A 48139-nucleotide genomic window follows, 5' to 3' on the forward strand; every position below is an offset into this window, starting at 1 on the left:
CCGTCCTGGAGGCGGGCGGCTCCGGCGGCGACGTCGGCCTGGTGGCCGCGGCCCGTACGCTCCCGCTCGTCCTCTTCCTCCTCATCGGCGGCGCGCTCGCCGACCGGCTGCCCCGCCACCACGTGATGGTGGCGGCCAACGCCCTCAACTGCGTCTCGCAGGCGGCCTTCGCCGTCCTCGTCCTGACCGGGCACCCCCAGCTGTGGCAGATGATGCTGCTCACCGCACTCTGCGGCACCGGCCAGGCCTTCTTCAACCCGGCCGCCGAGGGGATGCTGCTCTCCAGCGTCTCCGGCGAGCACGCCAACCGCGCCTTCGCCCTCTTCCGGATGGCGATGAACGGCGCCGGCATCGGCGGGGCCGCCCTCGGCGGAGCCATGATCGCCGCGATCGGCCCCGGCTGGGTGCTGGCCGTGGACGCCGCCGCCTTCGCGGTCGCCGGAGCCCTGCGTGCCTTCCTCGACGTCAGCCATGTCGCCGACCGGGCTCCCGGCGGCGGGATGCTGGCGGACCTGCGGGAGGGCTGGGTGGAGTTCCGGACCCGTCCCTGGCTGTGGAGCATCGTGCTCCAGTTCTCCGTGGTCGTCGCCGTCGTCGGCGCCGCGGAGGCGGTGTACGGGCCTCTGGTCGCCCGGGAGCAACTGGGCGGGCCGGCCCCATGGGGCCTGGCCCTGGGCTGCTTCGGCATCGGCACCATTGCCGGGGCCGTCCTGATGATGGTGTGGAAACCGCGCCGGCTGCTGCTGGTCGGCACCCTGTGCGTGTTCCCGCTGGCGCTGCCCTCGGCGGGCCTGGCGGTGCCGCTGCCGGTCTGGGGCCTGTGCACGGTGATGTTCGTCAGCGGGACCGCCATCGAGGTGTTCGGCGTGAACTGGATGACGACCATGCACCAGGAGATCCCGGAGGAGAAGTTCTCCCGCGTCTCCGCCTACGACTGGTTCGGCTCGGTGTCGATGCTCCCGCTGGCGACCGCCGTGGCCGGCCCGGTCGAGTCGGCCTTCGGCCGCACCTCCGCCCTGTGGGGCTGCGCCGCGCTGGTCGTGCTGGGCACCGCCGCGGTCCTCTTCGTCCCGGACGTACGCCGCATGACCCGCAAGCCCGCTCCCCCGAAGGCCGCCTCGATCCCGGCCGCCACCGCTCCCGACCCGGTGGGCGCGCCCACCGGCGTCACCCCAGGCTGAACGCGCCCTCCGGCGGCTCCGGCGAGGCGACCGCGTCCACGTCCGACACCGGCACGGCCCCCTTCATGAACCGGGCCAGGGCGGCCCCCTCCTCGACCCGCGCCGCGAACGCGTCCGCCGCGCACCGCCGGGACAGCGCGGCCACCGGCAGCTCCGCGTCCGAGGCGAGGAGTACGGCGTTCCCGAACCGCCGCCCGCGCAGCACCCCCGGCTCCGCGACGAGCGCGAGCTCCGCGAACACCGCGCCGAAATTGGCGAGCTGGGCCCGCAGGAACTCGAACGGCGCCCCGTCGGCCAGGTTCGCCGCGTACACCCCGCCCGGCCGCAGCACCCGCGCCGCCTCCCTCGCGTACTCCACGGAGGTCAGCTGCGCCGGTACGCGCGAGCCGCCGAACACATCGGCGACGAGTACGTCCGCACTGTCCGCGGGCGCGCCCTCCAGCCAGGCCCGCGCATCGGCGGCGTGCACCGTGACACCCGACCCGGCCGGCAGCGGCAGGTGCTCGGCGACCAGCTCCACCAGTGCGGCGTCGAACTCCACGACCTCCTGCCGGGAGCCCGGCCGGGTCGCCGCCGCGTAGCGGGGCAGCGTCAGCGCGCCGCCGCCGAGGTGCAGCAGGTCCAGCGCGGCCCCGGGCTCCGCGACGCAGTCCAGGACGTGCGCGAGCCGCCGTACGTACTCGAACTCCAGGTGCCCGGGATCGTCGAGGTCCACGTACGACTGCGGCGCGCCGTCGACGGTCAGCAGCCAGGCCCGCTCCCGGTCCACGTCCGGCATCAGTTTGGCGGTGCCCTGGCCCACGTCCCGGATGACCGGGATCTGTTCGTCGCTCACCGCACCATTGTCCGGCAGTCGGCAGTCGGCGGGTCAGCCCGCCCAGACGGCGGCCGACTCGGCGGCGTGCTCCGCGGCCTGGGCGAGCCCGGCCCGCGCCGCCGGGTCCCGCCGCGCCGGATCCAGGACGTTGCGCCCGAAGGCCTTGCGGGCCTGCGCGGACGGGGTGATCAGCAGCACCCTCGCCCCCGCCTCGCGCAGCCGCGCCGCCTGGGCCGCCGGCGAGGGGACCAGCCGGGATCCGAGCGCCATCGGTGCGATGATCACCACCCGCGCGCAGCCGGAGGCCAGGTCGGCGTTGGTCGCCGACCGGATCCCGCCGTCGATGAACCGGCGCCCGCCGACCGTGGCCGGCGGCCACACCCCGGGTACCGCGCAGCTCGCCGAGACCGCCTCGACCAGCCCGGCCCCGCTCTCTCGGTCGAAGGCGGCGAGCGCGTCGACGGCGGTGACGACGAGCCTGCGCTCGGGCCACGCGTGCGAGACGAGCCGGGCCGCCAGGATCTTGCGCCGCTCCGCCTCCTCGACGGTGTCGGCGGCGAGCGCGAGGGTGCCGACCCGCCTGCGGTAGCCCTCCGGATCCCGTGAGCGCACCATCGCGACGGCGTACCGGGCGATGAGCCCCGTACCGAGCCGGGCGACGGCCTCGCCGGCGGGGTCGCCGAGCTGGCGCTCGTACAGCTCCTGCGGGGTGAGCAGCCCGGAGGTGAGCTGGGCGCCCACCACCGAGCCGGCCGAGGTGCCGACGACGAGGTCGGCGGCGGTCAGGTCCACGCCCGCCCGGGCGAGCCCGTACAGGATCCCCGCCTCCCAGCCCACGCCGGTGAGTCCTCCACCGCCCAGCACCAGTGCCGTATCGCCGCTCATCCCGGCCCGCCCCTCTCCGTACACCTGTGGTGACGGCAGTCTGGCGCAGCCGGACCGCCGCCACCAGGGCGGGGTCCGGCACCACATCGGCGCCGCGGGCGGTGCCTCAGTCGAGCACGGCCGTGACCGTCCCCGCGCCGACGGTCCGCCCGCCCTCGCGGATCGCGAAGCCGAGCCCCGACTCCAGCGGTACGTCCCGCCCGAGCTCGACGGTCATCGCGACCGTCTCCCCCGGCCGGGCCACCCCGGCCGTCCCCAGGTCCACGTCCCCCACCACGTCCGCGGTGCGGATGTAGAACTGCGGCCGGTACCCGGACGCCAGCGGGGTGCTCCGCCCGCCCTCCCGCGCGGAGAGCACGTACACCTGCGCGGTGAAGCGGCGCCTCGGTACGACGCTCCCGGGTGCGGCGACCACCTGCCCGCGGCGGACGCCGTCCCGCGGCACCCCGCGCAGCAGCAGCGCGACGTTGTCCCCGGCCTCGGCGGACTCCATCGGCTTCCCGAAGGTCTCCAGACCCGTGACCACGGTCTCCACGGCCTCGCCGTCGCCGCCGAGGATGCTCACGCGGTCGCCCGTGCGGACGCTGCCGCGCTCGACGGCACCGGTCACGACCGTCCCGCGCCCGGTGATGGTCAGCACGTTCTCCACCGGCAGCAGGAAGGGCGCGTCCGTGTACCGCACCGGCATCGGCACGTACGTGTCCACGGCGTCGAGCAGTGCCTCGATCGCCCCGGTCCAGCGGGGGTCGCCCTCCAGCGCGCCGAGTCCGGAGACCCGTACGACCGGAGCGCTGTCCCCGCCGTAGCCGTTGGCGGTGAGCAGCTCGCGGACCTCGAGCTCGACCAGGTCGGTGAGCTCGGGGTCCCCGGCGTCGGCCTTGTTGAGCGCGACGACGATGTGGTCGACGCCGACTTGCCGGGCGAGGAGCACGTGCTCGGCGGTTTGCGGCATGACCCCGTCGAGCGCGGAGACGACGAGGATCGCGCCGTCGAGCTGGGCGGCGCCGGTGACCATGTTCTTGACGTAGTCGGCGTGCCCGGGCATGTCGACGTGGGCGTAGTGCCGGGTGTCGGTCTCGTACTCAACGTGCGTGAGGTTGATGGTGATGCCGCGCCGGGCCTCCTCGGGGGCCCGGTCGATGCGGTCGAACGGCACGAAGGAGGCGCCGCCGCGCTCGGCGAGGACCTTGGTGATGGCGGCGGTGAGGGTGGTCTTGCCGTGGTCGACGTGACCCATGGTGCCGATGTTCAGGTGCGGCTTGGTGCGCACGAAGGCCGTCTTGGCCATGATGTCTTCCCGAGTGCTTCCGAAGCTGGATACGGGACCCCTGGAGCGAACCGACCCTCCCCCTGTGGGGTCCGCCGGACGGTCCGGGAAGGGTCAGCTTCGTGCGCCGTCGAATGCGGCGAAGGCAGTTGCCTCAGAGGTTTCGAACGCCTCGGAGAGGAAGGCCTCGAAGAGGAAGAAGAGGAAAGCGGCAGCCTTCGGCGCGTCCGCGACTGCGGACGGCGCTGCGGGGAAGGCGTACCGGGACATGCCCCAGATCCTGCCCGACCGTCCCCGCCGCGTCGAATGATTTACCGCGCGCTCAGAGGTTCTTGAGGGCTTCGCGGACGGACAGGGGTGACAGGGCGTCCCGTTCCGCCCCGACGAAGGCGCGGACCGCCTCCGGGTCCGTCTTCGCGTACTCGCGCAGCGCCCAGCCGATGGCCTTGCGGATGAAGAAGTCCGGGTGGCCGCTCTGGCGGCGGCAGTACGCGAAGAGGCGTCCGGCGTCCGTCGCCGACTTGTAGCGCAGCTGGTGGAGGAGGGCGGTGCGGGCGAGCCAGAGGTCCTCGTCCCCGATCCACTCGTCCATCACGGCCGTGAGCTCCGGGTCGGCGGCCACGAGCGGGCCGGCCGCGTGCGCCGCGAGGAGGTCGACGGTGTCCCACCACGGGACGGTGACGACCAGCCGGCGCACCACCGGCAGGAAGCCGGAGGAGCAGACCCGGACGTGGCGGCGCAGGTAGTCCACCGCGAAGTAGTGGTACTCGCGCTCCGGGAGCTCCCAGCACCGCAGCACGAGCGCCGTGACGTCCGCCTCCGCCGGCTCGGCGCTCTGCCGGGTCACGGCTTTCGACAGTTCGCGCCGCAGCGGGGTGCGGATGCCGAGGAAGGGTGCGACGTCCTTCATGTACGCGGCCATGGACCGGGCCCGCTCGGGGTCGGCGGCCGCTCCGTACGCCGTCGTGAGGCGGTCCACGAGGGTGTCCGCGAGGGCGCTGCGCGGGACCTTCGGGGGTCGCTGGTCGTTCGGCCGCATGAGGCCCAGATTACGGCGCGACGCCGCATTCGTCGGTTAGTCTCCCCGGATGTCCCTCCTCCTCGCGCCGTGGACCCGGCTGGCGCTGCTCGTCGTGCTGCTGGCGGCGGCCGGCGTGTGCGTCGTGCTGTACGAGCCCCAGCGCATCCTGTCGGAGGGCCTGCCCCCGGGGCTCCCGGTCGGCGCGGCGGTCCTGCTGTTCGCGGCCGCGTACGGAGTGGGCACGGCGGCCCTGGTGCCGCGCCCGCTGCTCAACCTCGCGGCCGGAGCCGTCTTCGGGATCCCCTTCGGCCTGGCCTCGGCGGTCGGCGGATCGGTCATCGGCGCCGGGATCTCCTTCGGGCTGGGCCGGGCGATGGGCCGGGACGCCGTACGGCCGCTGCTGCGCGGCCGCTGGCTCCAGGCGGCCGACGACCAGCTGGCCCGGCACGGCTTCCGCTCGATGCTGGCGGTCCGGATCTTCCCGGGCCTGCCCTTCGCGGTCGCCAACTACTGCGCGGCGGTGTCCCGTTGCGGCTGGCTGCCCTTCCTCCTCGCGACGGCGATCGGAGTCGTCCCGAACACCGCCGCGTACGTGGTCGCGGGCGCGAGCGCCTCCTCCCCGGACTCCCCGGCCTTCCTCGCCTCCTTCGGCTTCATCACCGTCTCCGTGGTGGCGGCCGGGGTCGTCGGATGGCGCAAGAGGCACCGGCTGGCGCCCGTACCGGCGTGCGAAACGCACGATCCGGTGCCCGTGTACCCCCCTGTGGTCAGCGCCGCTCCCCACGGGCCCTAGCATCGGACCCGAACTGTCCGACGATCACAAGGACGAGCACACCCCGACATGAGCTGGTTCGAATCCCTAATCCTCGGTCTCGTCCAGGGGCTTACGGAGTTCCTCCCGATCTCCTCCAGCGCCCATCTCCGGCTGACCGCGGCATTCGCCGGCTGGCAGGACCCGGGCGCGGCCTTCACCGCGATCACGCAGATCGGCACCGAGGCTGCCGTGCTGATCTACTTCCGCAAGGACATCGCGCGGATCATCTCCACCTGGTTCCGCTCGCTGTTCAACGCGTCGCTGCGCTCCGAGCAGGACGCCAAGATGGGCTGGCTGGTGATCGTCGGATCGATCCCGATCGGTGTCCTCGGCGTCGCGTTCAAGGACCAGATCACGGGCCCGGCCCGTGATCTGCGGCTGACCGCCACCACCCTGATCGTGATGGGCGTCGTACTCGGCATCGCGGACCGGCTGGCCGCCCGCGACGAGGAGGGGGGCCGGCACCGCGCCATCCGCGAGCGCAAGACGCTCAAGGAACTGGGCGTCAAGGACGGCCTGATCTTCGGTCTCTGCCAGGCGATGGCCCTGATCCCGGGCGTCTCCCGCTCCGGTGCGACGATCTCCGGCGGTCTGCTGCTGGGCTTCACGCGTGAGGCGGCCGCCCGCTACTCGTTCCTGCTCGCCATTCCGGCCGTACTGGCCTCGGGTGCGTTCGAGATCAAGGACGTGGTCGAGAGCCCGGGTCACATCACCTGGGGGCCGACGATCTTCGCGACGGTCATCGCGTTCTTCGTGGGCTACGTCGTCATCGCGTGGTTCATGAAGTTCATCTCCAGCAAGAGCTTCATGCCCTTCGTGATCTACCGGATCGCCCTGGGCGTCGCGCTGTTCGTACTGATCGGCATGGGCGTGCTCAGCCCGTTCGCCGCCGAGTCGGCCGGCTGACACCGCCGCCGCTCACCGCTTCGCGTGAACCGGAGGCCGTTCGGGAACGTTCCCGGGCGGCCTCCGCGTCGTTGTGCCTGAAGAGACCTGAACAGACCGGAAGGCAAACAGCAGGGGGTGTCCCGTGGGTCGAGTGGTGCTGGAGCGGTTTCCGGCCGGAAGTCCGAGGGGAAGCTGGCCCGCCGAGGAGTACGCGGCGGAGCGGATGCGCGAGGGCGTGCCCGCCGAGGTGGTGATGGACCTGGCCACCGACGCGTTCCTCGTCGTGGTCCGGCAGCGGGAGGCGCATTCCGGTCACTGATCCACCGCGCGCCGGTCCGGACCGCGCACGCCCCTTGGCGTCGCCGCCCCGCGCCCCCACACTGACCCGATGACGCAGCGTGTGGACCTCGCCACGGTCATGGACCGGATGGCGATCGACGAGGTGGTCACGGGGTACGCGGTGGCCGTGGACGACGGCGACTGGGCGGCGTACCGCGCGCTGTTCACCCCCGCCGGGCGGGCCGACTACGGCTCGGCGGGCGGTATCGAGGGCCCGGCCGCCGAAGTCGCGGACTGGCTCGCGGAGACGATGAAGCTCTTCCCGGTGCGCCAGCACCTCATCGTCAACCGGCTGATCCGGCTGGAGGACCGGGGCGGCTGGCCAGGCGACCGGGCCGAGGTACGGGCGGACTTCCTCAATCCGATGCGGCTCGCCGGGCCGGAGTTCGACGGTTCGGTGACCGCGCCGAACTTCGTGGCCGCCGGGCGCTACACCTTCGCCCTCGCCCGCACGTCCGACGGCGGCTGGCTGCTCACCCGCGTCACCGTCCACGAAAAATGGCGGCACATGACCGCGTAGCCGTTGACCCTGCTCGGGCGGCCGTCCGGACGGCCCTGTTCCACACTGGAAGCGGAGGCACGCCATGGTCGCGAAGCGGATCCCGTACCAGCGGCGTGCGGCGGCCGCGGTCGCCGCCGGAGCGCTGCCGTGCCTCGCCTTCCCCGCCCCCGCGCTCTGGTGGTTCGCGTACGTCGCCCTCGTGCCCTGGATGCTGCTGCTGAGGTCGGCGCCGACCGGGCGGCGCGCGGCCCTGGAGGGGTGGCTCGGCGGCGCCGCCTTCATCGTCGCCGTCCACCACTGGCTGCTGCCCAGCCTGCACGTGTTCCTGCTGCCGGTGGCGGCCCTGGTGGGGCTGCTCTGGATCCCCTGGGCCCTGCTGGTGCGGGAGTTCCTCGGCGGGACCCCGGATCCGGGCCGGGCGGCGGCCGCGCTGCTCCTCGTACCGGCGGGCTGGCTGCTGTCCGAGCTGGCCCGGTCCTGGCAGGGGCTGGGCGGGCCGTGGGGGCTGCTGGGGGCCAGCCAGTGGCAGGTGCCGCCCGCGCTGCGGCTCGCGTCGGTGGGCGGGGTGTGGCTGGTGAGCCTGCTGGTGGTGGCGGTGAACTGCGCGCTGGTGCTGCTGATATCCGTACCGGGGGCACGGGTTCCGGCGGTGGCCGGGGTGACGGGGTGCGTGGTGCTGACGGGGGCGGTGTGGCTGTGGGTGCCGCGGCCCGAGGTGTCGGGCGCGCTCCGCGTGGCCGTCGTACAGCCGGGCCTGGTGGCGGACGGCCCGAACAGCGCGGAGCAGCGGTTCTCCGCCGGGGAGCGGCTGACGCGGACGCTGGCCGGGCAGCGGGTGGACCTGGTGGTGTGGGGCGAGAGCAGTGTCGGGGCCGACCTGGCCGCGCGCCCGGACCTGGCCCGGCGGCTGGCCGTGCTGTCCTCCGAGGTCGGGGCTCCCCTGCTGGTCAACGTCGACGCCCGGCGGCCGGCGGGCCCGGTCGCGGGACCGGTCCCGGGACCGGTCGCCTCGGCCGCCACGACGTCCGCGGGCGGCATCTACAAGAGCTCCGTCCTCGTCGGCCCGGGCGGGCCGACCGGGGACCGGTACGACAAGATGCGCCTGGTCCCCTTCGGCGAGTACGTACCGGCCCGGTCGCTGCTCGGCTGGGCCACCTCGGTCGGCAAGGCCGCCGGCGAGGACCGCCGGCGCGGCGCGGAGCCGGTCCTGATGAACCTGCCGGGGCGGCCCGGTGTCCGGATCGGCCCGCTGGTCTGCTTCGAGTCGGCCTTCCCCGACATGAGCCGCCGCCTCACCCGCGACGGGGCCGCCCTGCTGGTCGCCCAGTCGGCCACGTCCAGCTTCCAGCACACCTGGGCCCCGGCGCAGCACGCCTCGCTCGCCGCCCTGCGCGCCGCCGAGGACGGCCGCCCGATGGTGCACGCCACCCTCACCGGGATCAGCGCGGTGCACGGCCCGTCCGGCGAGCGGATCGGCCCGGCGCTGCCCACCTCCGCGCGCGCCGCGCAGGTGTACGAGGTCCCGCTCTCCCGCGGCTCGACGTTCTACGTCCGCTTCGGGGACTGGCCCGTGGGCGCCTGCCTCGCGCTGCTGGCGGCGTATTGCGCGGTCGAGGGGGTCAGGTCGCTCGGGCTCAGGAAGCCTGCTCCAGAGCCGACGACACCACCCGCTCGCACAGCTCGTGGGTGAGCAGCGCGTCGCGGGCGCTGAGCGTCTTGCCCGCCGCGACGGACTCCAGGAAGGCGTCCACGACCTGCTCGATGCCGCGCTGGCGGGCGACCGGAACCCAGTCCCCGCGGCGCCGCACGGTCGGCTGGCCGCGGTGGTCGATGATCTCGGCGAGGTTGACGACCTGACGCTTGGTGTCCTGCCCCGACACTTCGAGGACCTCCTCGGTGGAACCGGACAGCCGGTTCATGATCCCGAGCGCGGTGAAGCCGGGGCCCGACATCTGGAGGACGACCTGGTGCATCAGCCCGCCCTGGACCTGGGCCCGGACGTCGATGTGGTCGGCCTCGCCGGGGAGCAGGAAGCGCAGGGTGTCGACGACGTGGATGAAGTCGTCGAGGACGAAGGTCCGCGGGTCCTCGGGCAGCCCGACCCTGTTCTTCTGCATGACGATCAGGTCCCGCGGGTGTTCGGCGCACTGCGCGTAGCCGGGCGCGTGGCGGCGGTTGAAGCCGACGGCGAGCGAGACCCCGCGCTCCTCGGCGAGTTCCACGAGCCGCCGCGAGTCGTCGAGCTCGTAGGCGAGCGGCTTGTCCACGTACGTCGGCACGCCCGCTTCGAGCAGCCGCGCCACGATCTCGGGGTGAACGGCCGTCGGGGCGTGCACGAACGCCGCGTCGAGTCCCTCGGCCAGCAGTCCGTCGAGGGCCGTGTGGCGGCGGCCGGCCGGGACGTGGTGGATCTCCCCGATCCGCTCCAGCGTGGCCGGGGTTCGGGTCTGCAGGTGCAGTTCCACGCCCGGGCGGGCGGTGAGGACGGGCAGGTACGCCTTCTGGGCGATGTCGCCGAGTCCGATGACGCCGACCTTCACCGGGAACCTCCAGGTAGATCCTTCTGGGACTTCCGCAGCTTAATCCCTGGTGGCGGGGCCCGCGTTCGCCGAGGATGGCGCCATGACCACGACCACCGGATCCCACCGCACCGAGCCCTCCACCACCGCGAACGAGCGGGAGATGCTGGACGGCTGGCTCGATTACCACCGCGCCACCCTCGCCTGGAAGTGCGAGGGCCTCGGGGCCGAGCAGCTGGGCCGCGCCCCGCTCGCCCCGTCCGAGCTGAGCCTGCTGGGCCTCGTACGGCACATGGCGGAAGTGGAGCGGTACTGGTTCCGGGAGATCATGCTGGGCGAGGACCTCCCCGAGCTGTACTGCACGCAGGAGGACCCGGACGGGGACTTCCACTTCGGCCCCGGGGACACCTGGGCCGAGGCCGAGCAGACCTGGCAGACCGAGATCGAGCTGGCGCGGCAGGCCGCGACGGGCCGTTCGCTGGACCTGGTGTCGGATCCCGAGAGCCACCACCGCGGCGAGACGTTCAGCCTGCGCTGGGTCTACACGCACATGATCGAGGAGTACGCGCGCCACAACGGGCACGCGGACCTGCTGCGCGAGCAGATCGACGGCGCCACGGGCGACTGACGCGGGCCGCGCACGAGCCGCACACCGGTCGCACGGCGGCCGCCGCGCGCAGGTGACGGCCGGGTGTCCGGCGGATGCCCGTCACCCGTGCGGGGTCATTTTCGGCTCCGGGTTTTCGCAACGGGGTCCTCGCACAGCAGAGTTGCGCGAGTGCATCCAACGCGAACCACGACAAAGCTGCTGCTCGGAGTCGCCTGTGCCGTCTCGGCCGTCTCCGGCTGCGTGAATGTGACACCCGCCCCGATGCAGCCGGCGGCCGCCCCCGGTACGGCCGCTCCACCGCCCCGGCACGATCCGCGCGGCCGACCGGGTGCCGTGCCGGTGGAGGTTCAGGCGCCCGCCCTGGAGGCCCTGAAAGCGGTGCCCGGGCAGTCCGCGCAGCCGGCGGCCCCCCGTGGAGGCGGGGCGTCCGCGCCGCGCGGGGCAGCGGCTCCGACCGGCGCGGCGGGGGTGCCGGCCGCGGCCGCGGCCGCGGCCGCCCAGGAGGCCTCACGGGCCGTCCCGCCGGTGCCGGACATCCCTGAGCCGCGCCGGGGCGCCCGGCGCGGCTCAGGGGGCACGGGCGGCCGTCCGGAGCGGCCGGGGCCGGACGCGGAGGTTCCGCGCGAGGTGGTCAAGGAGCTGCCGGTCCGGCCATCGGACGTGTGCGCGCTGGGCCGCCGGCACGGGCGCTGGCACCCGGACAGCCCGGAGGCCCGTATCTGCGCGGGCGTCCACGAGGGCTGAGCCGCCGATCCACTGCGCGGGCGGGCCTCCGAGCCGCTACGGGTGCTGCTCCGGGAACGGCCGGGGCCCCCCGCCCGGTTCCGCGGCCAGGCGCCGCTCCAGCCGGGCGATGGCCGCCCGTACGCCGTTCCCGTACCCGTCGTCGGACAGGACCCCGGTGGCGGCCCGGGCCCGGGCCAGGTGCAGCCGCGCCGCCTCGGGCCGCTGGAGCTTCACGTAGTCGGCGGCCAGGTTGAGGTGCAGCGACGGGTAGAACACGCGCACGGCCGGATGGGACTCGTGCTGCGCGGGCAGCCCGTCGCGCAGCCCCGGCCCCAGCCCGTCGGCGGCGGTCAGGGCCCGCAGGTCCCAGGCCAGTTCGTCGGCGGGATCGTCCTGGGCGTCGGCCATGTAGTGCGCGAGCGTGCAGCGGTGGAGGGAGTCGCCGTCCTCGCCGATCTCGGTCCAGATCTCGCCGAGGCGGTTGCGGGCCTCCTCGCGGTCGCCGGCGTGCAGCAGGATGACGGCCTGGCCGATCCTGGTCATGACGGCGTCCTCCGACGCCTCCTGCTGCTCCGTCACGGCGGCCTCCGGCTCGCTCTGCCAGACCTGCTCCGGTCCGGTCGTCACGACGCTAACCGGAGGCACCGGTTATGACACCGAGGCGCGGTGGGGCGTCAGCCCAGGTCCGGGATCGTCCAGTCGATCGGCTCATGGCCCTGGGCCGCGACGGCCTCGTTGATCTGCGTGAAGGGCCGGGAGCCGAAGAACTTCTTGGCCGACAGCGGGGAGGGGTGGGCCCCCTTGACGACCGCGTGCCGCTCCTCGTCGATGAGCGGGAGCTTCTTCTGCGCGTAGGCGCCCCACAGGACGAAGACGGCCGGGTCGGGGCGGTCGGCGACGGCCCGGATCACCGCGTCCGTGAACTTCTCCCAGCCCTTGCCCTTGTGCGAGTTGGGCTCGGCCTCGCGGACGGTGAGGACCGCGTTGAGCAGCAGGACGCCCTGCTCGGCCCAGGGCATCAGGTACCCGTTGTCCGGGATGGGGGTGCCCAGCTCGGCGTGCATCTCCTTGTAGATGTTGCGCAGGGAGGGCGGGGTCTTGACCCCGGGCCGTACGGAGAAGCACAGGCCGTGGCCCTGGCCGGCCCCGTGGTACGGGTCCTGGCCGAGGACCAGGACCTTCACCCGGTCGAAGGGAGTGGCTTCCAGGGCGGCGAAGACCTGCTCGTGGGGCGGGTAGACCGGCCCGTTCGCCCGCTCCTTCTCGACGAACTCGGTGAGCTCGTTGAAGTAGGGCTTCTCCAGCTCGTCGCCGAGGACGGGGAGCCAGGACTCGGGCAGCATCTGGGTCACGTCTACAACCTCCGGTACAAGTTCGTGCAACTGCGTGGTGCAACAGCTCCAGAACCTACCGGGGGCCACTGACAACGCCGCATCCGCGGGCGCCCGGAGGCACCCGCGGATGCGGTGTGGACTGCGGCCGGCCCTACGGCTACCAGCTGGTCTTGCGGTACAGCTCCCACATCTGCATGGCGGTCTGCGGGTCGAGCGCCCGCTCGGCGCCGGCGATGTCCTCGCGGGCGGCGACGTACAGCTTGCCCTGCCACAGCGGCAGCAGCCGGACGTCCTCGGCGAAGATCTGCTGGGCCTGCTCGAACTCGCGGACGCCGGCCGAGCGGTCGCTCTCGCGGCGGGACTTGGGCAGCAGGTCGGTGAGGATCTCGTTGGGCTCGTACGGGGTGCCGACCGCGTTCTCCTTGCCGACGAACGGCGCGATGAAGTTGTCCGGGTCCGGGAAGTCGGGGAACCAGCCGCGGCCGAAGACCGGGTACTCGCCGTTCTTGTAGCCGACCTGGAACACCTTCCAGGGCTGGCCGCGCAGCGTGACCCGGAAGAGGCCGCTCTCGTCCAGCTGGCGCTTGAGCTCGGTGAACTCGTCGGCCGTGGAGGCGCCGTAGCGGTCGGTGGTGTACCAGAAGGTCAGGTCCACGGGCGTGGGGACCCCGGCGTCCTTGAGGATCTTCTGGGCCTTCTTGACGTCCGCCTGGCCGTACTTGTCGTAGAAGGGCGTCTTGTGGCCCACGACCCCCTTGGGGACCATCGAGTACAGCGGTTCGGCGGTGCCCTGGTAGACCTTGGAGACGATCGCGCCGCGGTCGACGATCTGGGCGATGGCCTGGCGCACCGGCAACTTGGCGACCTGCGGGTCCTTGGGGTTGAAGACCAGGTAGCGGATCTCGGCGCCGACGTTCTCGACGACCTGGACGCCCTGCGCGTGCGAGGCGGGGGTCTGCAGGTCCTTGATCTCGGGGGCCGACAGACCACGGTAGGTGGCGTCGATCTCCTTGGCCTTGAGCGCGGCGACCATCTTGGTGGAGTCCGCGAAGTAGCGGATCGTCACGCCGTCGTTGCGCCGGTTCGCGAAGCCGGCGTAGGACGCGTTCTTGCCGAGGACGGCCTCGCTGCCCTCCTTGTACGAGTCGAGCACGAACGGGCCGGAGCCGGTGATCTTGCCGTCCTCGCGCACCTTGTCGGCCGGGTAGTCCTTGGGCGCGACCAGCGAGGCGGCCGGCGAGCCGAGGACGAAGGGGAAGGTGGCGTCCGGCGTCTTCAGGTGGAAGACGACCGTCAGCGCGTCCGGGGTCTCGATCTTGTCCAGGCTGCCGAAGAGGTCCTTCGGACCGGTCTGGGAGTTGATCGTCCGGATCCGGTCGAGCGAGTGCTTGACCGCCTTGGCGTCGAGCGGCTCCCCGTCGGAGAACTTCAGGCCCTTCTTCAGGGTGCAGCGGTACGACTCGTTCCCGGAGTCCGTGAACTCGCAGGTCTGGGCGGCGTCGGGCTGGGGCTTGGTGGAGCCCGTCGGGAATGCCAGCAGGGTCTGGTAGACGTTCCGGTACAGCTCCCAGGAGCCGTCCCAGGCCGCAGCGGGATCGAGGGTGCTCGGGGCGCTCGTCGTGCCGACGACGATTCTCTTCGCGGTGTCACTGCTGTCGTCCGAAAGCAGACCGCATCCGGCGAGCAGGGATATGGACGCAAGGGCTGCAGTGATCTGCAGGCATCTGGTCCGGATGAACACGTGCACGCTCCTCGATCAGCCAGGGGTGCGGCAGACCCTACCGCAGTGCCTCACAAATCCAATGGGTAGGTTTCATGTGACACTTGACCGATTTCGTGCACGTTAGGTACGCATTTGCCTCCCCTCGGGAGGCAAATGCGTCCGATTATCGATCAGTGCACTCCGGCATTGAGGAACATTCCTCCGTCAACGACCAGAGTTTGGCCAGTGATCCATTCCGCTTGTGCAGATGTAAGAAAAGCCGCCGCCCCGCCGATGTCCTGCGGCAGTCCCAGCCGGCCGAGCGGATAGGCCGCCGCGGCCTCCTGCTCCCGGCCCTCGTAGAGCGCCTGGGCGAACTTCGTCTTGACCACCGCGGGGGCGATCGCGTTAACCCGGACCCCCGGCGCCATCTCGTGGGCGAGCTGGAGGGTGAGGTTGATCATGGCGGCCTTGCTCATCCCGTACGCGCCGATGAAGGGCGAGGGGGAGAGCCCGGCGATGGACGCGATGTTCACGATCGCGCCGCCGTTGTCCTTCTGCCAGGCGTGCCAGGTCCGCTGGGCGAACCCGAGCGCCGAGATCACGTTGGTCTCGAAGACCTTGCGCGCGACGCCGAGGTCCAGGTCCGCCATCGGACCGAAGACCGGGTTGGTGCCCGCGTTGTTGATCAGGAAGTCGACGCGCCCGAAGGCCTCCATCGTCCGCTCGACCGCGACGGCCTGGTGGGCCTCGTCGTGCGCCTTGCCGGCCACCCCCATCACCCGGTCCGCGCCGAGCGCCTCGACGGCCTCCTTGAGGGCGTCCTCGTTGCGCCCGGTGATGCACACCCGGTCGCCGCGCGCGACGAGCGCCTCGGCGATGCCGTAGCCGATGCCCCGGCTGCCTCCGGTGATCAGCGCGACCTTGCCGCTGTCCGCTGCCCGCTCCGTGCTGTTCTCCGCCATGACCTGCGCCTGCCTCTCGTCAGTTGAGCGGGCCGCCGGCCACGTACATGACCTGGCCGGAGACGAAGCCGGCGGCCTCGCCCGTGAAGAACGCGATCGCGTTCGCGATGTCGTCCGGGCGGCCGACGCGCTGGACGGGGATCTGGGTGGCCGCGGCGGCCTGGAACTCCTCGAAGCCCATGCCCACGCGCGCGGCCGTCTGGGCGGTCATCTCCGTGACGATGAAGCCGGGCGCGACGGCGTTGGCGGTGACGCCGAACTTGCCGAGCTCGATGGCCAGGGTCTTGGTGAAGCCCTGCAGACCGGCCTTGGCCGCGGAGTAGTTGACCTGGCCGCGGTTGCCCAGCGCCGAGCTGCTGGAGAGGTTGACGATGCGGCCGAACTTGGCCTCCACCATGTACTTCTGACAGGCCTTCGACATCAGGAACGCACCGCGCAGGTGGACGTTCATGACGGTGTCCCAGTCGTTCTCGCTCATCTTGAAGAGCAGGTTGTCGCGCAGCACTCCCGCGTTGTTGACCAGGATGGTCGGCGCGCCCAGGACGCTCGCGACGCGCTCGACGGCCGCCTCCACCTGCGCCGCGTCGCTGACGTCACAGCCGACCGCCAGGGCCTTCCCGCCGGCCGCCGTGATCGCCTCGACGGTGTCCTTGCAGGCCGCCTCGTCGAGATCGAGTACGGCGACGGCCCGGCCCTCGGCGGCCAGGCGCACGGCGGTGGCCGCGCCGATGCCCCGGGCCGCCCCGGTCACGATCGCGACGCGCTGCTCGGTGGTGGACATGGTGGATCTCCTCGCCCTCGGAATCCTCATCAGCGGCTCCCCATTGGTGAGCAACCGCTTAGTAGCTTCAGCTGAGGAGACGCTAGGAGCCCTGGCACCCGGTGTCAACGGCCGCCGCCGCCAGGGCTCCCCGGGTCGTGGCGGCCGCCGTGCGGATCACCCCGCGGATGGCCGTACGATCAGCGGACCAGCAGGTCGAGCAGCCGCTCCACCTCGGCCTCCGGGTCGGCCGTCAGGCCGGTGTGCACCGGCCCGGGCTGCACCACCGTGCTGCGCGGGGCGATCAGCCAGCGGAACCGGCGGCCCGCGTCGTCGCCCGCCGCCTGGCCGGCCCGCTCACCGCCGCTGCACACGCCCTCCACGGCACGCAGGGCCGCCCGTACGCCCGCCACGTCGGCCTTCGGGTCCAGGGCGAGGAGCTTGGCCTCGTCCAGGTGGGTGCGCGCGGCCACGTACGAGCGGGCCCGGCAGTAGACGATCACGCCGGCGTTGAAGCACTCGCCGCGCTCCATCCGGGGCACCACGCGCACCAGCGCGTACTCGAAGACGTCCCGCTTGGTCACTCGTTGTCGCTCTTGTTCTTCCGGGGGCGGGGGTCGAGGCGGTCGGCGAGCCAGCCGGGGGGACCCGACCGGGGCTTCACCTCGGCCTCCATCGAGATCCTCTCGTGGATCGTGGCCGCGCGCGGCAGCAGCACGTCCACGTAGGCGCGGCGCAGCGCGTCGGTGGAGTCGAAGCCGGGCTCGTCGACCAGCCACTCGCCGGGCACGTCGGCGACGACCTCTTCGAGCAGTTCCCGCGTCACCAGGGGCGCGAGCGCGGCCGCGGCGGCCGCGATGTCCGGGCCGGAGGGGGCCAGGACGTGGTCGGAGGCGTTGTACGGCTTGGCCGCGGCGCTCTCGGCGGTCGGCCAGTTGTGGTGCCAGATCATGGTGGCTCCGTGGTCGATGAGCCACAGGTCCCCGTGCCAGACCAGCATGTTCGGGTTGCGCCAGGAGCGGTCGACGTTGTTGATCAGCGCGTCGAACCAGACCACGCGCCCCGCCTCGGCCGGGTCCACCTGGTACGCGAGCGGGTCGAAGCCGATCGACCCGGGCAGGTAGTCCATCCCGAGGTTGAGTCCGCCGCTGGCCTTCAGCAGCTCCTGGACCTCCTGGTCGGGCTCGCCGAGCCCGATCACGGGGTCGAGCTGCATCTGCACCAGCCGCGGGACCCGCAGGCCCAGGCGCTGGGCCAGGCGCCCGCAGACGACTTCGGCGACCAGGGTCTTGCGCCCCTGGCCGGCTCCGGTGAATTTCATGACGTAGGTCCCGAGGTCGTCGGCCTCGACGATCCCCGGGAGCGAGCCGCCCTCACGCAAGGGCGTGACGTAACGGGTCGCGATCACTTCGGACAGCATCCGCCCAGGTTACGGGGGCCGGCACGCGGGAGCCCACCGGCTTTGCGGACTGCCTAGGCGGGGGCCCACTGCTCCAGCAGGGCGTCGGCGGTGGTGATCGTCGCGACGAGCGCCAGACAGTTGCGGATCACCTCGGCCGTGTACGCGGCGGGCACCCCCGCGATGGCGTCGGAGGGCACCACGACCCGGTAGCCGAGGTTCACGGCGTCGAAGACGGTGTTCGGGATCGCGATGTTCGAGGAGACCCCGGCGACGACGAGTGTACGGATGCCGAGATTGCGCAGCAGGGCGTCCACGTCGGTGCCGGCGATCGGCGAGAGGCCGTGCAGCCGGCGGACCACCAGGTCGTTTTCGGCCACCTCGATGGGGGCGGCCACCTCCACCGCCCGGCTCCCGGACAACTGCCGCACGGGCAGCTTCCCGGCGGCCCGGAACAGCCGCGCGTTGTCGTTGGCCGCCAGCCCGTCCGGCCGCCGCTCGGCGATCGCGTGCAGCACCTGTACGCCGGCCGCGTGCGCGGCGTCGACCAGCGCGGCCACCCGCCCCAGCATCCCCGAGTCCCGGGCCTCCTTGGCGAGTTCGGGCAGGGCGCTCTCCTCGCCGACGACGCCGCTCTGGCACTCGACGGTGAGCAGCGCGGTGGTGGCGGGATCGAGTTCCGGCATGGCTCCCCCTGGCGTGACGGCGATCGATCCCGCATGATTCCTGACACTCAGTCAGATGTGAAGGGGTGCACGACGGATGGACGGATCACAGCGGCGGGGCCGCCGCATCATGATGACCGACGCGGAAGTGGACGCCTTCCTGCGCGAGCAGCGCACTTGCCGGGTGGCGACCGTCTCCGCGGACGGCCGTCCGCACGTGGGCGCGCTGTGGTTCGCCTGGGACGGCAGCTCGCTGTGGCTGTACTCGATCACGCGCAGCCGCCGCTGGTCGGACCTGCGCAAGGACCCGCGGATCTCGGTGGTCGTGGACGCGGGCGAGGCGTACGACGAACTGCGCGGGGTCGAACTCTCCGGCAGCGCCGTCTTCGTGGGCGAGGCTCCGCGCACGGGCGAGCCGTGCCCGGAGCTGACCGAGGCGGAACGGCTCTTTCCGGCCAAGAATTTCGGCATCGAGGAGATGCCGCACGACGGCCGCCACGCCTGGATCCGCCTCACCCCGGAGTCGATCGTCTCCTGGGACTTCCGCAAGCTCTGACGTACTGCTCCACCTACTCCACCTACTCCCCCTACTCCACCGCGGCGGCGGCCTGCCCGAGCGCCTCCACGGCGGCCCGGATCGAGGGCCGCCGGTCCGCGTCCGCCCGCCACACGACGTACACGTGGCGCCGGACGGCGTCGCTCACCGGCAGCAGCCGGACCCCGGCCGGCACCGGACCGCGCCCGAGCCGGGGAGCCACGCACACCCCGAGCCCCGCCTCCACGAAGGCCAGCTGGGTGTGGTGCTCCTCGGCGATGTGCGCGATGCGCGGCTCGATGCCGGTTCCGCGCAGCGTGTACACGAGCCACTCGTGGCAGAACTGCCCCTCGTTCCAGGAGATCCAGTCGTCGTCGGCGAACTCGGCCAGCGAGATCCGGTCGCGGTCGGCCAGCCGGTGGCCGGCCGGCACGGCGATGTCGCAGGAGTCGTCGAGCAGGTGTGCCCGCGTGAGCTCGGCGGGGACCGGCATCCGCTTGTTGTGCCAGTCGATGGCCAGCGCCAGGTCGAGGTCCCCGCGTACGACCGCAGCCATGCTGTCCTCGGGCTCCTGCTCCCGTACGAGCGCCCGCAGTTCGGGATGTCCGGCGCGCAGGGCGGTCAGCGCCTGGGGCAGCAGCCCGCGCATGGCGGTCGGGAAGGCGCCGATCCGCAGCTCGCCGACGGCGCAGCCCCGCTGGGCCTCCACATCGGCCTGGGCGAGCTCGACCTGGGAGATGATCCGGGCCGCGTGATCGGCGAGCAGCCGCCCGGCGTCCGTGAGCCGGACCCCGCGGCCGTTCTTGGCCAGCAGCGGCTGGCCGACCTCCCGCTCCAGCTTGGCCATCTGCTGGGAGACGGCGGAGGTGGTGACGTGGAGCCCGTCGGCCGCTCCGCTGACCGAGCCGTGGCGGGCGAGGGCATCGAGGGTGCGCAGGCGCTCCAGGTTCAACATGTAAGCAATGCTACGCCGTCACTGCGAAGAAATCTCGCTTGTCCTACGTAGTTGAGCGGAGCAGAGTTCTCCTCATGAGCGCACCCGCCACCCCTCGCCCCACCCTTTCCCCGCCGGTCTCCCCCACCGCCCCCGCAGCCCGCACCGGCCGGGTGGACTGGCGCATCCGCTTCGCGATCCTCTCGGTGGTCTGGGGCTTCAGCTTCCTGCTGATCAAGGTGGGGACGGAGGCCTACGCCCCCTTCCAGGTGGCCCTCGGCCGGGTGTTCTTCGGAGCGCTCGCGCTGCTGACCGTGCTCCTGGTCCGCCGGGAGCCGCTCCCCCGGGGCCGCCGCACCTGGGGCCATCTGTTCGTGGCGGCGCTCCTGCTCAACACCGCCCCCTTCTCGCTGTTCTCGTACGCCGAGCTGAGCATCCCGTCGAGCCTGGCCGGGATCTGCAACGCCACCTCGCCGCTGTGGGGCATGGCGCTGTCGCTGGTGGCCCTCTCCGAGGACCGTCCGACGCGCCGCCGCTTCGCCGGCCTGGGCCTGGGCTTCCTCGGCGTCCTGACGGTCCTCGGAGCCTGGCAGGGCTTCTCGGGCATCGACGCCAAGGGCACCGCGCTCGCCCTGCTCGCCTCGCTCTGCTACCCGATCGGCTGGATCTACGTCCGGCGCACCCTGGCCTCGGTCCCGGGCTCGCCGGTGGCGCTGACCGGCGCGCAGCTGATGCTGTCCACGGCCCAACTGCTGTTGGTCAGCGCCGTGTTCACCTCGGCCCCCACCTCGTTCCCGCTCTGGCCGACGCTGTCGGTGGTCGCACTGGGCGCCCTGGGTACCGGAATGGCGCTGCAGATGCAGTACGGGCTGGTGACGGAGGTCGGCCCGACCACGGCCCAGATGGTCACGTACTTCATCCCGGTCATCGCCACCACGGCGGGCGTCCTGCTCCTCGGCGAACAGCTCCACTGGAACACCCCGGTGGGCGCGGCGATCGTCCTGGCGGGTGCGGCCCTCACCCAGACCCGCCGCCGCTAGCCCGCGCGGCGGGGCCGTCTACCCGCAGTCGCCGAGGATCGGCCCGGAGCCGTCGGGCGTGTTGGTGGTCCACAGCATGAACAGCTCCAGCAGGATCGCCACGACGTTGAGCAGGGCGACGACGAAGGCCAGGAGCCCCGGCCAGGTGTCCCAGATCCGGACGCCGCAGCGCCGCCGGATCCACCGGGCGAGCAGCAGGCAGACGGCCATGGCCGACAGACCGAGGACCGGACCCGCCCACGCGAAGACGTACTCCACCTTCGGGAAGGGCATGTGCCGACAGGCCGCCTGCTGCCGGTGCACCCATGCCATGTCGATGTCCTCGACGTGCAATGAGGAGAGCACGCCGAGCACGGCGATGACCGGCACGAGCAATGCCGTGATCGCCATACCGAGCGTGACCGGGCGGCCTCGCGAGACTGCGGGCGAGGCGGCGGTGGAAGAAGTGTCCATCAGTACCAATTCGGGTGCGGTCGGACGATGTGGATGCGCTGCTCGCCATGGTTCCGGGTGGCAACGTGCTCGCGGCTGTCCAGACTCACGTTCTGGAACGAGCTGGTGTGCTGGCTCAACTTGACGTCGCCGTCAGGGGTCACCGAGGTCACCACGGCAGCGTGGTAGATCTCCCCCGGGGGTTCGTCCGGGTCGGGGGCGATCTGCTCGTAGAAGATCACGTCGCCGGGACGTGCTTCCGATCGCGTGACCTCCTCACCGCCGTTGTGCAGGAGAAAGCCGTGCAGGTCTTTGGCCAGGCCCCACGAGCGGGAGTGGTAGACCCGGCGGTCGATCCTGTCCACCCCCACACCGCTCTCCCGCCCCCAGGTGTTGTCCCCGCCGGGCCCAAGCCAGAAGTCGAACTTCTTCTGCATCCCGCCGGCCTCCAGGGCCGACGATGTGAAATTGGCACAGTTGTTCTTGAAATCGAGGTCGTCCTTCTTGTCCCAGTGGTCCAGCGCGTACCGCACCATCTCGACCCGGTCGATCTTGCCGTCGGGCCCGCGGAGCTCGCGTCCGACCTCGGGCGGCAGGCCCTTGAGGTCGGCGAGCGTGACGGGATCGGCCCGCATGAGGTCCTTCTGCTGCTGCGGGGTCAGGCCGTCCCACCAGGCGCGCTGGAGGTGTGGGTCCTTCCCGACCGGGATGTCCGCCCGGAGCATCTCGAATTCGACGTGGGACGCCTCGACCAGGATCTCGTTGTGCGCCTGCGAGGTGTCGGCGACGTTGATGGTCTTCGCCAGCTTGTCCAGCTCCGCAGAGGCCTTCGCATCAGCCTGGGCGGCCTCGCGCAGGGCTTCGTCTATCAGCCCGTTGACCGTGGATATGTGCCCCAGTTCCTTGGTGTAGGCGTCGCGCACGTTCTGCGGCACGTTCGGGCCGACCGGTGCGGCGCCCGTGTACGCGCCCACCGCGCGACCGTCCTGGATGCTCAGCCCGTACTCACCCGCCAGCTCGGCCGCGTGGAAGAGCGTGCGTTGGGCGAAGCCCATGGAATGAGCCAGCGCGTCGAGGACCATGGCGACACCCTTCATGATGTCGCCGCCGGACTCCAGACGGTCGGCGAGATCCTCCAGACGCTTGCCGGCCTGCTGGCCGGTGACGTCCGCCCAGTGGTCATCCAGTGGCTTCTTGCCCTGCGCACGGATGTCCTCGCAGGCGGAGGAAGAACGCCGGGCAAGGTCGACCCAGTCGTCCGCGGCCTTCTGCCACTGGTCCACGCGGCAGTCGTACAGGTCGTGATAGGCGACCACGGGTCAGTTCCTCCCGAAGTCCGCGAGGCCGTGCCGGAGCCTGCCGAACGCGTCCTCCGCCTGGGCGTCGGTGGTGTCGTAGGCGTTGGCCGTGGTGTGGAGGTTGTCGGCCATGGTGTTCATCTGCTTGCCCAGGTCGACCATGTGGTCCTCCCACGCGGTCGCGCACCGCTTCAACGCCGCCGCGCAGGCCCAGCCGGGGTGCCCATCGGCTGCGGTGTCGCTCGAATCGAGGGACTTGCGGAGGTTCTCCAGCGCCTTCTCGGCAGCCGAGTCGGCACCACCCGCGCTTTGCCGCACGTAGTACGTCTTGATGTCTATGTCCACGCAGTCCCCCCGGAGTTGTTCCCGAACAGCCTAACTTCGCCCATACGTACGTTTTCGTCAGCAACACGGCGAGTCTTCGGGTCTGGGGTGGGAGAGTGTGGCGGCCGGGGGCGTCAGTCGAGGCGGCCGCCCGTCGTGCGGCGGACCGACGCGGCCACCGCCGCCGCCAGCCCCGGTACCTCACCCGGCTGCACGGACGACACCGTGATCCGTACGCCCGGCCCCGACTCCACCCGGAACCGGCTGCCCGGGGCCACCGCCCAGCCCGCCGCCAGCAGCCGCGTCACCGCCCCGGTCTCGTCGGCGACCGGCACCCACACGTTCATCCCGCTGCGCCCGTGCGCCTCCACGCCCCGCTCCCGCAGCGCCGCGACCAGCGCGTCCCGCCGCTCCGCGTAGGAGCGCGCGACCGCCGCCCGGTCCACCGCGTCCGAGGTCCACAGCTCGACCACCGCGTACTGGAGCAGCCGGCTCACCCACCCCGGGCCCAGCCGCTGCCGACCCCGTACCCGGTCCAGGGTCACGGCGTCGCCGGTCAGCACCGCCAGCCGCAGGTCCGGCCCGTACGCCTTCGCCGTGGACCGGACCAGCGCCCAGTGCCGGGTCACGGCGCCGAGCGAATGCAGCGGCAGGTCCACGATGGCGTGCCCGTGGTCGTCGTCGACCACCAGCACCTCCGGATACCGGGCCAGCACACCGCGCAGCTCCGCCGCCCGCTCGGCGCTGACGGCCGCCCCGGTCGGGTTCTGCGCCCGCGCCGTCACCAGCAGCGCCCGCGCGCCCTCCGCGAGCACCCGCTCGACCGCGGAGACGACCGGCCCGTCGTCGTCCACCGCCACCGGGACCACCCGCAGGCCCAGCGCCGCCGCCAGGTCCAGCACGCTCCCCCAGCCCGGGTCCTCGATCGCCACCGCGTCCCCCGGCCGCAGATGCGCGGCCAGCACCCGTTCGATCCCGTCCAGCGCGCCCGAGGTCACCCCCACCGGCCCGGCGGGAACGCCGTCGGCGTCGAAGTCGGCCCGGGCCAGCCGCTCCAGCTCGGGCACCACCGGGTCGTCCCCGTACAGCGTCGGCGCCTGCGCGTACCGCCGCGCGGCCCCGGCCAGGGCGTCGTCCAGCGAGGGCAGCAGCCGTACGTCCGGATTCCCGGACGCGACGTCCCGTGCCCCGGGCGGCACCGCCACCCGCAGCTCGTCGCGCGGCGCGCTCGCCGGCCGGCCCCTGACCCGGCTGCCGCGCCGCCCGTCGGTCTCGATGACCCCGCGCTCGCGCAGCGTGCGGTAGGCGGCGGCCACGGTGTTCGGGTTCACCCCGAGCACACCCGCGAGCTCCCGCATCGCAGGCAGCAGCGCTCCGGGCGCCAGCGCGCCCGATCCGACGCCCGCCTCGACACTCGCCGCGATATCCGATGCGCGGCGCCCTGTGATCCGATACTCTCCTAGCACAAAGCCCAGTATGCACTAGTACAACGGAGCGCGCACCATGACCGCCACCACCGACACGCAAGAGATGCCCGAGACGAACGAGGCGACCGGTGCGACCGGCGGCGGCTACGAGCCCACCGACCGCACCGTCCCGAGCCGCTCCCGCGAGCGGGCGCGCTACGACCGCGAGACGGTCCACTCGATACTCGACCAGGCCTACGTCTGCCACCTCGGCTTCATCCGCGACGGCGCCCCGGTGGTCCTGCCGACCCTGTACGGCCGGGTCGGCGAGACCCTCTACGTGCACGGTTCGACGGGCTCGCGCCCGCTGCTCGCCGCCGGCCAGTCCGACCCGGGCCTGCCCGTCTGCCTGACCGTGACGCACGTGGACGGCCTGGTGCTGGCGCGGTCCGCCTTCCACCACTCGATCAACTACCGCTCGGTGATCGTGCACGGCACCGCCCACCAGGTGACCGACGAGGCCGAGCGCCGGATGGCCCTCGACGCCCTCGTCGACCACGTGGTTCCCGGCCGCTCGGCCGACTCCCGGCCCGCCAACGCCAAGGAGCTCGCCGCCACCGCGGTGATCCGCCTGGACCTGGGCGAGGTCTCGGCGAAGATCCGTACCGGCGGCCCCAACGACGAGCCCGAGGACATGGGCCTGCCCTACTGGTCGGGCGTGGTCCCGGTCGCCCCGGTGCACGGCACCCCGATCCCGGCCGACGACCTGGCCCCCGGTATCGCCACCCCGGACTACCTCGCCGCGCTCTGAGCCCCGCAGGGCTCACCCGGCTCACGCGGTTCACGCGACTCACCCAGCCCACTCGGCTCACGCAGCCCACGAGGCACACGGGCGGGCCGGACCTCCGGCCCGCCCGCGGGACCGTCCGCGGGCCTGCCCGCCTCCGCCGCGATCAGCGCACCCACCGCCGTCAGCAGCAGTACGGTGCCCAGCACCACGGCGCCCGTCAGCCGCTCCCCGAGCACCAGCACGGCGATCACGGCCGCGCTGACCGGCTCGATCAGCATGATCACGGACACGGTCGCGGCCCGCACCGCGGCGGCCCCGGTGAAGTACAGCGCGTACGCCAGCGCCGTCGGCACCGTGGCCACGTACACCAGCAGCCACAGCACCCGCCCGAGCTCGGCGGTGTGCGGCACCAGCCCCTCCGCCGCGGCGAGCGGCAGCAGGCACACCGTGCCCACCGCCACCGACCAGGCGGTGGTGACCAGCGGGTCCCCGCCCGCACCGCGCCGCCCGAGCCAGCGGGCCCGCAGGGTCATGCCGGCGTACCCGGCGGCCGACAGCAGGGCCCAGCCGACGCCGAGCGGCCGCACCTCGCCGCCCCCGCCGCCCATGACCAGCACGGCAAGCCCGGCGAGCGCCCCGACGACGGCGGCCACGCCGCCCCGGCCGAGCCGCTCGCCCATCCAGTACCGCGCCCCGACCGCGATCAGCACCGGTCCCGCGCCGAGGGTGACGACCGTGCCGACCGCCAGGCCCGTCTCGCGCACGGCGCCGAAGTACGCGGACTGGAAGAGCGTGAACATCAGCCCGGTCCCGATGAGCGAGGCGACCGACGGCCGCGCCGCAGCCGCAGCCGCGCCCCGGGGCCGGCGTACGGCGAGCACCCCGAGCAGCACCACCAGCCCGCCGGCGCACCGCCAGAACGACAGGGCGAGCGGGCCGAGGTCACTGGCCAGGAAGAGGAGGGAGGCGGCCGCCCCGGCGGTGCCCCAGGCGGCTCCGGCGACAACCAGGTACAGCAGACTGCGCCCTGAAGCGGGCGAAAGATTCGACACGAGTGTGCTCCGCGCATGCGTGAAGGATGAAAGGGAAGGTCATCGCTTCGCGGGCAGCGCGGATCGGCCCGGGAACTCCCCGGGGCGGATCCTCGTCGGAAGGGGCGACTGCCCGCGGCTACGCGGCGGGAGGCGGAAGCACGGTCGAATGCATGATCGCCACCTTAGGCTCTCGTCGTCTCACGGTCCAGAACGGCCGGGTCCGGATCGGCCGCCCCCGGCGGCGTGGGCCGCGCGGACTGCGCGATGAAGGCCCCGCCCAGCACCAGCGCACCGCCGACGATCTGCGGGGTCGAGAGGTGCTCGCCGAGCAGGATCCACGCGAACACGGTGGCCACGACCGCCTCCAGGCAGGCGACGACCCCGGCCACCTGCGGCGAGAGCTTGCGCACCGAGACCACACCGGTCAGGTACGCGAAGACCGTCGCGATCAGCACCACCCAGCCGAGCAGGGCCCACGCGGGCACCCTCAGGTCCCCCATCGCGGCGTACCCGCCCAGCACCTGCCAGTCCATCTGCCAGGGCCGCGCGATCACCGTCATCACCAGCGCGCCGACGAGCATGCCGTACGCGATCACACCGATCGGGTCGGGCACGTCGTCCTCGGCGCCGCCGTCGGCGCCATGGTCCGCGAACACGAAGTAGAAGGCCTGGCAGCAGGCGGCCGCGAGGCCGAGCAGCACGCCGAGCGGATCCAGGCTCAGCCCGGACCAGATCTCCACCACGCAGGCCAGCCCCACGACGGCGACGGCGGCGCCCGCCGCGGCGGCCCGCGTCACCGGCTTGCGCTGCACGAAGCGGATCCAGCCGAGCAGCAGCGCCGGGCCGAGGTACTCCAGCAGCAGGGCCACGCCGACCGGGATCCGCGACAGGGAGGCGAAGTAGAAGGCCTGCACGCCCGCGACGGCGACGATGCCGAAGCCGGCGAGCAGCAGGGGTTTGCGCACCAGGAGGCAGCGGTGGCGCCAGGCCAGCGGGGACAGCACCAGCGCCGCCCCGGCCACCCTGAGCCAGACCATGTGCAGCGGGTCCAGACCCGCCTCGATCAGCGGCTTCGCCGCCACACCGGAACCACCGAACGCTACGGCCGAGACGAGCGCGAGGCCCAGTCCGGCGTTTCTCCCTGACGCTTGCATCGGGCCATCATGGCAGGGCCGGTCAGCACCGTCACAGCCGTGACGCCTGTTGAGACGGATCCGAGACCGGGCGTGACCGGGCCGATCGTTTCTGACAGGTCGTCAGTATTGAATGTTCCGCCCGCCGGGGCTACGTTCCGCCGCACGTACCCGACGAGAAGGGGTGGCCGCATGGCCGAAGTGACCGCGGAATCACGCATCGAGGCGTCCGCCGCGAAGGTCTGGGCCCAGCTGACGGACTGGGCGGCGTACGGCGAGTGGAGCATGACCCACACCAATTTCCCCAAGGGCGGCCCCGAGACCCTCGCGGTCGGGGCGACCTTCGTGGAGAACATGAAGATGATGGGCTTCCCCGCCGAGGTCGCCTGGACCGTCTCGGAGCTGGAGGACGAGCGCGTCTTCGCCATCACGGGCAAGGGCCCGATGGGCGTGGCCATCCTCACCCGGTACACCCTCGTCCCCGACGGCGCGGCCACCACGGTCCGCATCGACGGGGAGTTCAACGGGGCCGCGGTCTCCCTCATGGCGGGCAAGCTCAAGGACTCGGCCACCGCCGCGCTGAACGAGTCGCTCCGCAAGCTCGCCGGCCTGGTCGCCTGACCCCTCCCCCGGCGGGTACCCGGATACGGCGGCGCGCCCCGCGAGAGGACTCGCAGGGCGCGCCGTTTTCATTTCGCCGGCCGGCTCAGTGCTCGTCGGCCAGGATCAGGTAGAGCTTCTTGCGGGCGTCGTTGATGACCGCGAGGGCCTTCTCGCGCTGCTCGGCGGAGCCGGTCTTGAAGACCTGGCCGAAGGCCTCGAACAGGCCGATGCCGGCCGTCCGGACCTCTTGCATCGCCTCGAAGTCGAACCCGCGCCCGGCGTCGGCCCAGGGGGCCTCGGAGCCGGACTCGGCCTCGGCGCGGCCGGCGTCGGTGAGCGTGAACAGCTTCTTGCCGCCCTCGCTCTCACTGGAGATGAGCCCCTCGTCCTCGAGCAGCTGGAGGGTCGGGTAGACCGACCCCGGGCTGGGCTTCCAGGCCCCGCCGCTGCGCTCGCCGATCTCCTGGATCATCTCGTAGCCGTGCATCGGCCGGTCCTTCAGCAGCGCCAGGATCGAGGCGCGCACATCTCCGCGCCGGGCCCGGCCGCGCGGTCCGCCGCGTCCGCCGCGCCCGCCCCAGGGGCCGCCGCCGAAGGGCGGTCCGAACGGGCCGAAGGCGGCGCGCCGCCCCGTGAACCCCTCCCGACGATCGGGCCCGCAGTGGCCGTGGCCCCGGCCGTGCTCGTGTTCGTGCTGTCCGTGTGAACGCATGACTGCGCTCCTTTCGTCTTTCGGTTTCATGTCATCGCTCTTGCGATGCCTCTACTATCACTGACCCATCGCGATGCGTCAACGATATATCGGAAACTCGTAACGACACTCGGAACGAACACGTGCGTGACCAGGCCAGTCATCCGCGATTGGCCTTTGTCGACGATCAAGAGACGGCCCTACCGTCGGTGCATGCGCCTCCGAATCGTCGACGCCTTCACCGACCGCCCCTTCCGCGGCAACCCCGCCGGAGTCCTCCTCCTCGACGGCGGGTTCCCCCCGGACGCCTGGCTCCGGCAGGTCGCCGCCGAGGTCAACCTCTCCGAGACCGCCTTCGCCCACCCGCTGCCTCCCGGCGGGGACGCCGACTGGGCCCTGCGCTGGTTCACCCCGACCGCCGAGGTCGACATGTGCGGCCACGCCACGCTCGCCACGGCGCACGTGATCGCGACGAGCGGCCTGGCCACGGGGCTGATCCGGTTCTCCGCGCGGTGCGGCATCCTCACCGCCGAGACCGCCGGGACCGCCGGGACCGCCGGGACCGCCGGGAGCGCCGGGAGCGCCGGCGAGGGCACGATCACGATGGACTTCCCGACGTCCTCCCTGACGCCGGTAGAGGCGGACCCCGCCGTACGGAGCGCCCTCGGCACGGAGATCAGGTCCGTCCACGACACGTCCGAGCACATCGGCGACCTGCTCGTCGAGCTGGCGGACGAGCGGGCCGTACGGGAGCTCACCCCCGACCTCGCCGCCCTGCGCGGCCACACCCGCCGCGGGGTCATCGTCACCGCGGCCGCCGAGGACCCCTCCCGCGGGTACGACTTCGTCTCCCGCGGCTTCTTCCCGGCCGTCGGGATCGACGAGGACCCGGTCACCGGCAGCGCCCACACCGCGCTCGCCCCGTTCTGGGCCGCCCGGCTGGGCCGTACCTCACTCGTCGGCCTCCAGGGCGGAGCGCGCACCGGACGCGTCGCGGTCCGGCTGGCCGGCGACCGTACGCTCCTGACCGGCAACGCGGTCACGGTCATCGACGGCGAACTGCTCGCCCGCCCCTGACGGAGCAGAGCGAGCGCCGACGCCGTGGCCGTCAACGCCTACGGCGTCGGCAGCCAGCCCACCTTGCCCGCGAGCAGTGCGTACCCGCCGAAGGCCACGATGTCGAGCAGCGCGTGCGCGACGACGAGCGGCGCCACCCGGCCCCAGCGGCGGTAGGCCAGCACGAAGACGACGCCCATCACCATGTTGCCGAGGAAGCCGCCGATGCCCTGGTAAAGGTGGTACGAGCCGCGCAGCACCGCGCTGGCCAGCAGCGCGGCCGTCGGCGACCAGCCCAGCTGGTCGAGCCGGCGCAGCAGATAGGCCAGCACGATGACCTCTTCCACCACCGCGTTCTGCAGGGCGGAGAGGATCAGCACGGGGAACTTCCACCACACGTCCGGCAGCGCCTCCGGCACCACCGTGAGGTTGAACCCGCTCGCCCGCGCCGCCAGGTAGAAGGCCAGCCCCGCGCTCCCGATCCCGGCCGCGACCAGGGCTCCGCGCCCCAGGTCCCAGCCGGGCCGGGTGCGGTCGAAGCCCAGTACCCGCAGCCCCGGCGCGCCCTCCCGGGTCAGCAGGTGGGCGACCAGCAGCACCGGCACCAGCGCGGTGCCGATGCCGAACAGCTGCCAGGCCAGGTCCAGCCACGGCCGGCCGGGGGCGTACGAGCCGTTGAGCGTGGCGGCCTGGTCCTTGAGGCCGCCCGGCTTGGTCAGCGAGCCGATGAAGCTGATCAGCGAGGAGAAGGCGCTCGCCCCCAGCGACAGTGCCAGCACGAGCAGCGTCTCGGTGCGCAGGACCCCCCGCCCGTCCTCGTGCAACGCCTTGACCACCGGCTCCGGCTCCGCCCGCACGTCCGACTCCCGTCCCGCCGTTCCGCTTCGTCCACCCCATACTGCCTCTTCGGCCGGGGAAGGGGATCACCGGACCCGGAACGCGGGCGGCGGCGACGCCGGCTCGGCGGGCCGGGGGGCCACGGGTTGCCCACCGGTTGCCCACGGATGGCCCACCCGCTCAGCGCCCGCTCAGCGCCGTGCCGCCGCCGCGGCGCTCACCTCCTCGTCCGCCAGTCCGACCGGCCACGTGTGCACGGGGTCGCCCTTGTGCATCAGCTCGCTGTAGCGCCGCGTGATGGCGGCCAGCGCCTCGTCCCGTCCCATCCCGGACGCGAGCGCCCGGTGGTAGGTGTCCACCTGCCAGGTCGCCCCGTTGACCCGACGCTGGCAGCGCTCCTCGATGATGCCGAGGTAGAGGTCGCGGTCGGCGGGCTCGATGCCCCACGCGTCCAGCCCGGCCGCCGCCATCGGCAGCAGCTCGTCCAGGACCAGGCGTACGGCGGACACGCTGGCCAGGCCTCCGCCCCGGCCCCGGCGCGGCCAGCGCAGCCGCGCGTCGATGCCGTACCGGCAGGCCGCGTCGAAATTGGCCTCCGCCTCGGCGAACGGGAGCCGCGTCCACACCGGCCGCTGCTCGTCGGCGAGAGTCCGGACGAGCCCGTAGTAGAAGGCGGCGTTCGCCACGACGTCGGCGACCGTCGGCCCGGCCGGCAGCACCCGGTTCTCCACCCGCAGGTGCGGCATCCCGTCGGCGACCCCGTACACGGGCCGGTTCCACCGGTAGACCGTGCCGTTGTGCAGGACCAGCTCCTGCAGGCTCGGCACCCCGCCCTCGGCGAGCACGCGCAGCGGCTCCTCCTCGTCGCAGATGGGCAGCAGGGCCGGGAAGTACCGGACGTTCTCGGCGAAGAGCTCGTACGCCGACTCCACCCAGCGCTCCCCGAACCAGGTCCGCGGCCGCACCCCCTGGGCCTGCAACTCGGGCGGCCGGGTGTCGGTCGCCTGTGTGAACAGCGGCGGCCGCGACTCCCGCCACAGCTCGCGCCCGAACAGGAACGGCGAGTTCGCGCCGACGGCTATCTGTACGGCGGTCACCGCCTGCGCCGCGTTCCACACGTCGGCGAACCGGCCCGGCGTCACCTGCAGGTGCAGCTGTACGGAGGTGCAGGCGGCCTCCGGGACGATCGACCCGGTGCTCCAGGTGAGCCGCTCGACCCCGTCGATGTCGAGCAGGAAGTCCTCACCGCGCATCATCAGGATCTGCTCGTTCAGCAGCGAGTAGCGGTCCACCGCCGAGAGGTTGGCGGTGACCAGGTCGGAGCGGGTGATCGTCGGCAGGATGCCGATCATCACCACCCCGGCGTCGATCTCCGCGGCCTGCCGGTGGGCGTAGCCGAGCCCCGCGCTCAGTTCCTCGGCGAGCTGGTCGAATACCCGGCCGCCGAGGCGGTGCGGAAGTACGTTGACCTCCAGGTTGAACATTCCGAGTTCGGTCTGGAAATCCTGGCTCGCTATCCGCTCCAGAACCTGGGCATTCACCATTCTCGGCAACCCGTCGGAACCCGCCAGATTCAGCTCGATCTCCAGCCCCATCATGTTCTTGGGACGATCGAACCTCTTCTCCGCCAGAAGCCGCTCCAGCCCCTCCAGGCACTCGTGGAGCTTCCTCCGATACTTCTGCCGATCGGACAGGTCGAATCCGCCCGCCACGACCTTCTCCCCCATCGGAGCGTCCCTCCTCGATTGCGCCCGGCCCATGCCACCCAGGCGCGCGTGTACGGTCGATGATGCCCCGGAGGCGAGATCGCTAACGCAGAGGGGGCGTGCGTGGCGGGGAGCGCGCGCCGGTTTGGCCGAAGGGCGCTATGGCACATTCACTTGGCAAGACGTCGTATGCAAATTCCGCATGGGTTTTGCCGGTTCCGGATAATGGACGCTTTCCAGCCGAGCCCCCGTCCGGTAACCTCCGAGGTCAGCGCGGATTGTTCGCGTGCAACCGGCATGAAAGCCATGTCAGCGGGACCGGTAAGCGCCTTGTCGGCAATAGGCGGGACAGCTAGCCGAAACACTGCGTGAACACATGTCGTATAAACTCCGCAAACGAGGCAGAGAGTTGGCGCGCGGCCATTGCCCCTCAGCCCCCCTCTGGCCCCAGAATGCGACAGCGCCGTCCGCACCTGCCCCGATCCACAGGTCTCCCAAGTGAGAGGCGACCCACCATGCCGCTGCATGTCCCTCCGGCTCCCGCGCCCGCCCTGCGCAGCGTCCTCGCGGCACTCGGTTCCCCCACCGCCGTCCACGAGGCGCACACTCCGGCCCTGCGCGCGCTGCAGGGTCCGCTGACCGCCGAACTGCCCCTGCCGGTCCACGTCCTGGACCGGCTGAACATCTCCCAGCTGGCAGCGGGGGGCCGCCCGCCCCGCACCCGGCTGACCGCCTGGCGGTTCCTGATCCGCAGCGGCGACCGCTACGTCGCGGCCGCGGACACCCGGCTGACGCCGGACGGCTGGGTCTTCTCCCATTTCTTCGAGGGCCCGTACGTCGCGGCCACCGAACGCGCCCTGCGCCAGGCGGAATCGCTCGGCAAGAGCTACCAGCCGCGGCTGCTCTCCGTGCCGGAGCTGTACATGCTGACACTGTGGCTGCACGGGGCGATCGGAGCCGATGCCTCCGCAGGGCTGCCGGCCGCCGCGGACCTGCTGGTGCCGCTGGCCCCGGCCCCGCCCGGGATCGCCCCGTACCGGCCGCACCCGGTGTCCGAACTGCTGCCCGTGATGACCCACCGGCTCACTCCACCGAGCCCGCCGGTCCCGCCGTCGGTGGCCGCGCCGGCCGCCTGAGCGGGTTCCGGGCCGCGGTGCGGCGGGTCTGAGCAGGTGCGTTCCCTGCCGGTGGTCCGTACGACCCATTCGGCCTAGCCCAGCCGGGCCACCCCCGAACCACCCGAAATGACAGGGGAGTTGAGCTGAACCGCCCGCACGAGTGATGCGTCATCAATCTATGAGGACAGCTGCCGGGAAATCCCTGCGGACGCAACTCCGGAGGGCAACACTGGGACCCTGACCAAACCAAGACGTTGATACGGGGGGCGGCCATGAACAAAGCTTCGAGCCGCAGCACACAGACCACATCGCAGCGAAAGAACGCATCCATGTGCCAGCACCAGCCAGCGTGCCCGTCAGCCGACTCCGCCGACCGGGAGGCCGCCAAGCCGTTGGCCAACCACCCGGAACAGGGCTGGAGCCTGCTGTGCAACGGCGTCCTGCTCTTCGAGGACACCGGTGAGCTGCTGCCGGACGGCCAGATCATCGCCCCGCACCGCCCGCTCGCGGCGGCGCACGTGATGAAAGCGGCCTGACCGGCGGCAGTACGGAACGGGAACAGCGCGGAAGAGTACGACGAGGGGCCGGCCCGGGAAGCATTCTCCCGGACCGGCCCCTTCGTCATGCCGTCATGTCATACGAACATGTCATGTCGCTCCACGGGCGCGGTGCCCAGCGGATCAGTTGTCGTACTCGTCCAGCGGCGGGCAGGAGCAGACCAGGTTGCGATCGCCGAAGGCACCGTCGATGCGGCGCACCGGCGGCCAGTACTTCTCCGCGGCCGTGACCCCACCGGGGAAGACGGCCTCGTCGCGGCTGTACGGGTGGTTCCACTCGCCGCCGAGCGCCGCCGCCGTGTGCGGGGAGTTGGCCAGCGGGTTGTCGTCCACCGGCCACTCGCCGCCCGCGACCCGGTCGATCTCGCCGCGGATGGCGATCATCGCGTCGCAGAAGCGGTCGATCTCGGCGAGGTCCTCGGACTCCGTCGGCTCGATCATCAGCGTGCCGGCCACCGGGAACGACATGGTCGGCGCGTGGAAGCCGTAGTCGATCAGGCGCTTGGCGATGTCGTCGACGCTGACGCCCGTCGCCTTCGACAGCGGGCGCAGGTCGATGATGCACTCGTGCGCGACCAGGTTGCCCGGGCCGGTGTAGAGCACCGGGTAGTGCGGCTCCAGGCGCTTGGCGATGTAGTTCGCACCGAGCACGGCCACCTGGGTGGCGCGCTTGAGGCCCTCGCCGCCCATGAGGCGCACGTACGACCAGGAGATCGGCAGGATGCCGGCCGAGCCCCACGGCGCCGCCGAGATCGGGCCGACGCCCGTCTCCGGGCCCGCGGTCGGCTGGAGCGGGTGGTTCGGCAGGTACGGGGCCAGGTGCGCCCGGACACCGACCGGGCCGACGCCCGGGCCGCCGCCGCCGTGCGGGATGCAGAAGGTCTTGTGCAGGTTCAGGTGCGAGACGTCGCCGCCGAAGTGACCCGGCTTGGCCAGACCCACCAGGGCGTTGAGGTTGGCGCCGTCCACGTAGACCTGGCCGCCGGCCTCGTGCACCTGGGCGCAGATGTCGGCGACGTGCTCCTCGAACACACCGTGCGTGGACGGGTACGTGATCATCAGCACGGCGAGCTCGTCGCGGTACTGCTCGATCTTGGCGCGCAGGTCGGCCGTGTCCACCTCGCCGTCGTCGGCGGTCTTGACGACGACGACCTTCATGCCCGCCATTACGGCGCTGGCGGCGTTGGTGCCGTGCGCGGAGGACGGGATGAGGCAGACGGTGCGCTGCTCGTCGCCGTTCGCCCGGTGGTAGGCGCGGACGGCCAGCAGGCCGGCGAGCTCACCCTGGGAGCCGGCGTTGGGCTGAATGGAGACCTTGTCGTAGCCGGTGACCTCGCAGAGACGTTCCTCCAGCTCGGTGATGAGCGTGAGGTACCCCTCGGCCTGCTCGACCGGGGCGAACGGGTGCAGCTGGCCGAATTCGGGCCAGGTGACCGGCTCCATCTCGGTGGTGGCGTTGAGCTTCATGGTGCAGGAGCCCAGCGGGATCATGCCGCGGTCCAGCGCGTAGTCCCTGTCCGCCAGCTTGCGCAGGTAGCGCAGCATCGCGGTCTCGCTGCGGTGCTGGTGGAACACCGGGTGCGCCAGGTAGTCGTCCGAGCGCAGCAGGGCCTCGGGCAGCGCGTCGGCCGTGGTCTCGTCCAGCGCCTCGATGTCCGCGCTCACGCCGAAGGCGGCCCAGACCGCCTCGATGCCGGCGCGCAGCGTCGTCTCGTCGCAGGAGACGGAGACCTGGTCGGCGTCGACCTGGAACAGGTTGACCCCGCCCTCGCGGGCGGCGGCGACGACCTCGGCGGCCTTGCCGGGCACCCGGGCGGTGAGGGTGTCGAAGTACGCGCCGTGCACCAGCTCGACGCCGCCGGCCTTCAGACCGGCCGCGAGCAGGGCCGCGTAGCGGTGCGTACGGCGGGCGATCGTCCGCAGGCCGTCCGGACCGTGGTAGACGGCGTACATGCCGGCCATGACGGCGAGCAGCACCTGCGCGGTGCAGATGTTGCTGGTGGCCTTCTCGCGGCGGATGTGCTGCTCGCGGGTCTGCAGGGCCAGGCGGTACGCCTTGTTGCCGTCCGCGTCCACGGAGACGCCGACGAGGCGGCCCGGCAGCGAGCGGGCGTGCTTGTCCTGGACGGCCATGTAACCGGCGTGCGGGCCGCCGAAGCCCATCGGGACGCCGAAGCGCTGGGTGGTGCCGACGGCGATGTCCGCGCCGAGCGCGCCCGGCGAGGTCAGCAGGGTCAGCGCGAGCAGGTCGGCGGAGACGGCGACGATCGCGCCGAGGCCGTGCGCCTGGTCGATGACCGGCTTGATGTCCCGTACGGCACCGGAGGCGCCCGGGTACTGGACGAGCACACCGTAGACGCCGCGGTCGGCGACCTCGGCCGGGATGCCCTCGGACAGGTCGGCGACGACGATCTCGATGCCGATCGGCTCCGCGCGGGTCTCGATCACGGCGATCGTCTGCGGCAGCGCGTCGGCGTCGACGAGGAAGATGTTGCCCTTGGACTTGCCGACGCGGCGGGCCAGCGTCATGGCCTCGGCGGCCGCGGTGCCCTCGTCGAGCAGCGAGGCGCCCGAGGTCGGCAGCCCGGTCAGGTCGGCGACGACCGTCTGGAAGTTCAGGAGGGCCTCGAGGCGGCCCTGCGAGATCTCGGGCTGGTAGGGCGTGTACGCCGTGTACCAGGCCGGGTTCTCCATCACGTTGCGCAGGATCACCGGCGGAGTGAAGGTCCCGTAGTAGCCGAGACCGATCATCGGGGTGAGGACCTGGTTGCGGTCGGCGAGCGAGCGGAGCTCGGCCAGCACCTCGGCCTCGGTCCGCGCCTCGGGCAGGTTCAGCGCCTCGGCGCTCTTGATCACATCCGGTACCGCGGCAGCGGTCAGTTCGTCCAGCGAGCCGTAGCCCACGTGGGCGAGCATCTTCGCCTGCGCCTCGGCGTCCGGGCCGATGTGGCGCTGCTCGAAGGGGATGCCTCGCTCCAGCTGGGAGAGCGGAATGCGGTTGGCGGTCATGTACGGAGGCCTCCTGGGTCGTACGACCTGCGAGGGGCACCACGGCGCGGGCACCCGGACGGCCTCCCCCTCTGTCATCTCAACCTGAGAGCTTCACCGGAGTCGCGGGGGTGACCCGCGGATTCCGGCTTTCACCGTCGGTGAGGAGGGGAACCGGCACTGCGCGCCCGGTACCCGCCCCTGCTTTCCAGAGTGGCCTCGTCACGTGCGGTACGTATGCCTGAGAGATTCCGGGGAGGATTTGCTCCTTCGGCGCCTCCGTCGTACTCACTCGGAGGACTCTCCCGCACAGGGTCAACAGCCGTCACCCAGCCTACCAGCGAGGTTCTGGGACCTGCCTCGAGTGGCCTGCACTCCGGAAATGCCCTTCTGTAGTCATTACGGAGGAGTTGCGACCATATGGAGGGACCGTGCAGACCGACATCGATCCGCGCAGCCTGATCGGCCGCAAGGCGTTCGACCGCAACGGAACCAAGATCGGCACCGTCGACGAGGTCTACCTCGACGACGCCACGGGCGTGCCCGAATGGGCCGCCGTCCGCACGGGCCTGTTCAGCCGGGACGCCTTCGTCCCGCTGGAGCCGAGCGAGGTCGTCGACGACACCCTGCGGGTCCCCTTCGAGCGCTCCCTCATCAAGGACGCCCCGGATTTCGGCGTCGGCCGCCACCTCTCCCCCGAGCAGGAACTCCAGCTCTACCACCACTACGGACTGGACGTCTCCCTCCCGTCGGACATCCAGCGCGACTTCGGCCGCCTGGCGAACGGCGAGGACACCCCGTAGGACGAGGACACCCGTCAGGCCGCGTCCGCCCCGGCCTGCCCTACGAGGGGCAGCGGATCGGAGGGCTCCAGCTCGGGGTCGTCCACCCGGAAGGTGCGCACCCGGCCCGGCGGCGATCCGGGCCGCTCGAACCGCACGGTCACCCTCCCGACCCCGCTGCCCTGCACCCACCCGGGCCCGTACACGGCGTGCAGTACGTCGCTGCCGGCCGCCCAGCGCCGCTCCGGGGCGGGCTCCGGCTCCCCGGACGCCCCTGGCGGCTCCGCACCCCGCGGGGCCTCCGCGGGCCCTCCAGGCCCTCCAGGCGCCCCGGCCTCAGGGGCACCGGCCGCCTCCGCGGGCGCACCCTCCGCAGCCGCCTCGGCAGCCTCCTGCGCGGCCGCCTCCGCGGCCGCCGCTGCCTCCGCCTCCGCTTCCGCTTCCGCCGCCTTGGACTGCGCGAACAGGTCCTCCTGCGTGTAGTCCGCGAGGCCCGTCACGCCCACCCCCAGCAGCCGGACCCCGCCCGTGGTGTCCACCGCCTCCAGCAGCCGCGCCGCGGCCTCCCGCACCACCGCGGGGTCGTCGGTGGGCCCACGCAGCGTCTCGGAGCGCGTCAGGGTCGAGAAGTCGTACCGCCGCACCTTCAGCACGATCGTGCGCCCCGAGTGCCCCGAGCCCCGCAGCCGCTGCACGCACCGGTCGGCGAGCCGCTGCACCTCGGTCCGGATCCGCACCCGGTCGTGCAGGTCCACGTCGAAGGTGTCCTCCACCGACACGGACTTCGCGTCGCGCTCGGCGACCACCGGCCGGTCGTCCAGCCCCAGCGCCATCCGGTACAGCCCGACGCCGTGCGAGCGCCCGACCATCCGGACCAGCTCGTCCTCGCCGGCCTCGGCGAGCTCCCCGACCGTGGTGATCCCGGCGCGCCGCAGGTGCTCCCCCGTGACGGGCCCCACCCCGGGCAGGGTCCGCACCGACATCGGGGCGAGCAGCTCCCGCTCGGTCCCCGGCTCGATCAGCAGCAGCCCGGCCGGCTTGGCCTCCTCGGACGCCACCTTGGCCAGCATCTTGGACCCCGCCAGCCCCACGGAGCCGCTCAGGCCGGTCGCGGCCCGGATGTCCGCCCGCAGCCGCTCCCCCGTCTCCCGGGCGCTCTGCGAGTCGAAGGCCGTCCCGCCCGCCTCCAGGTCCACGAAGGCCTCGTCCAGGCTGAGGGGCTCCACCAGCGGGGACAGCTCCCGCAGCAGCCCCATGACCACCTCGCTGACCGCCTGGTACAGCCGGAAGCGGGGGATCACGTACGCGCCGTTCGGGCAGAGCCGGCGCGCCTGGGCCGTCGGCATCGCCGAATGCACCCCGAAGCGCCGGGCCTCGTAGGACGCGGTGGCGACCACCCCGCGCGGTCCGAGCCCGCCGACGATCACGGGCTTCCCGCGCAGGCTCGGCTTCGACGCCTGCTCCACGGAGGCGTAGAAGGCGTCCATGTCCAGATGCAGGATGGTCGGCGCGGCTCTCACAGCCCCGATGCTGCCTCATGCCACTGACATTCGGCCGGGGCCGGGCCCCGCGTCTTCGGACCGCGCCGGGAAGCGGGCTCAGCCGGCCCGGTTGCGCCGCGCCGCCAGCTCGTCCGTCGGGTTGTGGCCGACGACCGTCTCGCCGGTGTCCACCCGCTCGCCGTGCAGCTGCGACAACGCGTTCTCCACGTCGCGCCAGACCACGCCCACGGCGATGCCGAAGATGCCCTGCCCGCCCTGGAGCAGGCTCACGACCTGGTCCGGCGAGGTGCACTCGTACACGGTGGCACCGTCGCTCATCAGCGTCATGCGCTCCAGGTCCGAGAATCCGCGGTCGCGCAGGTGCTGGACGGCGGTCCGGATGTTCTGCAGCGCCACCCCGGTGTCCAGGAAGCGCTTGACGATCTTCAGGACGACGACGTCCCGGAAGCTGTAGAGACGCTGGGTCCCGGAGCCGTACGCGGGGCGCACCGTGGGCTCCACCAGCCCGGTGCGCGCCCAGTAGTCGAGCTGGCGGTACGTGATGCCCGCCGCGGCGCACGCGGTCGGTCCCCGGTAGCCCACCTGCTCGGGCGCCGCGTCCGCGCCCACCGGTGCGACCGGCGCGTTGTCCGGCTGACGGCGCGCGGAACCGGCCGCACTGCCGTGGAGCGGGTACGGCCCACCGTCACTCCGCACGGGGATGCCCCCGGTCGTACCGTCGCCCGTGACTCTCACGCCGACCCTCCGTCCTTGACCTGCCCCCTCGAAGGTAGGCAGTCACCAGGGGTGCGTCAACGATCGCCACACTCGGCACGCCGAGTGATAATCACCCTGAGAGTGGTTTCCCGTGTCCTATAGCGGGGAAAGGCTAACCGAATGGGCTGATGCACCCCGTGAACACGCGGCGTGGACGGCACTGCCGGCGGCTCACTGCGGGCCGGTACCGAAGTCCTCCGGCGAGATCTGGTCGAGGAATTCGCGGAACTTCTCCACCTCGTCCTCCTGCTCGTCCGGAATGGCGATTCCGGCGTCGTCCAGCACGCCGTCACTCCCGTAGATCGGCGTCCCGGTGCGCAGGGCCAGCGCTATGGCGTCGGACGGCCGTGCGCTCACCTCGACCCCGCTGGCGAAGACGAGCTCCGCGTAGAAGACGCCCTCCCGCAGATCCGTGATCCGGACCTCGGTGAGCTCCTCGCCGATCGCCTCCAGCACGTCCTTGAACAGGTCGTGCGTCAGCGGCCGGGCAGGGGCCATGCCCTGTTGCGCGAAGGCAATGGCGGTCGCCTCCCCTGGTCCGATCCAGATGGGGAGGTACCGGTCGCCTCCCACTTCACGCAGGAGCACGATCGGTTGGTTGGAGGGCATTTCCACCCGGACACCCACAACGTCGAGCTCGTTCACACAGCAACCCTAGGACCTGCCCGGCAGGTTTGGGTAGTCGGGCCCCCTCGGAGATCCCCGAGGTCAGTGCAGACGGACCCCGAGCGCGGTCTGCACCAAGGCCTCGTGGAGCCGTACGGACAGCCCCGCGAGCTCCTTCAAAGTCGCTTCGGCATGCGCCCTGGTCTGTGGGTTGCGGTGCCGCCGAAGCGGTGCCACGACCTGCTCCACCAGACCCGCCTCGCGGTCCGCGGCGGCCTTCATGGCCCGCAGGTGCCGCGGCTCCAGCCCGAACCGGCCCAGATCCGCCACCAGCCGGGCCACGGTGACCGTCTCGGCGTCGAATCCGCCGCCGGGGGCCTCGCCGATCAGCCCGTACGACTCCCATTCGGCGAGCTGCGCCTCGTCCACCTCGGCCGCGGCGAGCAGCTCGGCGCGCCCCACCCGGGCCGCGGTGGCCCGCTCCCGGCCCACCTCGCCGTAGACGGCGGAAGGGCTCGCGGGATCGACGGAATCCCCGTGCGCCGTGGGCGCGGGGATACGGATCTGCTCGCCGCGGGCGAGCGCGTCCAGCTGCTCGCGGATGACCTTCAGCGGCAGGTAGTGGTCCCGCTGCAACCGCAGGATGCGGGCCAGCCGCTCGACGTCCTCGGTGCTGAACTTGCGGTATCCGGAAGGTGTGCGCCGGGGCTCGACGAGCCCCTCCGCCTCAAGGAAGCGGATCTTCGAGATCGTGACTTCGGGGAACTCGTCGCGCAGCAGCGTGAGCACCGTGCCGATGCTCACCAGCCGCCCGGTCGGGCCGGCGCTTCCGGCGGTGCCGCTCTTCGGGGCACCGCCGGCCGGGATACGCAGCATGGGACCTTCCCTCTGGGGGTGTCCCCCCGGACGGAGTCCGGAGGTGGGGGTCCCCCAGGCGGAGCCCAGGGGGCGGTCAGATGCCCCGCAGGCTCGCGTAGAAGACCATCCGGTACTTGCCGATCTGCACCTCGTCGCCGTTGTGCAGGGCGACCGAGTCGATCGGCTCTCGGTTCACGTACGTGCCGTTGAGGCTGCCCACGTCGGCGACGGTGAAGCCGCCGTCCTGGCTCCTGCGGAACTCGACATGCCGCCGGGAGACCGTGACGTCGTCCAGGAAGATGTCGCTCTGCGGGTGCCGGCCCGCCGTGGTCAGCTCACCGTCCAAGAGGAAGCGGCTGCCGGAGTTGGGGCCGCGCCGCACGATGAGCAGAGCGGAACCCGGAGGCAGAGCTTCCACCGCGGCCTGGGCCTCGGGGGACAGCGAGGACGACACGTGCTGTTGTCCCGACACCTCGGCCTCGTAGGCCTCGAGGCCCGAGATCGAGATGGTGGACGTGGTCTCCGAGGCACGCTCCGGCGTCAGACCCGCCCGCAGCGGCGCACCGCAGTTGGAGCAGAACCGGCTGGCCGCATCGCTGCGGTGTCCGCACCTGCTGCAAACCTGCTCGGCCGACATGGACGGCTCCTCGCGCCGCGGCTGCCCCGCGGAGGCATTGGTGGCATACGGGTCGGGGGCAAACCCTCCACCCGAACTTGAGGTTGATGGTTCACCGAAACCTATGCGTCCGGAACCGGCAGGGTCAACAGACGACGCGCCCGGCGCGCCCGAAACATCCCCCGCGCCTGCGACCTCGTCGCGGAAGAGCGGCCGGTCGCCCTGCCCTTCCACCTCTCCCTGCCCCGCGCGGTGCTTGGCAGCACCGCTTTCCTCACGGTTCTTCTTGCCGAACAACTTCTCAAACAACTTCACGGGCGATTCCCCTTGAACGAAACAGACCCGCCCGTGGGGCAGGACGAACTCCGAATGCACACACCTGCCGACCCGGACATTCTCACAACGTCCGTAACCACCAGACAGTTTCCACCACGCGGGACGACTTCAGTGCGCCGACCCCCCGCAGGCACCAGCCCGCGTGAGCCCGTCCGCGCTCCGTCCCGCGTCACGACGTTGACGACCGAGCGTAGTCAGGCTGCTTCGCAGCCCGCAAGGCATCCACAACGATCTTCGCCGACCGTGTGACGGCGACGGTGGCCTGTTCCTTCTCCAGCGTCTGCACGACACCGCCGGGAATGTTCAGGGCGGGCTCAAGATCCTGCGGCTTGCCGATCACCTTGAACTCATAAGGCTGTGTGATCTTCTTACCGTCGATCCCGACCCCGCCGCCCTCGTCCGAGAAGAACGAGCTCGCCACGATGCGCACCCCGTTGACCTGGATCGCCTCGGCCCCGGCCGCCCGCAGCTCCTGGAGGGTGTCCAGCAGCTGGTCAGACTGCACCTGCCCCTTGGGATCGGTGATCTTCAGCGTGATGCCCGGTCCCTGCGCCGCCACGGTACCGGCCAGGATCCCGAGTTGGCGTTCCTTCTCGACCGTCTGGCGACGGGCCTCCTCGGCCTGGTTCGAGCTGCTCTCCAGCTCCTTGCGCTGGTCCTCCAGCCGCTGCTTCTCGTCCTCCAGGCGCTTGGTCCGCCCGTCGAGCTCGTCGAGGATCCGTACGAGGTCCTCCTGACGGGCCCCGCGCAGCGCGCTGGAGTCGCTGTTCGAGCGCACCTGGATGGCCAGGCCCAGCCCGAGGACGAACAGGAGCAGCGCGACGATCAGTTGGGCCCGGCTCACGCGCGGCGGCCACACCGCCTCCGCCAGCCGCTGCCGACCGCTCCGCGCGGGCCCGGCGGACTTCGCGGCCTGACCGGCTTGGGCGGCCTGACCGGCTTGGGCAGGCCGGCCCGGCTGGGCCGCCTCGCCGGCCGCCGCGGGCTCGGCGGGCCTCGCCGGCTCGTCCTGCGGCGGCAGCTCCGAGCCCATCGGCTCCTCGGGCGGATTGTCGTTCGTACTCATCGGCCTCACGCCCGGAACACGTGCCGGCGGATGGCCGCGGCGTTGGAGAAGATGCGGATGCCGAGGACCACGACCACACCGGTGGACAGCTGCGAGCCGACGCCCAGCTTGTCGCCGAGGAAGACGATCAGCGCCGCGACGACCACGTTCGACAGGAACGACACCACGAAGACCTTGTCGACGAAGATGCCGTCCAGCATCGCGCGCAGGCCCCCGAACACCGCGTCCAGCGCCGCCACCACGGCGATCGGCAGATAAGGCTCGACGACGGCCGGCACTTCGGGCCGGACCAGAAGTCCGACCACCACTCCGGCCACCAGGCCCAGTACCGCGATCACGATGCACCCTTCTTCGGCTCTTCTGCTGTAGCTGTACGTACGGTCAGGCTCGACGCGGCCGGCAGCCGCAGCTCGTCCGCCGCGGACAAGGTGGCGCGGATCCCGTAGTTCTCCTGCAGGGCGTGCAGGTACTGGCCGTCCGCGGAGTTCTGGAACGCGGTACCGAGCCGCTTCTTGTCCCCCACCGCCAGCACCTCGTACGGCGGCACCAGCGGCCTGTTGTCGACCAGTATCGCGTCACCCGCGGCCCTGATCGCCGACAGCGCCGTCAGCCGCTGCCCGTTGATCGAGATGGCCTCGGCGCCGGACTGCCAGAGCCCGTTGACGATCTTCTGCATGTCCCGGTCCCGCAGCCGCCCGGTGTCCGAGAACCCGGCGTTCTCGCGCGGCTTGCCGCCACCGCCCGAGGAGGAGCCCTTCGCGTCGTCCACGACCAGCTTGAGACCGGGTCCCTGGACCTCCGTCGCACCGGACAGCAGCGCCACGAGCTGCCCCTGGTCCCCGCCGTGCTGCTTGAGCGCCTCCCGCTGGCGGCTCGCGACGTTCTCCCGCAGCCGCTCGATGTCCCGCTCCAGGCCGTCCGCGTGCTCGTCGGCCCGCTGCACCCGGTCGATCAGCTCCTGCCGCTCCTTCGCCAGCACCGGCGCGGCTATCCGCGCCTGGGCGGCACCCAGCGTGACGACCATGGCCGCGAGCACGAGCCCGGCGGCGAGCCCCAGCTTGGCCTTCAGGGTGCGCGGCAGACCCGCCGTGCCCTCCGCCTCGCGCCGGGCCGACGCCTCCGCGTAGCCCTCGTCGAGACTGTGGTCCATCACGTGCGTCAGCAGCGACATGGACGCGTCCGGACGCGCGGGAGGCGCCGGCGCCGAACTCCGGTTGTGGGGCGGCTGCGACATGCCGCTCATCGTCGCATGTCGGCGCCGCCCACACCGAATGCGCCCGTCCGGTGGACAGGGGGCGACATCCGCCGCACCCCGCCCACCGGACCACGCCGTTTCCGTCGGCTGCGGGCGCTCAGTGCCCGGCGCCGTCCACCACGCCCGCCCACTCGTCCAGCAGCGCCTGCGCGGACGCGTCGTCGGGACCCTCGGCCCACAGGTGCGTGACCGCCTCCGCCGGGTCCGGCAGGACCAGCGCCCACCGCCCGTCGGCCTCGACCACCCGCACACCGTCGGTGGTGTCCACCTGCCGGTCCCCCGCCGCCTCCACGACCCGCCGCATGACGAGCCCCTTCACCGCCCACGGAGTCGGCACGTCCCGCTTGAGTACATGGGCTCGCGGTATGCGCGCATCGATCTGGCTCAGCGTGAGCTGCGTCCGCGCCACCAGCCCGATCAGCTGGACGAACGCCGCCGACCCGTCGAAGACGCTGCTGAACTCCGGGACGATGTAGCCGCCCCGGCCGTCTCCGCCGAAGATCGTGTTCTCGGCCCGGCCCACGCGCGTCAGGTCGTCGGGAGAGGTCGTCGTCCACTCCACCTGTGTCCCGTGGTACGCCGCCACCTGCTCGGCGATCCGGGTCGTGGTCACCGGCAGCGCCACCTTGCCACTGCGCTTCTCGGCGGCCACCAGGTCGAGCAGCACCAGCAGTGCCCGGTCGTCCTCGATGATCCGCCCGCGCTCGTCCACCAGGGAGATCCGCTCACCCACCGGGTCGAAGCGCACTCCGAAGGCGGCCCGTGCCGAGGCCACGATCTCCCCGAGCCGCACCAGCCCGGCCCGCCGGGACTCCGCGGTCTCCGTCGGCCGGGACTCGTCGAGCCCCGGGTTGATCGTCAGCGCGTCCACCTCGAGCCGGCCCAGCAGGCTGGGCAGGACCAGCCCGGCGCTGCCGTTGGAGGCGTCCACGACCACCTTGAGCCCGGAATCGGCGACGCCGGTCGTGTCGACCCGGCGCAGCAGGGAACCCGTATAGGCGTCGAAGACGCTGCCCGGGAACTGGAGGTCGCCGATCTCGCCCGGGAACGCGCGCCGGTACTCCTGCCGCGCGTACACCCGGTCCAGCTTGCGCTGCTGCTGGAGCGAGAGGTCCGCTCCCCGCTCGTCGAGGAACATGATGTCGACCGAGTCCGGCACTCCGGGCGAGGTCCGCACCACGATCCCGCCCGCGGTACCGCGCGCGGTCTGCTGCCGGGCCACCGGCAGCGGTACGTTCTCCAGGTCGCGTACGTTGATCGCACTGCACTGCAGTGCCGAGATCACCGCCCGCTTGAGCGCTCTCGCGCCGCGGGAGTGGTCACGGGCCGTGGTGACCGTCGCGCCCTTCTTCAGGGTCGTCGCGTACGCACCGGCGAGCCGGACCACCAGCTCGGGGGTGATCTCCACGTTCAGGATGCCGGTGACTCCGCGGGCGCCGAACAGATGCGCCTGACCGCGGGACTCCCAGATCACCGACGTGTTGACGAAGGCGCCGGCCTCGATCGTCTTGAAGGGGTAGACCCGCACGTTCCCCTGAATGATCGATTCCTCACCGACCAGGCACTCGTCACCGATGACGGCGCCGTCCTCGATCCGGGCGGCCCGCATGATGTCGGTGTTCTTGCCGATGACGCAGCCGCGCAGATTGCTGTGGGGCCCGATGTAGACGTTGTCGTGGATGACGGCCCTGTGCAGGAAGGCCCCGCTCTTCACGACGACGTTCGAACCGACGACCGTGTGCTCGCGGATCTCCACGCCGGCCTCGACCTTGGCGTAGTCCCCGATGTACAGCGGCCCGCGCAGCACGGCGTCCGGGCTCACCTCGGCGCCTTCGGCGATCCACACGCCGGGCGAGATCTCGAAGCCGTCCATCTCGACCTGGACCTTGCCTTCGAGTACGTCGGCCTGCGCCTTGACGTAGCTCTCGTGCGTGCCGACGTCCTCCCAGTAGCCCTCGGCCACATAGCCGTAGATCGGCCGGCCTTCCTTCATCAGCTGCGGGAAGACATCGCCGGACCAGTCCACCGGAACGTCCGGGTCCACGTAATTGAAGACCTCGGGCTCCATCACGTAGATGCCGGTGTTGACGGTGTCCGAGAACACCTGCCCCCATGTCGGCTTTTCGAGGAAGCGCTCGACCTTGCCTTCCTCGTCCACGATGGTGATGCCGAATTCCAGCGGGTTCGGCACCCGGGTCAGGCACACCGTGACGAGTGCGCCCTTCTGTTTGTGGAAGCGGATGAGATCGGTGAGGTCGAAGTCGGTGAGCGCATCGCCGGAAATGACGAGGAAAGCATCGTCCTTCAAGGCCTCCTCGGCGTTCTTCACACTGCCGGCAGTGCCGAGTGGCTTCTCCTCGTTGGCATAGGTGAGCTCCATTCCGAGCTCCTCGCCGTCACCGAAGTAGTTCTTGACGAGTGACGCCAAGAACTGGACGGTAACAACGGTCTCACTGAGCCCATGCCGCTTGAGCAGCCTGAGCACGTGCTCCATGATCGGCCGGTTGGCAACCGGCAGGAGCGGCTTGGGCATGCTCGAGGTCATGGGGCGAAGGCGAGTGCCTTCACCACCGGCCATCACGACGGCCTTCATGTCGGAAGAGTCCTCCTTGAGAGACGACGTTCTCGCCGACCTCACCCGTCCCGGACGGTGACTCCGCAACTCCTCCGCGTCAGCCCCACGCCGAGCGAGCTCAATCGGCCGTGGTGTCCGCCTTCACGAGCCGACGGACTTGCACCACGTAAAGGATTCCTGCCCACCAGTAGAGGGTTGTACCCCATCCGGCGAACGCCCATCCGAAAACTGCCCCCATCCAGGCCAACCAACCCGTACCGTCACTGAGCAACAGCAGGGGGAAGGCGTACATCAGGTTGAAGGTCGCGGCCTTCCCGAGGAAGTTGACCTGCGGCGGCGGATAGCCGTGACGGCGCAGGATCCAGACCATGACCAGCAGCATCAGCTCACGGGCCACCAGCGCCCCGGTGAGCCACAGCGGCAGAATGTCTCGATAGGTCAGGCCGAAGAGCGTGGAGAGGATGTACAGCCGGTCCGCGGCCGGATCCAGCAGCCGACCGAGGTTGCTGATCTGATTCCAGCGCCGCGCCAGCTTCCCGTCGAGGTAGTCGCTGACCCCACTGAGCATGAGCACGGCCAGTGCCCAGCCGTCGTGCTTCTCCAGAATCAGCCAGAGGAACAGGGGCACGCCGGCGAGGCGAGCCATGCTCAGGATGTTCGGAATGGTGAAAATTCGGTCCGTCTGAACCCGAGTCTCCTGGACCTCCACCCGGGGGCCTCCACTGTTGAACGTACGAACGATGCCTCCTGACCCTACAGGAAGCCGCACCGGCCCAGAACGCAGAAAAGCCCCGTACCGGATACCCGGTACGGGGCTTTTCTACAATGATTGTTCGGCGGCGTCCTACTCTCCCACAGGGTCCCCCCTGCAGTACCATCGGCGCTGAAAGGCTTAGCTTCCGGGTTCGGAA

At 71.8% G+C, this 48139-nt stretch carries 51 protein-coding genes, 1 rRNA gene and 1 riboswitch (1 of these 53 running past the window's edge); of the genes, 16 read left to right on the forward strand and 36 right to left on the reverse strand.

The window, feature by feature from the left end:
* Window positions 1-1181, forward strand: the 3' portion of a protein-coding gene (locus IF02_RS0118570) for an MFS transporter (protein WP_051696332.1). Its footprint begins 145 nt before the window's first position; 1181 of the gene's 1326 nt are visible here — the last part of the coding sequence; its start codon lies off the left edge, out of view; the stop codon is at window positions 1179-1181.
* Here the strand turns inward: IF02_RS0118570 and IF02_RS0118575 are convergent.
* From IF02_RS0118575 to IF02_RS0118595, 5 genes are all read right to left on the reverse strand, one after another.
* Window positions 1168-1959, reverse strand: a complete 792-nt coding sequence (locus tag IF02_RS0118575) for a spermidine synthase (protein ID WP_051696343.1) — start codon at window positions 1957-1959, stop codon at window positions 1168-1170. The two genes, IF02_RS0118570 and IF02_RS0118575, sit on opposite strands and share 14 nt — an antisense overlap.
* Before the next feature lie 90 nt (window positions 1960-2049).
* A complete protein-coding gene (locus IF02_RS0118580; protein WP_030158343.1) occupies window positions 2050-2883 on the reverse strand; it encodes a patatin-like phospholipase family protein in 834 nt (277 codons plus the stop codon).
* Window positions 2884-2989: 106 nt separating this feature from the next.
* On the reverse strand, window positions 2990-4171 hold the full coding sequence (gene tuf / locus IF02_RS0118585) for an elongation factor Tu (protein ID WP_030158345.1): 1182 nt from the start codon (window positions 4169-4171) through the stop codon (window positions 2990-2992).
* A 93-nt stretch (window positions 4172-4264) separates the two neighbouring features.
* Window positions 4265-4420 (reverse strand): hypothetical protein, encoded by a 156-nt coding sequence (locus IF02_RS34835; RefSeq protein ID WP_158708508.1) that lies wholly within the window; start codon window positions 4418-4420, stop codon window positions 4265-4267.
* A gap of 52 nt (window positions 4421-4472) precedes the next feature.
* On the reverse strand, window positions 4473-5189 hold the full coding sequence (locus tag IF02_RS0118595) for a DNA alkylation repair protein (protein ID WP_030158347.1): 717 nt from the start codon (window positions 5187-5189) through the stop codon (window positions 4473-4475).
* Window positions 5190-5238: 49 nt separating this feature from the next.
* Between IF02_RS0118595 and IF02_RS0118600 the strand changes: the two genes are divergently transcribed.
* The 5 genes from IF02_RS0118600 to lnt all read left to right on the forward strand — a co-directional run bounded on the left by IF02_RS0118600 (window position 5239) and on the right by lnt (window position 9404).
* On the forward strand, window positions 5239-5964 hold the full coding sequence (locus tag IF02_RS0118600) for a TVP38/TMEM64 family protein (RefSeq protein WP_037836552.1): 726 nt from the start codon (window positions 5239-5241) through the stop codon (window positions 5962-5964).
* Between the two features lie 48 nt (window positions 5965-6012).
* Complete coding sequence (locus tag IF02_RS0118605; RefSeq protein WP_030158351.1) at window positions 6013-6891, forward strand: undecaprenyl-diphosphate phosphatase; 879 nt, start codon at window positions 6013-6015, stop codon at window positions 6889-6891.
* A 124-nt stretch (window positions 6892-7015) separates the two neighbouring features.
* A complete protein-coding gene (locus tag IF02_RS34400; RefSeq protein WP_099893904.1) occupies window positions 7016-7192 on the forward strand; it encodes a hypothetical protein in 177 nt (58 codons plus the stop codon).
* 69 nt (window positions 7193-7261) lie between these two features.
* Window positions 7262-7732: a nuclear transport factor 2 family protein gene (locus IF02_RS0118615; RefSeq protein ID WP_030158353.1), complete on the forward strand. Its 471-nt coding sequence runs from the start codon at window positions 7262-7264 to the stop codon at window positions 7730-7732.
* Window positions 7733-7796: 64 nt separating this feature from the next.
* Window positions 7797-9404, forward strand: a complete 1608-nt coding sequence (lnt, locus tag IF02_RS0118620) for an apolipoprotein N-acyltransferase (RefSeq protein WP_030158355.1) — start codon at window positions 7797-7799, stop codon at window positions 9402-9404.
* On the opposite strand, the gene IF02_RS0118625 is transcribed toward lnt, so the two are convergent.
* Window positions 9349-10254, reverse strand: a complete 906-nt coding sequence (locus tag IF02_RS0118625) for a Gfo/Idh/MocA family protein (protein ID WP_030158357.1) — start codon at window positions 10252-10254, stop codon at window positions 9349-9351. The genes lnt and IF02_RS0118625 overlap by 56 nt on opposite strands.
* 82 nt (window positions 10255-10336) lie before the next feature.
* Here IF02_RS0118625 and IF02_RS0118630 point away from each other — a divergent pair, with 82 nt between their 5' ends.
* Window positions 10337-10861 (forward strand): DinB family protein, encoded by a 525-nt coding sequence (locus IF02_RS0118630; protein ID WP_030158359.1) that lies wholly within the window; start codon window positions 10337-10339, stop codon window positions 10859-10861.
* Window positions 10862-11182: 321 nt separating this feature from the next.
* Window positions 11183-11587: a hypothetical protein gene (locus tag IF02_RS36110; RefSeq protein ID WP_324603770.1), complete on the forward strand. Its 405-nt coding sequence runs from the start codon at window positions 11183-11185 to the stop codon at window positions 11585-11587.
* A gap of 36 nt (window positions 11588-11623) precedes the next feature.
* Here the strand turns inward: IF02_RS36110 and IF02_RS0118640 are convergent, their stop codons facing one another.
* The 8 genes from IF02_RS0118640 to IF02_RS0118675 form a co-directional block, all read right to left on the reverse strand.
* On the reverse strand, window positions 11624-12148 hold the full coding sequence (locus IF02_RS0118640) for a hypothetical protein (protein WP_051696344.1): 525 nt from the start codon (window positions 12146-12148) through the stop codon (window positions 11624-11626).
* A gap of 95 nt (window positions 12149-12243) precedes the next feature.
* Window positions 12244-12912, reverse strand: a complete 669-nt coding sequence (locus IF02_RS0118645; RefSeq protein ID WP_030158363.1) for a uracil-DNA glycosylase — start codon at window positions 12910-12912, stop codon at window positions 12244-12246.
* Between the two features lie 148 nt (window positions 12913-13060).
* A complete protein-coding gene (locus IF02_RS0118650; RefSeq protein WP_030158364.1) occupies window positions 13061-14644 on the reverse strand; it encodes an ABC transporter substrate-binding protein in 1584 nt (527 codons plus the stop codon).
* A gap of 152 nt (window positions 14645-14796) precedes the next feature.
* Window positions 14797-15570: an SDR family oxidoreductase gene (locus IF02_RS0118655; protein WP_030158365.1), complete on the reverse strand. Its 774-nt coding sequence runs from the start codon at window positions 15568-15570 to the stop codon at window positions 14797-14799.
* A gap of 19 nt (window positions 15571-15589) precedes the next feature.
* A complete protein-coding gene (gene fabG / locus IF02_RS0118660; protein ID WP_030158367.1) occupies window positions 15590-16351 on the reverse strand; it encodes a 3-oxoacyl-ACP reductase FabG in 762 nt (253 codons plus the stop codon).
* Window positions 16352-16530: 179 nt separating this feature from the next.
* Window positions 16531-16914 (reverse strand): DUF3037 domain-containing protein, encoded by a 384-nt coding sequence (locus IF02_RS0118665; RefSeq protein WP_030158369.1) that lies wholly within the window; start codon window positions 16912-16914, stop codon window positions 16531-16533.
* Window positions 16911-17750: a HipA family kinase gene (locus IF02_RS0118670; RefSeq protein ID WP_030158372.1), complete on the reverse strand. Its 840-nt coding sequence runs from the start codon at window positions 17748-17750 to the stop codon at window positions 16911-16913. Before IF02_RS0118670 ends, IF02_RS0118665 begins: the two co-directional genes overlap by 4 nt.
* A 53-nt stretch (window positions 17751-17803) precedes the next feature.
* Window positions 17804-18415 carry an isochorismatase family protein gene (locus IF02_RS0118675; protein ID WP_078622162.1) on the reverse strand — a complete coding sequence of 204 codons (612 nt, stop codon included), beginning with the start codon at window positions 18413-18415 and terminating at the stop codon, window positions 17804-17806.
* 76 nt (window positions 18416-18491) lie between these two features.
* Between IF02_RS0118675 and IF02_RS0118680 the strand changes: the two genes are divergently transcribed.
* Entirely contained in the window at window positions 18492-18950 is a 459-nt protein-coding gene (locus IF02_RS0118680; RefSeq protein WP_030158376.1) for a pyridoxamine 5'-phosphate oxidase family protein, read from the forward strand.
* A gap of 31 nt (window positions 18951-18981) precedes the next feature.
* Here the strand turns inward: IF02_RS0118680 and IF02_RS0118685 are convergent, their stop codons facing one another.
* Window positions 18982-19884, reverse strand: coding sequence for a LysR family transcriptional regulator (locus IF02_RS0118685; RefSeq protein WP_030158378.1), 903 nt, complete (start codon window positions 19882-19884; stop codon window positions 18982-18984).
* Window positions 19885-19958: 74 nt separating this feature from the next.
* Here IF02_RS0118685 and IF02_RS0118690 point away from each other — a divergent pair, with 74 nt between their 5' ends.
* Entirely contained in the window at window positions 19959-20903 is a 945-nt protein-coding gene (locus tag IF02_RS0118690; RefSeq protein ID WP_106977307.1) for a DMT family transporter, read from the forward strand.
* Window positions 20904-20921: 18 nt separating this feature from the next.
* On the opposite strand, the gene IF02_RS0118695 is transcribed toward IF02_RS0118690, so the two are convergent.
* The 4 genes from IF02_RS0118695 to IF02_RS0118710 form a co-directional block, all read right to left on the reverse strand.
* Window positions 20922-21356 carry a hypothetical protein gene (locus IF02_RS0118695; RefSeq protein ID WP_158708509.1) on the reverse strand — a complete coding sequence of 145 codons (435 nt, stop codon included), beginning with the start codon at window positions 21354-21356 and terminating at the stop codon, window positions 20922-20924.
* Complete coding sequence (locus IF02_RS0118700) at window positions 21356-22651, reverse strand: amidase domain-containing protein (RefSeq protein WP_030158385.1); 1296 nt, start codon at window positions 22649-22651, stop codon at window positions 21356-21358. The genes IF02_RS0118695 and IF02_RS0118700 overlap by 1 nt, the downstream gene beginning before the upstream one ends.
* 3 nt (window positions 22652-22654) lie before the next feature.
* Complete coding sequence (locus tag IF02_RS0118705; protein ID WP_030158387.1) at window positions 22655-22978, reverse strand: type VII secretion target; 324 nt, start codon at window positions 22976-22978, stop codon at window positions 22655-22657.
* Between the two features lie 113 nt (window positions 22979-23091).
* Window positions 23092-24423, reverse strand: a complete 1332-nt coding sequence (locus tag IF02_RS0118710) for an aminotransferase class I/II-fold pyridoxal phosphate-dependent enzyme (RefSeq protein WP_078622163.1) — start codon at window positions 24421-24423, stop codon at window positions 23092-23094.
* A 64-nt stretch (window positions 24424-24487) separates the two neighbouring features.
* On the opposite strand from IF02_RS0118710, the gene IF02_RS0118715 reads away from it, so the two are divergent.
* Window positions 24488-25174: a pyridoxamine 5'-phosphate oxidase family protein gene (locus IF02_RS0118715; RefSeq protein WP_030158391.1), complete on the forward strand. Its 687-nt coding sequence runs from the start codon at window positions 24488-24490 to the stop codon at window positions 25172-25174.
* Here IF02_RS0118715 and IF02_RS0118720 read toward each other — a convergent pair.
* Together IF02_RS0118720 and IF02_RS0118725 are read right to left on the reverse strand one after the other, a co-directional pair.
* Window positions 25156-26205 (reverse strand): DMT family transporter, encoded by a 1050-nt coding sequence (locus tag IF02_RS0118720; RefSeq protein WP_234318253.1) that lies wholly within the window; start codon window positions 26203-26205, stop codon window positions 25156-25158. The genes IF02_RS0118715 and IF02_RS0118720 overlap by 19 nt on opposite strands.
* 164 nt (window positions 26206-26369) lie before the next feature.
* Complete coding sequence (locus IF02_RS0118725; RefSeq protein ID WP_051696334.1) at window positions 26370-27341, reverse strand: EamA family transporter; 972 nt, start codon at window positions 27339-27341, stop codon at window positions 26370-26372.
* Window positions 27342-27512: 171 nt separating this feature from the next.
* Between IF02_RS0118725 and IF02_RS0118730 the strand changes: the two genes are divergently transcribed.
* The gene (locus IF02_RS0118730) at window positions 27513-27941 is read left to right on the forward strand and encodes an SRPBCC family protein (protein WP_030158395.1); all 429 of its coding nucleotides are present in this window, start codon (window positions 27513-27515) and stop codon (window positions 27939-27941) included.
* A gap of 85 nt (window positions 27942-28026) precedes the next feature.
* Here IF02_RS0118730 and IF02_RS0118735 read toward each other — a convergent pair whose 3' ends face one another.
* Window positions 28027-28635 (reverse strand): PadR family transcriptional regulator, encoded by a 609-nt coding sequence (locus IF02_RS0118735; RefSeq protein ID WP_030158396.1) that lies wholly within the window; start codon window positions 28633-28635, stop codon window positions 28027-28029.
* Window positions 28636-28827: 192 nt separating this feature from the next.
* On the opposite strand from IF02_RS0118735, the gene IF02_RS0118740 reads away from it, so the two are divergent.
* Entirely contained in the window at window positions 28828-29691 is an 864-nt protein-coding gene (locus IF02_RS0118740; protein ID WP_030158397.1) for a PhzF family phenazine biosynthesis protein, read from the forward strand.
* A 38-nt stretch (window positions 29692-29729) separates the two neighbouring features.
* Here IF02_RS0118740 and IF02_RS0118745 read toward each other — a convergent pair whose 3' ends face one another.
* Together IF02_RS0118745 and IF02_RS0118750 are read right to left on the reverse strand one after the other, a co-directional pair.
* The gene (locus tag IF02_RS0118745) at window positions 29730-30527 is read right to left on the reverse strand and encodes a CPBP family intramembrane glutamic endopeptidase (RefSeq protein ID WP_037836559.1); all 798 of its coding nucleotides are present in this window, start codon (window positions 30525-30527) and stop codon (window positions 29730-29732) included.
* A gap of 171 nt (window positions 30528-30698) precedes the next feature.
* Window positions 30699-32234 (reverse strand): glutamate-cysteine ligase family protein, encoded by a 1536-nt coding sequence (locus IF02_RS0118750; protein ID WP_030158399.1) that lies wholly within the window; start codon window positions 32232-32234, stop codon window positions 30699-30701.
* Between the two features lie 494 nt (window positions 32235-32728).
* Between IF02_RS0118750 and IF02_RS0118755 the strand changes: the two genes are divergently transcribed.
* Both IF02_RS0118755 and IF02_RS0118760 read left to right on the forward strand, forming a co-directional pair.
* Window positions 32729-33349 carry a hypothetical protein gene (locus IF02_RS0118755; protein WP_030158401.1) on the forward strand — a complete coding sequence of 207 codons (621 nt, stop codon included), beginning with the start codon at window positions 32729-32731 and terminating at the stop codon, window positions 33347-33349.
* A gap of 311 nt (window positions 33350-33660) precedes the next feature.
* Window positions 33661-33867 (forward strand): DUF5999 family protein, encoded by a 207-nt coding sequence (locus IF02_RS0118760; protein WP_030158404.1) that lies wholly within the window; start codon window positions 33661-33663, stop codon window positions 33865-33867.
* 144 nt (window positions 33868-34011) lie between these two features.
* Here IF02_RS0118760 and gcvP read toward each other — a convergent pair whose 3' ends face one another.
* Window positions 34012-36897, reverse strand: a complete 2886-nt coding sequence (gene gcvP, locus IF02_RS0118765; protein ID WP_030158405.1) for an aminomethyl-transferring glycine dehydrogenase — start codon at window positions 36895-36897, stop codon at window positions 34012-34014.
* 198 nt (window positions 36898-37095) lie between these two features.
* Window positions 37096-37194: riboswitch (glycine riboswitch) on the reverse strand.
* A gap of 113 nt (window positions 37195-37307) precedes the next feature.
* Here gcvP and IF02_RS0118770 point away from each other — a divergent pair.
* Window positions 37308-37679 (forward strand): PRC-barrel domain-containing protein, encoded by a 372-nt coding sequence (locus IF02_RS0118770; RefSeq protein ID WP_030158407.1) that lies wholly within the window; start codon window positions 37308-37310, stop codon window positions 37677-37679.
* A gap of 14 nt (window positions 37680-37693) precedes the next feature.
* Here IF02_RS0118770 and IF02_RS0118775 read toward each other — a convergent pair whose 3' ends face one another.
* The 11 genes from IF02_RS0118775 to rrf form a co-directional block, all read right to left on the reverse strand.
* Entirely contained in the window at window positions 37694-39178 is a 1485-nt protein-coding gene (locus tag IF02_RS0118775; protein WP_037836562.1) for a DNA polymerase IV, read from the reverse strand.
* 78 nt (window positions 39179-39256) lie between these two features.
* The gene (locus IF02_RS0118780) at window positions 39257-39895 is read right to left on the reverse strand and encodes a MerR family transcriptional regulator (protein ID WP_030158413.1); all 639 of its coding nucleotides are present in this window, start codon (window positions 39893-39895) and stop codon (window positions 39257-39259) included.
* A gap of 192 nt (window positions 39896-40087) precedes the next feature.
* The gene (locus IF02_RS0118785) at window positions 40088-40561 is read right to left on the reverse strand and encodes a bifunctional nuclease family protein (protein ID WP_030009777.1); all 474 of its coding nucleotides are present in this window, start codon (window positions 40559-40561) and stop codon (window positions 40088-40090) included.
* A 63-nt stretch (window positions 40562-40624) separates the two neighbouring features.
* On the reverse strand, window positions 40625-41398 hold the full coding sequence (locus tag IF02_RS0118790; protein WP_030158417.1) for a MerR family transcriptional regulator: 774 nt from the start codon (window positions 41396-41398) through the stop codon (window positions 40625-40627).
* Window positions 41399-41474: 76 nt separating this feature from the next.
* Window positions 41475-42371 (reverse strand): FHA domain-containing protein, encoded by an 897-nt coding sequence (locus tag IF02_RS33820; RefSeq protein ID WP_078622164.1) that lies wholly within the window; start codon window positions 42369-42371, stop codon window positions 41475-41477.
* Between the two features lie 130 nt (window positions 42372-42501).
* A complete protein-coding gene (locus tag IF02_RS0118800) occupies window positions 42502-43398 on the reverse strand; it encodes a DUF881 domain-containing protein (protein ID WP_030158421.1) in 897 nt (298 codons plus the stop codon).
* Window positions 43399-43403: 5 nt separating this feature from the next.
* Window positions 43404-43736: a small basic family protein gene (locus IF02_RS0118805; protein ID WP_030158423.1), complete on the reverse strand. Its 333-nt coding sequence runs from the start codon at window positions 43734-43736 to the stop codon at window positions 43404-43406.
* Window positions 43733-44641 carry a DUF881 domain-containing protein gene (locus tag IF02_RS0118810; RefSeq protein ID WP_030158424.1) on the reverse strand — a complete coding sequence of 303 codons (909 nt, stop codon included), beginning with the start codon at window positions 44639-44641 and terminating at the stop codon, window positions 43733-43735. The genes IF02_RS0118805 and IF02_RS0118810 overlap by 4 nt, the downstream gene beginning before the upstream one ends.
* 109 nt (window positions 44642-44750) lie before the next feature.
* Window positions 44751-47246 carry a mannose-1-phosphate guanyltransferase gene (locus IF02_RS0118815; RefSeq protein ID WP_030158425.1) on the reverse strand — a complete coding sequence of 832 codons (2496 nt, stop codon included), beginning with the start codon at window positions 47244-47246 and terminating at the stop codon, window positions 44751-44753.
* Between the two features lie 100 nt (window positions 47247-47346).
* Complete coding sequence (locus tag IF02_RS0118820) at window positions 47347-47937, reverse strand: CDP-alcohol phosphatidyltransferase family protein (protein ID WP_030158426.1); 591 nt, start codon at window positions 47935-47937, stop codon at window positions 47347-47349.
* A gap of 122 nt (window positions 47938-48059) precedes the next feature.
* Window positions 48060-48139 (reverse strand): 5S ribosomal RNA (gene rrf / locus IF02_RS0118825); the annotation flags it as partial.

The organism is Streptomyces sp. NRRL S-244 (assembly GCF_000717915.1).
GTDB lineage: Bacteria > Actinomycetota > Actinomycetes > Streptomycetales > Streptomycetaceae > Streptomyces.

What these genes read in the sequence shown, in the direction of transcription:
- IF02_RS0118575 (WP_051696343.1), bottom strand. Translation starts at nt 1,959, where the DNA reads ATGCCGGACGTGGACCGGGAGCGGGCCTGGCTGCTGACCGTCGACGGC.
- IF02_RS0118580 (WP_030158343.1), bottom strand. Translation starts at nt 2,883, where the DNA reads ATGAGCGGCGATACGGCACTGGTGCTGGGCGGTGGAGGACTCACCGGC.
- tuf (WP_030158345.1), bottom strand. Translation starts at nt 4,171, where the DNA reads ATGGCCAAGACGGCCTTCGTGCGCACCAAGCCGCACCTGAACATCGGC.
- IF02_RS34835 (WP_158708508.1), bottom strand. Translation starts at nt 4,420, where the DNA reads ATGTCCCGGTACGCCTTCCCCGCAGCGCCGTCCGCAGTCGCGGACGCG.
- IF02_RS0118595 (WP_030158347.1), bottom strand. Translation starts at nt 5,189, where the DNA reads ATGCGGCCGAACGACCAGCGACCCCCGAAGGTCCCGCGCAGCGCCCTC.
- IF02_RS0118600 (WP_037836552.1), top strand. Translation starts at nt 5,239, where the DNA reads ATGTCCCTCCTCCTCGCGCCGTGGACCCGGCTGGCGCTGCTCGTCGTG.
- IF02_RS0118605 (WP_030158351.1), top strand. Translation starts at nt 6,013, where the DNA reads ATGAGCTGGTTCGAATCCCTAATCCTCGGTCTCGTCCAGGGGCTTACG.
- IF02_RS0118615 (WP_030158353.1), top strand. Translation starts at nt 7,262, where the DNA reads ATGACGCAGCGTGTGGACCTCGCCACGGTCATGGACCGGATGGCGATC.
- lnt (WP_030158355.1), top strand. Translation starts at nt 7,797, where the DNA reads ATGGTCGCGAAGCGGATCCCGTACCAGCGGCGTGCGGCGGCCGCGGTC.
- IF02_RS0118630 (WP_030158359.1), top strand. Translation starts at nt 10,337, where the DNA reads ATGACCACGACCACCGGATCCCACCGCACCGAGCCCTCCACCACCGCG.
- IF02_RS0118645 (WP_030158363.1), bottom strand. Translation starts at nt 12,912, where the DNA reads ATGCTGCCCGAGTCCTGGCTCCCCGTCCTCGGCGACGAGCTGGAGAAG.
- IF02_RS0118655 (WP_030158365.1), bottom strand. Translation starts at nt 15,570, where the DNA reads ATGGCGGAGAACAGCACGGAGCGGGCAGCGGACAGCGGCAAGGTCGCG.
- fabG (WP_030158367.1), bottom strand. Translation starts at nt 16,351, where the DNA reads ATGTCCACCACCGAGCAGCGCGTCGCGATCGTGACCGGGGCGGCCCGG.
- IF02_RS0118670 (WP_030158372.1), bottom strand. Translation starts at nt 17,750, where the DNA reads ATGCTGTCCGAAGTGATCGCGACCCGTTACGTCACGCCCTTGCGTGAG.
- IF02_RS0118675 (WP_078622162.1), bottom strand. Translation starts at nt 18,415, where the DNA reads ATGCCGGAACTCGATCCCGCCACCACCGCGCTGCTCACCGTCGAGTGC.
- IF02_RS0118680 (WP_030158376.1), top strand. Translation starts at nt 18,492, where the DNA reads ATGGACGGATCACAGCGGCGGGGCCGCCGCATCATGATGACCGACGCG.
- IF02_RS0118685 (WP_030158378.1), bottom strand. Translation starts at nt 19,884, where the DNA reads ATGTTGAACCTGGAGCGCCTGCGCACCCTCGATGCCCTCGCCCGCCAC.
- IF02_RS0118690 (WP_106977307.1), top strand. Translation starts at nt 19,959, where the DNA reads ATGAGCGCACCCGCCACCCCTCGCCCCACCCTTTCCCCGCCGGTCTCC.
- IF02_RS0118695 (WP_158708509.1), bottom strand. Translation starts at nt 21,356, where the DNA reads ATGGACACTTCTTCCACCGCCGCCTCGCCCGCAGTCTCGCGAGGCCGC.
- IF02_RS0118715 (WP_030158391.1), top strand. Translation starts at nt 24,488, where the DNA reads ATGCCCGAGACGAACGAGGCGACCGGTGCGACCGGCGGCGGCTACGAG.
- IF02_RS0118725 (WP_051696334.1), bottom strand. Translation starts at nt 27,341, where the DNA reads ATGCAAGCGTCAGGGAGAAACGCCGGACTGGGCCTCGCGCTCGTCTCG.
- IF02_RS0118730 (WP_030158395.1), top strand. Translation starts at nt 27,513, where the DNA reads ATGGCCGAAGTGACCGCGGAATCACGCATCGAGGCGTCCGCCGCGAAG.
- IF02_RS0118735 (WP_030158396.1), bottom strand. Translation starts at nt 28,635, where the DNA reads ATGCGTTCACACGGACAGCACGAACACGAGCACGGCCGGGGCCACGGC.
- IF02_RS0118740 (WP_030158397.1), top strand. Translation starts at nt 28,828, where the DNA reads ATGCGCCTCCGAATCGTCGACGCCTTCACCGACCGCCCCTTCCGCGGC.
- IF02_RS0118750 (WP_030158399.1), bottom strand. Translation starts at nt 32,234, where the DNA reads ATGGGGGAGAAGGTCGTGGCGGGCGGATTCGACCTGTCCGATCGGCAG.
- IF02_RS0118755 (WP_030158401.1), top strand. Translation starts at nt 32,729, where the DNA reads ATGCCGCTGCATGTCCCTCCGGCTCCCGCGCCCGCCCTGCGCAGCGTC.
- IF02_RS0118760 (WP_030158404.1), top strand. Translation starts at nt 33,661, where the DNA reads ATGTGCCAGCACCAGCCAGCGTGCCCGTCAGCCGACTCCGCCGACCGG.
- gcvP (WP_030158405.1), bottom strand. Translation starts at nt 36,897, where the DNA reads ATGACCGCCAACCGCATTCCGCTCTCCCAGCTGGAGCGAGGCATCCCC.
- IF02_RS0118790 (WP_030158417.1), bottom strand. Translation starts at nt 41,398, where the DNA reads ATGCTGCGTATCCCGGCCGGCGGTGCCCCGAAGAGCGGCACCGCCGGA.
- IF02_RS0118800 (WP_030158421.1), bottom strand. Translation starts at nt 43,398, where the DNA reads ATGAGTACGAACGACAATCCGCCCGAGGAGCCGATGGGCTCGGAGCTG.
- IF02_RS0118810 (WP_030158424.1), bottom strand. Translation starts at nt 44,641, where the DNA reads ATGAGCGGCATGTCGCAGCCGCCCCACAACCGGAGTTCGGCGCCGGCG.
- IF02_RS0118815 (WP_030158425.1), bottom strand. Translation starts at nt 47,246, where the DNA reads ATGAAGGCCGTCGTGATGGCCGGTGGTGAAGGCACTCGCCTTCGCCCC.